This is a genomic window from Pseudarthrobacter sp. WHRI 8279, assembly GCF_040224115.2.
In the GTDB taxonomy this organism is placed as follows: Bacteria; Actinomycetota; Actinomycetes; order Actinomycetales; family Micrococcaceae; genus Arthrobacter.
Window position 1 is genome coordinate 743,545 of sequence record NZ_CP168162.1, and the last position, 57,671, is coordinate 801,215.

Consider the following 57,671-nt stretch of genomic DNA (forward strand, 5'->3'; position numbering starts at 1 on the left):
CCGACATCTTCCTGGACGATGTCACGGTTTCCCGCCGCCACGTCGAGTTCCGCCGCACCGCCCGGAGCTTCGAAGTCGTGGACAAGAACAGCCTGAACGGGACCTACGTCAACCATGACCGCGTGGACAGCGTTGAGCTCAAGTCCGGCAGCGAAGTCCAGATCGGCAAGTTCCGCCTCACCTTCTACCTGAGCCCTGCCACCGCTGCAGGCCGCGGCTGAGCCGGGGACCACTGCCTGTGGCAATGGCACAACCGGAACGCCGGGGACCCCAGGTCCTCAACATAGGGGAAGTCCTCGCACAGCTCAGCGAGGACTTTCCCGGCATGACTGCATCCAAAATCAGGTTCCTTGAGGAAAAAGGGCTGATCAATCCGCGCCGGACGCCTGCCGGATACCGCCAGTACTCGGACGGCGACGTCGAGCGGCTGCGCTTCGTGCTGGCCCTCCAGCGGGACCAATACCTTCCGCTGAAGGTCATCAAGGACTACCTTGACGCGATCGACAGGGGCGAACGCCCGGAGAACCTGCCGCCCGGCGTCGTCGTTTCCCCCCGCATCGTCTCCGACGAGCTGGCTGCCGAACTGCAGAGCCGCGGGCGCAAGCTCACCGAGGAACAGCTCCGCACTGAATCGGGCGCCAGCGTGCCACTGCTGCAGGCCCTCCTGAGCTTCGGCCTGATCAGCCATGCCAACGGGCAGTTCGACGAGCACGCCCTCCAGGTGGCCCGTGCCTGTGTCCAGCTGGAAAGCCACGGTCTTGAACCCCGGCACCTGCGTCCCTTCCAGGCGGCTGCCGAGCGGGAGTTCGGGCTGGTGGAACGCGCGGTGGCGCCGCTGGCATCCCGCAAGGATGCAGCGTCCCAGGCGCGCGCCGCTGAAGCCGCCCGCGAAATCAGCGACCTCTGCCTCACCTTGCACCGGGCTCTGGTGCAGGACCATATCTCACGCATGGACATCTGATGATTGAAGTCGAGATTGTAGGCGTTCGCATCGAACTGCCTTCCAACCAGCCGCTAGTCCTGCTTCGGGAGATGCATGGTGAACGGCACGTTCCCATCTGGATCGGAACCCCCGAAGCCAGCGCCATCGCCCTGGCGCAACAGGGCGTGGTGCCGCCCCGTCCCATGACACACGACCTCCTGGTGGACGTGGTGGAAGCGCTGGGACACTCTGTGGTCAGCGTCAATATCGTGGCGGTGGAAGACAACATCTTTTACGGCCAGCTGCAGTTCGAGAACGGCACCACGGTGAGTTCGCGGGCCTCGGATGCACTTGCGGTGGCACTGCGTGCGAAATGCCGGATCTGGTGCGCCGATTCAGTCATGGATGAGGCCGGGGTGCGCATCACCGAGCATGACGAGGGCGAGGACACCGAACCGGGTCCCACGGTTGATGAAGAGCGCGAACTGCGCCGGTTCCGTGAGTTCCTGGACGACGTGGAGCCCGAGGATTTCGACGGTTAAGGTCACGTTAAGGTTAAAGTTGAGGGTGAATCTTTCGACACGCCTCATCAAACCCCTTAGGGTCTTTGACCTTGCAGCCCCCCGGGCCTAACGTCGAAGTATCAAGTTCCCATTGCTTACGGCAGCCTCGCAAGTCACACTGGAAAGTGCGCCCCGCGAAAATTACATGCATGGTCTTCATGCACCGCTGCTGCAGTAGTTACCCGGGAGCGCATGACAAGGAGGATCCAGGTGAGTCCCAAAGGCGAAGCAGGCGGGCTGAAGCAGCCCACGGCTGGTGTTGCTGTGCCCGCGAGCGGTGCCCAGGGCCTCCTGTTTACCGAGGACCTCCCCGTGTTGGATGAGGACGCCGGCTACCGGGGCCCCACGGCCTGCAAGGCTGCCGGGATCACCTACCGCCAGCTCGATTACTGGGCCCGTACCGGCCTCGTTGAGCCCGCGGTCCGCGGCGCCGCCGGATCCGGATCCCAGCGCCTCTACGGCTTCCGCGACATCCTTGTGCTGAAGGTGGTTAAGCGGCTCCTGGACACCGGAGTGTCGCTGCAGCAGATCCGCACCGCCGTGGAGCACCTGCGGGAACGCGGCGTCGAGGACCTTGCCCAGATCACGCTCATGAGCGACGGCGCGAGCGTCTACGAGTGCACCTCCGCCGACGAAGTCATCGATCTTGTCCAGGGCGGACAGGGCGTCTTCGGCATCGCAGTCGGCCGTGTCTGGCGTGAGGTGGAGGGAAGCCTCGCATCGCTTCCCAGCGAGCACGCGGCTGAACAGTCCTTTCCGGACGACGAACTGAGCAAGCGCCGGGCTGCCCGCAAAATCAGCTGAGGCTTTTAACGGATAAGGGCCGCCCTCCACATGGAGGGCGGCCCTTATCCGTTAAAGCCGGTTTTGGGGCTGTGTGCCTTACCTGGCGCGGCTGCGCAGGCCGCTTCCCGCTGCCATCAGGTTGGCCAGCAGGTCATCGAAGAGTGCCGCGGCGGATTTTGCGGACTCTCCGGGCCAGTGGTGCACGGGGTGGGCGGCGCCCTGGATCTGCTGCCAGTTGGCCTGCTCGGGGATACGGGGGCTCAGGAGGAGGTCGCCGAACATGGACTCCATTTCCGCGAGCCGGTAGGTGTGTTCGGAGGATCCTGACCGCACCCGGTTTGCCACGATGCCTGCAGGCGAGAGGTTGGGGGCGAATTCCTGCCGGAAAAGCTGGATGGCCCGCATGGTCCGCTCGGTGCCGGCCACCGAGAACAGTCCGGGCTCGGCAACCAGCGCCACCTTGTCGCTGGCAGACCACGCCATCCGGGTCAGCCCGTTAAGGGACGGCGGGCAGTCCACCAGGACAAGCTGGTAGTCGCCGCCGGTGGCCAGCACGGACGAGAGCCGGCGGAGGTCGCGGCGGCGGAGGTCCGGACGGTCATAGATGCCCGTGTAGGCGGATCCGACCGCGACGTCCAGGACTGCGGGGCCGGAACCGTTGGATCCTGCGCGCGCCGTCCAACTGCTGCGCACCACGTTGTCGGCCAGATTGGTCCGCCGGGGACTTTTGAGCATCCGGCCGATGTCCAGCTGGTCGCCGGGCTGAACGCCCAGGGCGGTGGTGGCATCTGCATGGGGATCAAGGTCCACCACCAGCGTGCTGATGCCTGCGGCCAGCGCCGCAGACGCCAATCCCGTGGTGACGGAAGTCTTGCCGACTCCACCCTTGAGGCTGCTGATGCTGACTACTTGCACTTGAGAGACCAAAACCTAACGCCGGATGCCGTGTTGGGGGTAATGTTTGCTCCGGCAGTGCCGAAGCCGGACGGTCCTGCCGCCCTACTCATCATATGTGGATGCGTCGGCGAATCCTGCTTTATTGGGCGTCGGCATGGCACCGACTGTGCTGCGGGGGCGGTTTCTGCCCGCGTTGGGAAAAGGGTTCGGGACATGACGGCGAAATCTGTGACGGTGGCCACAAAGATTTGTGTTTGTCCTTGTAGGTCCTAGACACTGTGACCACTCACCGATCCACCCGCAATGATGCAGGAGAAGTATGTTTTCCAAAGTTCTGGTGGCCAACCGCGGCGAAATCGCGATCAGGGCCTTCCGCGCCGGCTACGAGCTGGGCGCCAAGACCGTTGCCGTATTCCCCCATGAGGACAGGAACTCGATCCACCGCCAGAAAGCGGACGAGGCCTACCTGATTGGCGAAGAGGGCCACCCTGTCCGGGCGTACCTGGATGTGGATGAAGTGGTGCGGGTAGCCAAGGAATCCGGCGCGGACGCCATTTACCCGGGCTACGGCTTCCTTTCCGAGAACCCGGACCTTGCCCGCGCAGCCAAGGCTGCCGGCATCACGTTTGTAGGGCCGCCCGCAGAGGTCCTGGAACTGGCGGGCAACAAGGTTGCCGCCCTGAAGGCCGCACGTGACGCCGGCGTGCCGGTCCTGAAATCCAGTGCGCCGTCCAAGGACCTGGACGAACTTATCGCCGCTGCCGACGAAATCGGCTTCCCCATCTTCGCTAAGGCCGTCGCCGGCGGCGGTGGCCGCGGCATGCGCCGGGTGGATACCCGCGAAGCCCTGCCGGAAGCCCTGCAGTCCGCCATGCGCGAAGCCGATGCCGCGTTCGGGGACCCCACCATGTTCCTGGAGCAGGCAGTCCTCCGCCCGCGCCACATCGAGGTGCAGATCCTGGCCGACGCCGAGGGCAACGTCATGCACCTCTTTGAACGCGACTGCTCCATCCAGCGCCGCCACCAGAAGGTCATCGAAATCGCGCCGGCCCCCAACTTGGATGAAGGCATCCGCCAGGCGCTGTACCGGGACGCCGTCAAGTTCGCCAAGGCACTGAACTACGTCAACGCCGGCACCGTGGAGTTCCTCGTCGATACTGTCGGTGAGCGCGCCGGCCAGCACGTCTTCATCGAAATGAACCCCCGCATCCAGGTGGAGCACACCGTCACGGAGGAAGTCACCGACGTCGACCTGGTCCAGGCGCAGATGCGCATCGCCTCCGGCGAGACGCTGGCGGACCTGGGCCTCTCGCAGGAAACGGTGCACCTCAAGGGCGCTGCGCTGCAGAGCCGCATCACCACGGAGGACCCCGCGAACGGCTTCCGCCCCGACGTCGGAAAAATCACCGGTTACCGGTCCGCCGGCGGCGCAGGTGTACGGCTCGACGGCGGCACGGTGTACTCGGGTGCCGAAATCAGCCCGCACTTTGATTCCATGCTGGTGAAGCTGACCTGCCGGGGCAGGGACTACCCGTCCGCCGTCGCCCGGGCCCGCCGTGCGCTGGCAGAGTTCCGCATCCGCGGCGTCTCGACGAACATCTCGTTCCTGCAGGCAGTGCTTGATGACCCCGATTTCATTGCGGGCAACGTCGCCACCTCCTTCATCGACGAGCGCCCGCAGCTGCTCAAGGCGCGTGTCTCTGCCGACCGCGGCACAAAGCTCCTCACCTGGCTGGCTGAAGTCACCGTGAACAAGCCCAACGGCGAACTGACTGTCCACTCGAACCCGGCCAGCAAGCTGCCGTCGGTTAAGGACAAGCAGGCGGCCCCCGGCTCCCGCCAGAAGCTCCTTGAGCTGGGCCCCGAGGGCTTTGCCAAGGCGCTTCGGGAACAGAACTCCGTCGCCGTCACGGACACCACCTTCCGCGATGCACACCAGTCGCTGCTGGCCACCCGGGTCCGCACCAGGGACCTGGTGGCAGCCGGCCCGGCGGTCACTGCGCTCCTGCCGGAGCTGCTGTCCGTCGAGGCCTGGGGCGGTGCCACCTATGACGTGGCCCTCAGGTTCCTGGGCGAAGACCCCTGGGACCGGCTCGCCGCCCTTCGCAAGGCGCTCCCGAACGTGTGCCTGCAGATGCTCCTGCGCGGCCGTAACACGGTGGGCTACACGCCCTACCCCGAGGAAGTCACCGAGGCGTTCGTCAATGAGGCGGCAGCCACCGGCATCGATATTTTCCGGATTTTCGACGCCCTGAACGACGTCAGCCAGATGGCACCCGCCATCCGGGCAGTCCGGGCAACCGGCACCGCCGTAGCCGAAGTGGCGCTGTGCTACACGGCGGACATGCTGGACCCGGAAGAAACGCTCTACACGCTGGACTACTACCTGGAGCTGGCGCAAAAGATCGTGGACGCCGGAGCCCACATCCTGGCGATCAAGGACATGGCAGGCCTGCTCCGTCCCGCCGCTGCCGCGAAGCTCGTTGCGGCCCTCCGGGACCGCTTCGACCTGCCGGTGCACCTGCACACCCACGACACCGCGGGCGGCCAGCTGGCCACGCTCCTGGCTGCCGTGGACGCCGGCGTTGACGCCGTGGACGTGGCCTCCGCATCGCTCGCCGGAACCACCAGCCAGCCGTCGGCCTCTGCCCTGGTTGCAGCACTGGCCCACACCCCCCGCGACACCGGGCTGAGCCTGGCCGCCGTCAGCTCACTCGAGCCGTACTGGGAAGCGGTCCGCCGGGTCTACGCGCCCTTCGAATCCGGCCTGCCGGGCCCCACCGGACGGGTGTATCAGCACGAAATTCCGGGCGGACAGCTGTCCAACCTCCGCCAGCAGGCCATGGCGCTGGGCCTGGGCGAACGGTTTGAGGCGATCGAGGACATGTACACCGCCGCTGACCGCATCCTTGGCCGCCTGGTCAAGGTCACGCCGTCGTCGAAGGTTGTTGGCGACCTGGCCCTGCACCTGGTGGGCCTGAACGCGGACCCCGCAGACTTCAACGAGAACCCGCAGAACTACGACATCCCGGATTCGGTCATCGGGTTCCTATCCGGCGAGCTTGGCGACCCCCCGGGCGGGTGGCCGGAACCGTTCCGCACCAAGGCCCTGCAGGGCCGCAGCGTGAAGGTCCGGGACGTTGAACTGAGCGCCGAAGACAGTGCGGCCCTGAAATCCGATTCCAAGACCCGGCAGCACACCCTCAACCGGCTGCTTTTCGACGGTCCCACCAAGGACTACCTCAAGAGCGTGGAAACCTACGGCAACCTCTCCGTCCTGGATACGCGCGACTACCTCTACGGCCTGCAGCGCGGCGCGGAACATGAGATCCAGCTGGAGAAGGGCGTGCGCCTCATCGCTTCCCTGGAAGCGGTGTCGGAGCCGGACGAGAAGGGTATGCGCACCGTCATGTGTACGCTCAACGGCCAGTCCCGGCCCGTTGTCGTCCGCGACCGGTCCGTGGTGAGCAACGTCAAGGCTGCCGAGAAGGCGGACCCGGGCCAGCCCGGCCACGTTGCGGCGCCCTTCGCCGGTGCCGTCACCCTGACCGTCAAGCAGGGCGACGAGGTCAAGGCAGGCGACACCGTGGCCACCATCGAGGCGATGAAGATGGAGGCGTCAATTACGACGCCGGCAGCCGGCAAGGTTTCCCGGCTCGCCATCTCCGCCGTGGAACAGGTGGAAGGCGGAGACCTTCTCCTGGTGGTGGAGCAGTAGCCGGAGCAGGCAACTAAGACAAGTGAGGGCCCTCCCTAACGAGGGCCCTCACTTGTCTTTAAAGCCGAAGCCACCGCCTGACTGGACGGCGGGGCTGTGGCGGACCGCGGTCCGGCAGCGTGCGTAAAAGGGGCCCCGCGCCCCTGCTCGCCGCGAAGCGGCCCTAGAGGGGCGCGGGAATAGCACGCAGAGGACCGGGGCCCGCCCAGTGGTGCCTGCTACGAACGCGGTGCGGCGTACATCTCTTCGATGACCGTCTCGAAGTCCTTCATGACCTGGGCACGCTTGACCTTCATGGACGGCGTCAGGTGCCCGGATGCTTCTGTGAAGTCTGCGGGGACGATGCGGAACGACTTGATGGCCTCGGCCTGTGAGACTGAGGTGTTGGCCGCTGTGATCAGGTCCTGGACTGCCGCCTTGACCACCGGGTTGTTCGCGGCGTCCGCAATGGAGGTGTCCGCGGGGAGGTTGTGGCGCTGCAGCCAGCCGGGGAGGGCTTCCTGGTCCAGGGTGACCAGCGCGCCGATGAACGGCCGGTTGTCTCCCACCACCAGCACCTGCGAGACAAGCGCATCGGCGCGGATCTGGTCTTCCAGCAGGGCCGGAATGACGTTCTTGCCGCCGGCGGTGACGATGATTTCCTTCTTGCGCCCGGTGATCCAGACAAAGCCGTCCTCATCCAGGCGGCCGATGTCACCGGTACGCAGCCACCCGTCGTCGAACGTCTCGCCCGTGAGGTCGGGCCGCTGGTAGTAGCCGCGCATGACGCAGACGCCCTTGGCAAGGATCTCCCCGTCCTCGGCGATCCTGACCGAGTTGCCGGGCAGGGGCTTCCCAACGGAACCGATTTTGATCAGTGACGGGGTGTTCACGGATATGGGGGCGGTGGTTTCGGTCAGGCCGTATCCCTCGAGCACCTGCAGTCCGATGCCCTGGAAGAAGTGCCCCAGGCGTTCGCCCAGGGGGCCTCCGCCGGAGACTGCGTGGGCCACGTGCCCGCCCATTGCCGCCCGCAGCTTTCCGTAGACGAGCTTGTCGAACAGTGCGTGGCGGAGCTTGAGGCCCAGGCCGATGCGGCCGTCCTGCCGGGCCCTGGAGTACGCGATGGCAGTCTCTGCCGCCTTGTGGAAGATCGCTCCCTTCCCGCCGTCCTCGGCCTTCGTCAGGGCGGAGTTGTAGACCTTTTCGAAGACGCGCGGCACCGCGAGGATGAAGGTCGGCTCGTAACTCTGCAGGTCTGCCAGGAGGTTCTTGATGTCCGGGGTGTGGGCCACGGTGGTGCCGGCGGCCATGGCGAGGACTGAGATAAAGCGGGCGAAGACGTGCGCCAGGGGAAGGAACATGATGGTCTTGGCGTTTTCATGGACAATCTCGCCAATGATGGCCAGCGCGTTGTCTGAGAGCTCAACGAAGTTTCCGTGCGTGAGTTCGCACCCCTTGGGCCTGCCTGTGGTGCCGGAGGTGTAGATGATGGTGGCGGTGTCGCGCAGCCCGGCGGTTTTCCTGCGGGCCTCAAGGTCGTCGTCGCTGACGCCCCGGCCGGCTTCGCGGAGGGCATCGAGACCGTTGCCTTCGAGCTGCCAGACATGCTGGAGCGAGGTCAGCGCTTCCGCCGTGACCGCCTGGCGGATGATGTCCTCATGGTGGGCTGCCTCGCCGAAGGCGGCCACAGCACCGGAGTCACCGAGGTTCCACGCAACCTGCGAGGGTGAGGACGTTTCGTAAATGGGAACGGAGACGGCTCCGGCGAACCAGATGGCAAAGTCCACCAGGGACCATTCATAGCGGGTGCGGGACATGATGCCCACGCGGTCGCCGGCTCCCACGCCGCTGGCCATCAGCCCCTTTGCCAGCGCCCTGACGTCAGCCAGGAAATCGGTGGCGGAAATGTCCTGCCAGGATCCGGAGGCATCGAGCCGCGAAAAGAGTGCCGGGTTGCTGGCCTTTGCTGCCTGCCGCAGCACAAGGTCGGTGATGTTGGTCTCCGGTGGGACAACAACAAGAGGCGGAACACTGAATTCGCGCACTATAGCTCCTTTGATATCCGAGGTCCCGCACAGGGGCATGCCTAAAGACTAGTACGCCCGTGCCGGACCATGCAGTATCTAAAGTTACTGGCCAGTAACTTTGCCGTCAACGGTGCGCTGCGACATGTGGGCGGCAACTCCGCCTGTCCACACGGTGCCGTGGAATGTGCCCACCTAGAATGGGGAACTATGTACGCACCGCCCCCCGGCAACCAGCCCGGGCCCCTGAGCAGACCTGCCCCCTGGAGGGCGCGGCCCACCTCGCGCCGGGCGCGGACACAGCACGACGGCGGTGGCTTCCGTGAGCACTTGCGCCTCGGCCGCAAAGGCCTCGCCATTGGCATCGACATCGGCGGCACCAAGGTGGCCGCGGGAGTTGTGGATGCCGACGGCCGCATCCTCAGCGAAGCGCGGCGCGCCACCCCCGGCAGCGACCCCCGGGCAGTGGAGCAGGTCATCGTGGAGCTGGTGGAGGAGCTCGGCAGGGGCCACCGGATCTGGTCGGTAGGCATCGGCGCCGCCGGGTGGATGGACCTCGACGGTGGAACGGTGCTTTTCAGCCCGCACCTGGCCTGGCGGAATGAGCCGCTGCGGGCAAACCTGCAGCAGCTCCTCCGCCGGCCGGTACTCCTGACCAACGATGCCGATGCCGCGGCCTGGGCGGAATGGCGCTTTGGAGCCGGGCAGGGGGAAGACCGCCTGGTGTGCATCACCCTGGGTACCGGCATCGGCGGTGCCATGGTGATGGACGGCAGGGTGGAGCGTGGACGGTTCGGCGTGGCCGGCGAGTTTGGCCACCAGATCATCATGCCCGGCGGGCACCGGTGTGAATGCGGAAACCGCGGCTGCTGGGAACAGTATGCGTCCGGGAATGCGTTAGGGCGCGAAGCGCGGATCCTGGCCCAGGCAAACTCCCCGGTGGCGCAGGACCTGCTCGCGGCTGTGGGCGGGCGGACCGAGCTCATTACGGGTGCGATTGTCACGGAGCTCGCACTTGCCGGCGACCCGGCGTGCCGGGAGCTGATCGAGGAAGTGGGGGAGTGGCTCGGGCTCGGGCTGGCCAACCTGGCGGCGGCGCTGGACCCCGGGCTTTTCGTTATCGGCGGCGGACTGTGCTCAGCAGGGGACCTGTTGGTGGAGCCCGCACGGAAGGCATTCGCCCGCAACCTGACGGGGCGGGGTTTCCGGCCGGCCGCCGGCATCCAGCTCGCTGCCCTTGGGCCGAACGCGGGACTCATTGGAGCTGCAGACCTGTCCCGCGTCAGCAGCCGGGCGCGCCGCTGACGCTATCAGGCGCACTCTTTCCTCTGTTGCCTGGCGGTGCTCTGTTGCCTGGCCGCGCAGCTGGGGAGGGCCGGCCGCGCTAGACGCGTGCGCCGTCGTCGTTCTCGTCTTTTTCCTGCGGCAGCTTCATGATCAGGTACACGGTTCCCAGGACGAACGCCGCAACGATTCCCACGATGGCCAGGAGCGGGGCGGAGCGCCAGAACATCACGGACAACAGGAGCGCTACCGGTCCGCCCACGGCGGCCAGCCAGGCAAGCATGGTCAACGGATCCGTTCCGGCCAGGCTGGGCGGTTCCTCCGGCACGAACTCGCCGTCATCCGGGTCCACACCGTAGTCACGGGGACCGGACGGGAAGCCTGCTTCAGTGCCGGGGCCCGGGGCCTGCGTGGCGTCCTGCCGCTCTGCCGCCGACAACTCGGCAGGAACTGTACCAGCAAGGCCGAGCGGGTCGAAGTCGCTGAACGCGGGCGGCCTTGCACCCGGCGCAGCCGTATCCTGGCGCGGTGCCGCATCCGTGGCGGGATCGATGGCGGTGCCAGTGCCAGTGGTGCTGCCGGTGCCTGCGTCGGGGGAACCGGATTCAAGCCGGGCCACCAGGTCCAGCCAGACGGCGTCGTCCTGGTTGGCGCCCTGGTCCTGGGATCCGGAATTAGGCCTGTCCATGGTGCGTGGCCTCCAGGTCCGATGCTGCACTTGCCGCTGGCCGTTCCGGATTTCCGCCGGAAACCACCGCCCGGATGAACTCCACGGAGCCCTGGAAGATCTGCTCGGCGTCGTTGTCCAGGGTTGCCACGTGGTAGCTGTTCTCGAGGCGGACCAGGTCCAGGGGCGCGTGCGTCAGTCCGCGGCGGAGCGCATGGATGCTCGAGTCCGAGACCACGTGGTCAATGGCGGACCGGTAGACCCGGACGGGGGCGGTGACCCGGGGCAGGATCCTGATGGTGTCCTTGAACAGCTTGTTGAGTTCATGCGCGGCAGCTACCGGGGTCCGGGCATAGGCGCCTTCGTCCATGCCCTCTTTGAGGATGTCGTTTCCGATGGCCGGGGTACTTTTCATGACCAGCTTCAGGATGCCGGCGAGCGGAGCGCGCGGATCATCAATGACCAGCCCCGGGTTGACCAGGACCACCCCGGCCACTGGCCGGGTGGCAGCGATCCGCAGCGCCAGCGCGCCGCCCATGCTCAATCCTGCCGAAAAGACGTAATCGCAGTCCGCGTCCAGCTCCAGGTAGGCGTCATCCAAGGCACCGTGCCACTGCTGCCACCGCGTACGGGCCAGCTCCTGCCAGCTGGTGCCGTGTCCGGGCAGCAGGGGCATGCGCACGGCGAAGCCGGCGCCGGCCAGGGCCTGGGCCCAGGCGCGCAGCCCGTGCGGGCTGCCGGTAAACCCATGGGAGAGGACCACGCCGATGCGGGGCCCCCCGCCAGTGCAGCTGCTGCTGAAGGGACTGTGGTCCAGGCTGGAGGTCATGGAGTCTCCAATGCGGTGTTCTGGCGGGCGAGGGCGTGGAAGAAAGCACTGGATTTCGCAAAGATCTCCGGGGCGTCCACATCCAGCGTAGCGACATGTCCGCTGCTGTGGAGGTCCACCACCTCAGTGAGGTGCGCGCCGAGGCCTTTGCGGAGCAGTGCCAGGGAAGTCGGCGGCACCACGGCATCGGTCCGGGACTTGAAGACCTGGACAGGTGCCGTGACCTTGGGCAGGCCGCGGGCGGCGGCGCCAAAGAGCTTCTTCAGCTCGTGCACGGCAGCGAGGGGAGTGCGTGAGTAGTCCCCGTCATTGGTGACTGCCGCCGTCGGCTGTTCCTCTTCTATAGGGAGGGTTGTCCGCTGGAAGTACTTCAGCACTCCGATCACCCGGACCCGGCGGTCGTAGAAGCTCAGGCCCGGGTTGACCACGGACACCCCGGCAACCTTGTGCCGGGAGGCGGTCAGCAGCGCAATGGCCCCACCCATGGAAAGCCCGGCCACGAAGCATGTTTCGGTTGTCCGCCCGAGCTCCAGGTAGGCGGCCTCGAAGCCGCGGTACCAGTCGCTCCACCGCGTCCTCGCCAGCTGGCGCCAGTCGGTCCCATGGCCCGGCAGCAGGGGGACCGTCACGGCGTAACCCTGCGAGGCAAGGTGCTCGGCCCACGGCAGGACACTGAGGGGGCTTCCCGTGAAGCCATGGCAGATGGCTATGCCAATCCGCGCATTGGGCCCGTGTCCGGGGTAGCTGAAAGCGGCAGGAGGGGACGGGGTGCTGCTTTCGCTCATGCCTCCATCGTGTCACTGTTCCGGACAATTCTCACTAGAGTAGGGTTGCATTGAACTGCCGGACAGGCCCGACGCGGGGCCTGCAGGCCGCCTTTCCGGAGAGGTTTCTCACGTGTTCTATTGGGTCATGAAGCGGATCTTCCTCGGTCCTGTGTTGAAGCTCCTTTTCCGCCCCTGGGTGAAGGGACTGGACAACATTCCGGCTGGCGGCCCGGCGATTATTGCGTCCAACCACCTCTCCTTTTCCGATTCGATCTTCATGCCGTTGATGGTCCGCCGGCCGGTGGTCTTCCTGGCCAAATCGGAGTACTTCACCGGCACCGGCATCAAGGGCAGGCTGACAGCCCTGTTCTTCCGCCTGACCAACCAGCTGCCCATGGACCGGTCCGGGGGTGCTGCCTCGGCAGCCTCGCTGACTGCCGGCATGGAGGTCCTCTTGAATGGCGGACTGCTGGGCATCTATCCGGAGGGGACGCGGAGCCCGGACTCCAGGCTCTACAGGGGCAAGGTTGGCGTGGCCAGGCTCGCGCTGCAGGCCGGGGTTCCGGTGATACCTGTGGCAATGATCGGAACGGACAAGGTACAGCCCATCGGCAAGCGGCTGCCGAACATCCGCAGGATCGGCATGATCTTCGGCGAGCCCCTCGACTTCAGCCGCTACCGGGACCAGGCCGAGGACCGCGACATCCAGCGGAAAGTCACCGACCAGATCATGTTCGAACTGATGCGGCTCTCGGGGCAGGAATACGTGGACGAGTACGCCGCAGTGGTAAAGCTGCGGCTGGCGGGCAAGGCCGTGGAACCGGCAGCTGCCGCAGAGCCCCTGGCATCTACGGCGGCTGATGCCGGCAGCGGGGAGACCCTGCCCGGCGCCAACCAGGGCACCCCGCAGGACATGCGCAAAGCGGACGACGGCGGGGCTGCCGCCGCCGGGTGAGCGGGTTGTGACGTTGCGGGCGGTGTGCGTGACAGTGCGGTGTCCCCGGGCCCTGCACGACCGCTAGTCTTAGATGGTGACTGAGCTATCTGCAAAACCCGCCTTCTCGCTGTCCAGCACCGCCCAGAGCGGAGCAGCCGACTATCCCGGACTTGATAACTGGCGGGACCTCCCCATCTCCCAGCAGCCCAGCTGGCAGGACCGGGACGTGTTCGACGCCTCGGTGAAGGAACTCTCCGTCCTTCCCCCGCTGGTTTTTGCCGGAGAGGTGGACGTCCTCCGCGAGCGGCTGGCCGCCGCCGCCCAGGGCAAGGCCTTCCTGCTGCAGGGCGGCGACTGCGCCGAAACCTTCGAGGCCGCCACGGCAGACAAGATCAGCGCCCGGGTCAAGACCATCCTCCAGATGGCCGTGGTGCTCACCTATGGTGCCGCGATGCCTGTCATCAAGATGGGCCGCATGGCCGGACAGTTCGCCAAGCCCCGTTCATCCAATGACGAGACCCGCAGCGGCGTAACACTTCCCGCCTACCGGGGCGACATCGTGAACGGTTACGAGTTCACTCCTGAGTCCCGGGGCCACGACGCCTCCCGCATGCTCCGCGCGTACCACACGTCCGCTTCCACGTTGAACCTGATCCGCGCCTTCACGCAGGGCGGGTTCGCGGACCTGCGTTCGGTGCACCAGTGGAACAAGGGCTTCACCGAAAACCCGGCACACGCACGCTACGAGTCCCTGGCCCGCGACATCGACCGTGCCATCAAGTTCATGGCCTCCTGCGGCGCAGACTTCGAAGCCCTGAAACGGGTCGAATTCTTTGCCAGCCACGAAGCCCTGCTGCTGGACTACGAGCGGGCGCTGACCCGGATCGATTCACGCACCGGATTCCCGTACGACACCTCCGCCCACTTCCTCTGGATCGGCGAGCGGACCCGCGAACTGGACCACGCGCACGTTGACTTCCTCTCGCGGGTACGGAACCCCATCGGCGTGAAGCTGGGCCCGTCCACCACCGGAGATGACGCCCTCCGGCTGATCGACAAGCTGGATCCGGAGCGGGAACCCGGCCGGCTGACATTCATCACCCGCATGGGGGCCGGCAACATCCGCGAGAAGCTGCCCGCCGTCGTCGAAAAGGTCACCGCGTCCGGCGCGCAGGTTCTGTGGGTCACCGACCCCATGCACGGAAACACCGTGACGTCCCCCAACGGCTACAAGACACGCAATTTCGACGACGTCATTGACGAGGTGCGCGGCTTCTTCGAAGTGCACCACGCGCTGGGGACCGTTCCCGGCGGCCTGCACGTGGAAATGACCGGCGACGACGTCGCGGAGTGCCTTGGCGGGGCCGACCCCGTGGACCAGGACGCGTTCCTGGACCGTTACGAGTCGGTCTGCGACCCGCGGCTAAACCACATGCAGTCCCTCGAAATGGCCTTCCTGGTAGCCGGAGCCCTAGCCAAGCGCTGACACCGTCCGGTGGTGTGGGCGGTTCCTCGCCTACACCACCGTCAGGGTAATCACCGAGCCCTCGGGGACTTCCTTGTTTACGGGATCTTGATCCCGGACCGTGCCGAAGAAGCCGCCGAGGATATTGTTCACTTTCACGTCGAAGCCGAGCTGGCGCAGTGCCTGTTCGGCTTCCTTGGCCTGCTTGCCGATGTAGCTGGGAACCTCAACCATCCGGGGTCCCTTGGAGATGGTCAGGGTCACGGTGCCGCCCCGGGTGAGCGTTCCGTCCGCCGGTGCCTGGCTGACTACAGCGCCTTTGGGAACGTCCCGGCTGAAGACCTGCTCGCCGGCCACCTCCGGCTGGAGCCCGGATGCCGTGATGGCAGCAGCGGCATCGTCCTGGTCCTGGCCCACAACCACCGGCACGGGGATAGGCTCGGGACCCTTGGACACGATGAGGCTCACGGGCGTGCCGCGCCGGACATCCGTACCTGCCGCGGGATCCTGCGACAGGACTGTACCGGCGGGAGCCTGCTCATTGAACTGTTCCGTCACAGGGCCCAGCGCCATTTCCGCAGCGTTGAGGCCGTTCTTGGCCTCCTCCAAAGTGCCGCCGGACAGCTCGGGCAGCGGAAAAAGCTGGGGACCCTTGGAGACGAAAAGGGACACGGGCTGGAACTTCCGGATTTCCGCGCCCTCGGCCGGTTCGCTGCCCACCACCAGACCCGAAGGCACGTCGTCGTCGAAGACGTCCCTGGTGACGGACTGGAAGCCGGCGTCGCTGAGCAGCTGCTGCGCCTGCGCCACGGTTTTGTTGGCGACGGAGGGGATTGACGCGGCGGCGCCGGGGCCCATACCGAAAAACCAGCCCGCGCCCGTGGCCAGGAGGGCGGCAACCACCAGGATCATCACCCACAGGACGCCGCGGCGGCGGGGATTTCCCTCCCGCAGCGTCCGTGCGGGGGTGGCCGCTGCCCGGGCGCGTACCCTATCATCCTCCCTGTCCGCCTTGCGTTGGGCGCGTTTGCCCAGCACCGGGGGAGGGGGAGCCCATGCCTGGTCCTCGTCGGGTGGTGAAAGGGTGCGCCTGGCACCGCCGGGCACCGGACCAGAAGGCTGCATGTTGGACCGGGACGGGCGCGGCGAGGGCGGGTAGGCGGGCGCTGCCGGCTGTCCGTATGGCATCACCGTTGTGGGATTGTTGGTGCGGCCGATGACCTCGGTGGGATGCTGGACGTGCCCGGTGTCAGCCCGCGTGCCGTCGATAAACTCGGTTTCATTGCCCCCGGCAGGCTCCCGGGGCGGAGGGGGACCCAGGGGCGGGGACGGATTCCTGCGAGGCGGAAGCCGTTGGTCCCCGCGCGGGGTGCCTGCTGCCCCTGCAGCAGCCGCGGGCGGACGCAGGTCCAGTTCAGCATCCGTCAGGTTGGTCCTGATGTGCCGCAATTCCTGGAGCAGGGCATTCCCGTCCACCGGCCGGTTCTCGGGGTCGCTGGCGGTACACCACTGCACGAGTTCGTCCACTTCGGCGGCCAGGCCCGGGACCAGGGCCGACGGCGGCCCCACTGTGCCGTGGACGTGCTGGTACGCCACCTGGATGGGCACTTCGCCGTCGAACGGCTGCCGTCCGGTAAGCATCTCGTACAGCATGATGCCCAGGGAGTAGATGTCGCTGCGCGCGTCAGCCGGGCGTCCCAGGACGAGTTCAGGGGAGAGGTAAGCGACCGTACCGATCAGCGCGCCGGTGCTGGTGGCGGTGGTGACGGCGCGGGCCAGGCCGAAATCCCCGATCTTGATCCGACCATCGTCGGAAATCAGAACATTCTCCGGCTTGACGTCGCGGTGGATGAAGCCGGCGGCATGGGCGGCGCCGAGCCCTTCCACCACCGGGTCGATCAGCGCCAGTGCCAGCCGCGGCGGCAGGGCGCCCTTCTCATTAATAAGGTCACGCAGGGTGTGGCCCTTGATGTATTCCATGACCAGGTACGCCGTGGGGCCGTCGTTCCCCTGGTCGAGGACCCCCACCACGTGGGGGTGGGACAGCTGTGCAGCCGCCTTGGCCTCCCGGCCGAGCCTGCCCAGGAAGTTGTCATCAGCGGCGAGGTGCGGATGCAGCACCTTGAGGGCCACGTCCCGCTCCAGCCGCTGGTCCGTGGCAAGGTAGACCGTGGACATGCCGCCGCGTGCGAGCTTGGACCGCACGGCGTACCGGTTGTCCACCAGCGTTCCTACAAGGGGGTCAGACACGTGTTCCTGCACCCTACGATCCTAATCCCCGCAACGGAACGGGCCCGAACCAATACCGGTCCGGACCCGCGCCGAATGCCCCGCCGCTACAGGGCGCCTGGTGTTCCGGCAGCTCAGCCGAAGTTTTTCTGGTGTGCCTTGATGGCTGCGACATAGGCCTTGGTGTCGTCGTACATACCGTACTTGCTCACCGAGTACTGGCCCTGGTAGTAGCCTGCGATAGCCGTGTCCTTGTCCTTGCTGGTGGCCAGGAGCTGGCGGATGATTGCCACGCCGGCCGTGGCGTTGTCATAGGGGTCCAGCAGGTTCAGCTTGCGTCCCACCAGGTCCGATGCCCACTGGCCGGAGGTAGGGATGACCTGCATGGTTCCGATGGCGTTTGCCGGGGACACTGCCCGCTGGTCGAACCCGGATTCCTGGTGCGCGAACGCAAGGGCCAGGGAAGGTTCCACGCCCATGCGGCGGGCGGTGTCCGCCACGATGTTCCGCATTTCGGCGCGGGAAGGCACAGGAGAGGCGTTCAGCAACGCCTTGTTCTCGTTGGCAGAGCTAACCACTGCGGCAGGGTAGCTGAATCCCAGGAAAGAGCTCGGAACCAGCGGGGTGACCGAGGCGGCCGGCTGCGGCGCCGCGGCCTGGCCGTTGGCCCCCGGGATGGCCAGCTTGTTTCCCGGGTAGATGACACTGGTCATGGCCAGGCGGTTGGCGGACAGCAGCTCGGAGAGCTTGACGCCGTGCCGGGACGCAATCGCGGAGAGCGTGTCTCCGGCTTTGACGGTGTAGGAGCCGGAAACCGGAGCCGCGGGCGCGGCGGGAGCCGACGTTGAGGCAAGCCCGCCCCCGGAAGGAGCCGCGGCGGGCGCGGGAGCCGCATCGCCGGCACCCACCTTGATCTTTTGTCCCGGGTAGATGATGGAGCGCATGTTGAGGTTGTTCCACGAGAACACATCGGACAGGCCTACGTTGTGCCGGGCGGCGATGGCACCCAGCGTGTCACCGGGCTTCACCGTGTAGGTGGCTCCGCTGGCAGGTGCGGCTGCGGGAGCGGCAGGAGCGGGCGCGGCGGAGGGTGCTGCCGGCGCACCGGCCGAACCGGAAAGCTTGATCTTCTGGCCGGGGTAAATGATGGTGTTCGCCTGCAGGTTGTTCAGCTTCAGGACCTCAGCGGTGTCCAGCCCGAATTTGCCTGCAATGGCGCTGATCGTGTCGCCGCGGGCAATTGTGTACTCCGCCGGCGCCTGCGGCTGTGCCGGCTTGAACGCAGCGGGGATGGCCGTCGAAACGGACGACGCCGGGATCACTGCCGCGGTCGCCTGCGCGGCCTGGGCTTTCATGGCCGCTGCAAGGGTGCCCGGGATGGAGCGGACGGGCTGCTCGGCAGCAGCGGGCTGGGCCAGGGCCAGGGATGACAGTACAACCGCTGGCAGCGCTGCCGTCGTTGCGGCGAGCATAGGAAGGCTCGGCTTGGGGGGCTGCTTGTGCGAGCGGGACATCGTCATGGAAAGAATCCTCTTCTCAACTGCGGGCGCGGGCGGGGATGCCGCTGTTTCCGATACTACTGTTACTGCTGTTAATACTGTTACAAATGTGGTCAATGAGAATCTCTCACGGATTGTTGATTAGCACAAGAATTCCGGGAACTGCTGCAAGGAATAATTTCGGGAGTGTCCGCAGATCAATGGATACCCGCTGAATGCATCAACTAGGCGACGGGGCGCACGCCGTGGCAACCTTGATCCGTGAGTAACGTAGAAAACCTTGTGGGCGAATGGTTGCCCCTGCCCGACGTCGCCCGTTTACTGGATGTTTCCATCACAAAGGTGCACAGCCTGCTTGATGAACGAGCCCTGGCGGCGCTGCGGGTTGGTGACCGGAGAATCAGGTCGGTGCCCGCGGAATTTCTCCAGGACGGCCAGGTGGTGGACAGCCTCAAGGGAACAATTGTTGTCCTGTCCGACGCCGGATATTCGGACGAGGACCTGATCGTATGGCTCTTTACCCCGGATGAGTCATTGCGCGGACGCCCCATTGATGCCCTGCGTGAGGGCCGGAAAACAGAAATACGTCGAAGGGCCCAGACGCTCGCCTGGTAATTCCAGGCAATCGTGAATCCGGGCACCCGCCCGGTAATTGCGGCACGGCACTTCGCCGGCCGGCCGCAAGCCGCTAGGAGGCCCGGCTGACAGTCGCTTCAGCCAGCCTCCGAAGGGCAGTCTTTGGCAGCTCGACCAGGGGGAGTGCCTCCAGGGCCTCGAACGCGGCGGCACCGAATTCGTTGATGAGGACCTCGGTGGCCGCCAGCGCCCCGGACTCCTCAATGATCCGCCGGAGCTCGTTGATGTCTTCTTCCGAGAGGTCCGGGCTCCCAAGCCTGGCGTCGATGAAGGCCGCCTCGCCAGCCGTTGCCTGGTCCATGGCCAAGGCAACCAGTACAGTGCGCTTCCCCTCCCTCAGGTCGTCGCCGGCCGGCTTGCCGGTTGTCAGCGGGTCACCAAACACGCCGAGCACGTCATCCCGGAGCTGGAACGCTTCCCCCAGGGGCAGTGCAAACGCCGAGTAGCCACGGAGCAGGTCATCGGACGCTCCCGCGAGGGCTCCTCCAAGTGCCAGCGGATGTTCCGTGGAGTACTTGGCGGACTTGAAACGGATGATGGACTGCGCCCGCGAAACTGCGCCTGCGCGGTCCCTCGCGGGCCCGGCCACTTCTTCCAGGATGTCCAGATACTGGCCTGCCATCACTTCAGCCCGCATGAGGTTGAAGATCAGCCTTGCCCTGCTGCCCGCAGCTGCCCGCTCGCCAATGTCCGTGAAGGCTTCCTCGCTGAAGGACAGGCAAAGATCTCCCGCCAGTATGGCCGCGGCCTGCCCGAAACGCTCGCTGTCCAGCGCCCAGCCTTGTGAGCCGTGCAGATCGCTGAACCGGCGGTGGACGCTGGGTCCGCCCCGCCTGGTATCGGAACGGTCGATGATGTCGTCGTGGATCAGTGCAGCGGCCTGGAACAACTCGAGGGCGGCGCCTGCAGTGACCACCTGCCGGGCTGCCGGTTCTCCGCCGGCTCCCCGCCAGCCCCAGTAGCACATCAGGGCCCGCAGGCGCTTGCCGCCGGTGACCAGGTTGGAGATTGAACCCATGATTGGATCAATGTCCGGGGAAATGGAGGACATGACTGACTGCCGCGAGGCAAGGAACCCGGTCAGCTCGCCGGCCACCGCCGCCACGAAGTCTGCCTGTTCATGCCTGAGCTGCTCGGCCGCCGTCACTTGGCTGACTCAGCTGGCACGTTGGCGCCGATGGTGAAAGTGGAAACTCCCGCTGCTTCAACAACGGAGATGTTAACAGTCTCGGTATCACCCCGGACGAAGTCCCTGGAAGCCACTGCCCCCACGGCCTCGCCGGGTACGGCCTTGAAGCCCTGCCCTTCAAGCGCCTTGACGTAGAAGTCGAGGACTGCTGCGGTGGGGGCCGCAACGGTCCCCACCAGCGCGGCAGTTGCGGGGGTGGATGCTTTATCGAAACTGCTTGAGACAACGGTGGCGCCCGGCATCAGGGGAAGGAGCTGCTGGGGGAACCCAGACACGAGGGCGCCAACCGTGGCGGAGGTGTTGGGCGTAGCCGAAGGGCTCGGGGAAGCAGTAATGGTGGACTCGGAAGCCGCCGGCGCCGGGGCGGAGGCCGAAGGGTCCGGGCTTGCTGACGGAGTTGGACTGCAGGCTGCAAGGGCCAGGGCTGCGCCTGCAGCGAGAGCTGCCGTGCCTGCTGGCTTGAGGTTTCCAAAGACCGTCACAGGGACTTTCCTCCTGGTGTTGATGCCGGATTCAGCCTTCAGTTTAGTCAGTACAAAACGGCTAGGATTGCAGCCGTGGGGCCCGACGGTAAGAACCAGCCACCCGGAGCGCTGCTTCCGGGACGCAGGCGCAAATGCATCATGCACGTGGACATGGATGCCTTTTACGTATCTGTCGAGCTGCGGACGCGCCCTGAGCTGCGCGGCAGGCCCGTCATTGTCGGCTTCCCCGCGGACCGTTCCGTAGTCCTCTCTGCCTCCTACGAGGCCCGTGCGTTCGGAGTGAAATCGGCCATGCCGATGGCCGTGGCGTCCCGGATGTGTCCGCAGGCGGTCATCATCGAACCGCGCCACAAGCTGTACTACGAGGTCTCAGCCCAGCTGATGGCTATTTTCGGGTCCATCACGGAACTCGTGGAACCCCTCAGCGTCGACGAGGCGTTCCTCGACGTCACTGGCGCCATCCGCCGCCTTGGGCCACCACGGGGCATCGGTGAGATGATCCGGCGCCAGGTAGCCTCGGAGCTGGGCATCACCGCGTCGGTGGGGATAGCGGAATCAAAGTTCGTGGCCAAGATTGCGTCAACACGCTGCAAGCCGGACGGACTTCTCCTGATTGGCCCTGACGAAACCGTTCCCTACCTCCATAGCCTGCCGGTTGGGGCGCTGTGGGGCGTAGGAGCCAAAACGGCGGATGTACTGGCAAAGATGGGCATCAGGACGGTCGCCGATGTCGCAGCAACGCCGGTGGCCACCCTTAAGAGGATGCTGGGTGCCACGGGAGAGCATGTCCACCAGCTGTCCTGGGGTATAGACCACCGTGCAGTGACTCCGGTCCGGCTGGAAAAGAGCATCGGCGCCGAGGAGACCTTTGCCGTCGACACGGCGGACGACGCCCTGCTCCACCGCGAACTCCTGCGGCTCTCCCACCGGACGGCCTCGCGCCTGCGAAGCTCCGGGATGGTGGCCCGGACCATCGCGCTGAAATTACGGTTTGCCGATTTCTCAACCATCACGCGCAGCCGGACGGTACACACCCCGGTGGACAGCGCCCAGCTGATCTATTCGGTGGCACTTCAGCTGCTGGAGTCGGTAGGGGAGAGGGCCATGACCGTGCGGCTTGTGGGCGTACGCGCCGAACAGCTGGAAGATGCAGCCCGCACCTCGCTGCAGCTGAGCATCGACCGGCGGGATGAGAACTGGCGTGCGGCGGAACAGGCCCTCGATGAGGTGGCGCGCAAGTTCGGCAGCAAATCCGTCCTTCCTGCCCGCCTGATGGAGCCAGGAGCCGGCCCTGGATAAGGCCCCGGTTGCGGCGGTCAGGGGCTCGTCGTTAAGTCATTGCCGTCTTTCAGAACGGCCCTCAACAAACTATCCTTAGATGTACATAGTTTTTGAGTGACTGGACTTACTGCCGGACCCTCTTGGACATGCTCCCGCTCCTGCGGCCGCGTGCCTGGTTACCGACTCTTGCCAATGTGGGCAGGGCGGGAACCTCTAAGGCACAACAGCCGTTAACGGAGCAGAAGTAGTGGCTGGGATCAGCCCGGACGTTGGCCTACAAAAGGAGGTCGTGATGCCGCTGTCGGAGCACGAACAGAAGCTGCTTGAGCAGCTGGAGAAGCAGCTTCACGAGGACGACCCGAAGTTCGCAAATTCCATGGGTTCAGACCCAGGGCGTTCATGGTCCACGAGGCACGTGGTGATTGGCGTCCTCTGCGCCTTGGCTGGCGTCTTCCTGTTGCTCGTGGGTGTCACTCTCCAAAATATCTTCGTTGGAGTGTTGGGCTTCATAGTGATGGGGGGCGGCGTCTATTTCGCCACCATGCGCAGCAGCGCGGCCGCGAAGCCGGGATCCAAGGCAGGCAACCGAAAGCCCGGTAAGCAGAAGAACTCCTTCATGAGCAGCCTCGAGGAGCGCTGGGATGAAAGGCGCAGGGGCGAACCCTGAACCCATCGGGCGCTGCCGTGACGGCATCCCCACTTCCCTCCCTTAGGGAGTCATTGTGAAAAGACCCGCCAATGGCGGGTCTTTTCGCGTTTAACGCGGCCTTCGTCGAAACACCCCTGATGTGCTGGCGATCAGGCGGGAAAGTCCCCGCGTCAGCTGCCCAGCCGGCACCCGCTTTCCGCACCAGGGGAATCGCCAGGCAGCAGAATTCCTCCACTTTCCACCACCGCGCCTAAATCCGCGCCAGTTCACCGTTCTTTTCCCATGAAGTGGAGGTCCGGCAGCCCTGTTTGCGTTGACTGTGGGGGAAAGTGGAGTAATGTGGAGGACATAAGAGGGTAGTTGCAACATAGGGGATGTGCAGTTCCTGACATGGACAGGCGGTGGGCCAGTGTTTCTTGGCACTCACTCGCCGCGTCTGGATGAAAAGGGACGGATTATCCTCCCCGCCAAGTTCCGTGAGGAACTCGCCAGCGGGCTGGTGCTCACAAGGGGCCAGGAACGTTGCATCTACGTCTTCAGCGAGAAGGAATTTGCGCGGGTCCACGAGCAAATGCGGGAGGCACCAATTTCCTCCAAGCAGGCGCGGGACTACATCCGCGTTTTTCTCTCTGGAGCCTCGGACGAGGTACCTGACAAGCAGGGGCGCGTGACTATTCCACCGGCGCTCCGGGAGTATGCAGGCCTCGGCAGGGAGCTTGCCGTCATCGGCGCCGGCTCACGCGCCGAGATCTGGGACGCCCAGGCTTGGAGCGACTACCTCGCAGAGAAGGAAACAGCCTTCTCTGAGACTGATGACCCCATTCCGGGCATTCTCTGACCGGGGGGACAGCAGGCAGTTTCTTGGATGAGATCTCCAGCCGCCCATCGGCTGGCCATCCTGGCTCACTTCCCCGGAGCCAGGCTGGCGGACGATAGGCGCGGATGGGGATCTGGTTCCAGAAGCACCAAAGGCAACACCCGACGGCGAGAAAGGACGAGGCATGAACGAACACCCGAAGCCCACGTCCGAACGCCATGTGCCGGTCCTTCGGGACCGGTGCATCAATTTGTTGGCACCAGGATTCGAGGCAGCCAGGCTGCGCGGAGAAACCCCGGTAGCCGTTGACGCGACCCTGGGCATGGGCGGCCATTCCGAGGCCATGCTGCAGCGTTTTCCGGACCTGCACCTCATTGGCATCGACCGCGATGAAGAAGCGCTTGCGCTTGCCGGCGAGCGGCTGGCCCCGTTCGCCGCCCGCACCGATCTGGTACACGCCGTTTACGACGAGATCCAGGATGTCCTGGCTGACCTTGGCGTCCCCGAGGTCCACGGCATCCTGATGGACCTCGGTGTCTCCTCGCTCCAGCTCGACGAACGCGAACGCGGGTTCGCCTACTCCTTTGACGCCCCCCTTGACATGCGGATGGACACCAGCCGCGGCCAGACCGCGGCGGACGTCGTAAACAACTACTCCGAAGAGGAACTCGTCAGGATCATCCGGAAGTGGGGCGAGGAAAAGTTCGCGGGCCGGATCGCAAACAGGATTGTTGCAGCACGGGCCGCCAAGCCCTTCGCCACAACCGGAGAGCTTGTGGAACAGATCCGGTCGGTGGTTCCGGCGTCCGCGGCAAAGTCTGGCGGGCACCCCGCCAAGCGGACTTTCCAGGCTCTCAGGATCGAGGTCAACGAAGAACTCGACGTCCTGGAGCGTGCTGTTCCGGCCGCAGTGGACTCCCTGGCCATGGGAGGACGGATTGTTGTCATGTCCTACCACTCGCTGGAGGACAAGATCGTCAAGAGCGTCCTGCAGGCACGGTCCAAATCGTCGGCCCCGCTCGGATTCCCTGTGGAGCTGGAAGAGCATAAGGCCGAACTGAAAACCCTCACCAAAGGCACCGAGGTGCCCACCGCCGTCGAAATCGCCGAAAACCCGCGTGCTGCCTCTGCAAGACTGCGCGCGGCGGAACGAATCAGAGCCAGGAGAGCTGCATGAGCACCGCTGCCGTCAAGAACTTTCCCGTCGCTTCCGGCAGTTCGGCGGCCGGCAGGAATCTTCCCGCACGCACCTCCGACGACGGCCGGAAGTCCCGGACTCCGCTGTCGGTGGTACGCACGGTACCCCGCAAGCGCCGGGCACCGTTTGTGGTGCTGTGCTTCGCCATGCTTGCACTGGCCCTTATTGCCGTACTGGTGCTGAACATCTCGGTGTCCACCGCCCAGTACCAGCTGGTGGAACTGCGGGCCAAGCAGAGTACCTTGACCAAGCAGAACCAGGACCTCACCCAGCAGGTGCAGAACTTTGAAGCACCCCAGAACCTGGCCGCGAAAGCCAAGGAACTGGGAATGGTGGCCTCCACCGTCAAAGGCCAGATCGATCTGTCCACCCTTTCTGTCACCGGCAAGGCGACGCCCGCCGTCAAGGGAGGCGCGGAAGGGGCTGTCATCCCCGCCCCAGCCGTGGCTGGACAGTTGATCGTCGTCCCGCCGGCAACCAAGGGCGAACCGCTGGCAAGCCGCAAGCCGGCCGAAGCGGCGGCTCCAGCCGCCCAGGACGGCGAAGCAGCCGGTGCTGCTGCGTCCGGCACGGCAACACCGGGCGCTGCGGCCCCGGCAGCCGGTGATCCCGCTGCTGCAGCCGCAGCTGCAGCTGCAACGGCCGCCGCCGCGGCCGCCGTTGAGCTGAACGGGGGATCCGTCCCCGCACCGGAACAAAAGGTGCCCGGACAGTAAGACGGCAGGTCTGGCAGGCAGCAGGGTCGAACAGCAAGGATTATCACGGTGGCGCAGAGGACCGGCAAGGCAAACAACAGCAGGGTACCCAACGCCACCAAGCGCTTGCGCCTGGGCCTCGGCATCATGCTGACGCTCCTGCTGGTGGTGGGCGGCAAGCTCTTCCTGGTGCAGGGACTGGACGTCGGCGGCATGGCCGAGGCCGCCCTGAACAGCCGAATGAAGCAAACCGTCCTGCCGGCAGAACGCGGAAGCATCCTGGACTCCCGGGGTACCGTGCTCGCCAACAGCGTGATCCGCTACAACGTGGTGGTGGACCAGCGCGTCAACACCAAAACGGAGACGTTCAAGCGCCTGGACGACGCCAAGGAGAAGCTGGTGGACGTCAGCCGGGAGCAGGGGCTGACGGAACTGGCGGCCGCCCTCGGCATGGAAAAAGACGCGATCCGCGAGGCCGTCACCGGGCAGCAGCCCTATTACATTGTGGCCAAGGACGTGAAGCCCGATGTTGAGGACCGCATCTCGCAGCTCCAGATTCCCGGCATCGTGACCGAGGGCGTCAGCAAGCGTGTCTACCCGAACGGATCTGTGGCGGGCGGCATCATCGGTTTCCTCCAGGACGGCACCACCGGCCAGGCGGGGATCGAGCAGACCCAGGATGGACTCCTGAAGGGTGCGGACGGCAAGAGGCTGTTCGAGATCGGCGCGGACGGCCTGCGCATACCTGTCGGCGTGGATGAACTCACCCCGCCGGAGGACGGCAAGGACGTCAAGCTCACCCTTAACTCGGACCTCCAGTACTTCGCGCAGCAGGCTATCCAAAGCCAGACGGAGAAACTGAATGCCGAGTGGGGCTCCATCATCGTGATGGACGCAAAGACCGGGGACCTGGTGGCCATGGCGGACACCAACGCGCCGGACCCGAACGATCCCGGCAGGGTGGCAGCTAAGGACCGCGGTGTCCGCTCTGTCACCGCAGCCTACGAACCCGGCTCGGTGCAGAAGATGATGACCGTGGCCGCTTTGATTGAAGAGGGCAAGGCAGGCCCGCTCGACGAATTCACCCTGGACCCGACCTACACGGTAAACGGCCAGACCTTCAGTGACTCCTTTGCGCATGGGACGGAAGAGCGGACGCTCGCCGGCATCCTGGGCTACTCGATGAACACCGGAACCGTCATGGCCGGGCAGCGGCTGAGCAAGGAACAGCGCTACGAATGGCTGAAGAAGTTCGGCATCGGCGAAGCTCCGGACATTGGCCTGCCCGCCACGGCCTCCGGGATACTTACGCCGTGGCAGCAGTGGGACGGCAGGCAGGAATTCACGGTCCTGTTCGGCCAGGGAGTCTCCCAGTCCACCCTGCAGACCGTGCGAGCATTCCAGTCCATCGCCAACAACGGCGTGATGCTGCAGCCGCGCCTCATCGACGCGTACGTTTCCGCGGACGGAACCGAGGAAAAGGTTGCGCCGGCGGAACCACGCCAGATCGTGTCGGAGGGTACCGCCCAGCAGGTGCAGGACATCCTGGAGAGCGCAGTGACGGAGGGCCAGATCAAGGACGCCGGCATCGACGGCTACCGGGTGGGGGCAAAGACCGGCACGTCGGAGTCCCCGTGCGACGACGGCAAGTCCGGCTTTTGCGGCTACACCGCCTCGATCGTGGGCATGGCACCCATGGATGATCCGCGGTTTATTGTTGAGGTGGTACTCCAGCGGCCCAAGGGCAGCATCTACGGGATTACCAACGGGCCGGTCTTCCGGTCGGTCATGAGCCAGGCACTGCGGACCTACAACGTCCAGCCGTCCACGGGTGAACCGGCCAGGCTGGCCCAGTTCGCCAAGTAATTCTCCGGCAGCAGCCGCAGCAGCCCCGGCTGCTTCGGCTGGTCCACGCCGGGCACGGTCCACTAGCACCATCGGAGATCCCTTGTCAGAGTTCAACGCGTCCGATCAGCGCCCTGCCCCTCAGGGACTTGCCCCGCAGGGACAGGGCAGCCAGGCACGCTTCCGCCCCTCCGCTGTGGAGGCGGTCCGGCTGGAAAGCATTGGTGACGCTGTCGGCGTCGTCATCCCGGGGGCCTCGGCGGACGTGGCCGTGACAGGCATCTCGCTGAACTCCCGCACCGTGGAACCCGGCGACCTGTACGTGGCCCTGCCCGGCGCTGTCCGGCACGGCGCCGACTTCGCCGCCCAGGCCATTGAAGCGGGAGCGGCGGCCGTCCTGACGGACGAGGCCGGAGCCCGCCTGCTTGCCCTCTCCTCCGACACCGCGGTCCCTGTGCTGGTGGTTGACGCCCCCCGGAACGTGGTGGGCCCGCTCTCCGCCATGATCTACCGCAGCGGGCAGGACACGTCCCCGCAGCTGTTCGGCGTGACAGGCACCAACGGCAAGACCACCACCACCTACTTCATTACCTCGCTGCTGCGTTCGCTTGGCAAAAAGACCGGCCTGATCGGCACCATAGAGATCCTGGCCGGTGGAGACCCCATCCCCAGCCTCCTCACCACTCCGGAGTCCCCGGAAGTCCACGGGCTGCTGGCGCTCATGCAGGAAAAAGCCATCAACGCGGCGGCGATGGAAGTCTCGTCCCACGCGATTTCCTACCAGCGGGTGGACGGCGTGCTCTTCGACGTAGCGGGCTTCACCAACCTCACCCAGGACCACCTGGACCTGCACCACACCATGGAGGACTATTTCGCCACGAAGGCGGAGCTCTTCACGCCAGCCCGTGCGCGGAAGGCCGTAGTGACTGTCGACGACGAATGGGGCCGCCGCCTTGCCGGCAGCGCCGGGGTGCCGGTCGCCACCCTCAGCACCTCCCGGGATAACCCAGCCGACTGGACCGTTTCGGAAACCGTGCCCCGCGGGCTGGGCACGGAGTTCACGCTCAGCGGCCCCGGCGGTACCGTCCTGCGCGTCCACACGGGGCTTCCCGGAAGCTTCAACGTCGCCAACGCTGCCCTGGCGGCAGTAATGGTGCTCGCCGGCGGCGTGGACGCCGCCACGCTGCAGGCTGCCCTCGACGCCGGCGATCCCTTTACGGTGGCCGTACCGGGACGGATGCAGCTGGTCTCCGAACAGCCGGCCGCCGTCGTGGATTTCGCCCACAACACCGACGCGCTGGCCCGGGCACTCGAAGCTGTCCGGTCGCCGGAACCGGGGTCCCGGCTGATCGTTGTGTTTGGTGCGACAGGCCAGCGGGACCAGGGCAAACGGCCGGCCATGGGCGCCATCGCCGCCCGGCTTGCCGACACGGTGATCATCACCGACGACGACCCCCACGACGAGGACGCGGCGGCCATTCGCGCCGATGTCCTTGCAGGGGCCAGGGAGGCCAAGGAAAAGGAAAAGCTGCCCTGCACGGTGCTGGAGGTGTTCCCCCGCGACACGGCCATTCAACGCGCCGTGGAACTCGCCCGGCCGCACGACACCATCCTGGTGGCCGGCCGCGGCCACGAGGTGTGGCAGGAAGTGAAAGGCGTGAACCTCGCCCTCGACGACAGGGTTGAGCTGCGCAGCGCCTTGACAGCCAGGGGATTCAACGTTCTCCAAGACGACCGGATAGAGTCCTAGACCGAGATGATTGCATTTACTGCGGCGGAAATTGCCGATATCACCAAAGGGCGCCTGGACGCCGATCCCGGAATCACGCCTCTTTCGGTGGTCACGGATTCCCGCGAAGCCACGCAGGGGTCGCTCTACGTGGCGAAACCCGGCGAGTACGCTGACGGACACGACTTCACAGCGGATGCCTTTGCCGCGGGTGCCACGCTGGCCCTCGTGGAGCGCCCCGTGACCGGCCCTGACGGCACCCCGTACCCTTCCATCGTTGTTCCTGATGCCGTACTGGCCATGGGCGCACTCGCTGCGGAGGCCGTCCGCAGGATCCGCGCCGCCCGTGCGGAAGCACACGACGAGCTGACAGTCATCGGCATCACCGGCTCGGCGGGGAAGACCACCACCAAGGACCTGCTCGCAGGGATCTTCGCCCTGCACGGCAACACGGTGGCCCCGCGCGGTTCCTACAACGGCGAGATCGGGGTGCCCCTTACGGTCTTCACCGCCGGAACCGACACCCGGTACCTGGTCATCGAGATGGGCGCCACAGGCATCGGCCACATCAGCTACCTCGCAGACATGGTCAAGCCGGACATCGGTGTGGTGCTTGGCGTGGGAACTGCCCACGCGGGCGAATTCGGGGGAGTGGACAACATCGCCCTGGCCAAAGGCGAAATGGTGGAAGGCCTTGCAGCCTCCGGAACCGCTGTCATCAACCTCGACGACGACCGGGTGGCGGCCATGCGCGCACGCACCGTTGCCTCCGTTGTCGGCTTCTCCGCAGAAGGGCGGCCCGACGCCGCCGTGCAGGCACTCAACGCGGACACCAACACTGGCGGCAACCCCGAATTCGACCTCCTCCTCCCCGGAGAAGACACGCCACACCACGTGAGGAGCCGGCTGATCGGCGCCCATCACACGGGCAACCTGCTGGCAGCGGCAGCAGCCGCGTGGGCAGCAGGTATTCCCGGCGCAGACATCGCCGCGGCGCTCAGCAGCCAGGCGGCCGCGAGCCGGTGGCGGATGGAGCGCACGGAACGCGCGGACGGCGTAACCATCATCAACGATGCCTACAACGCCAACCCGGAATCCATGCGTGCCGCGCTGCGCACGCTCGCCGACCTTGGGCAGGGCAGGCGCACCTGGGCAGTCCTGGGCGCCATGCTGGAGCTCGGCGAGGACTCCATCCGCGAGCACACGGCCGTGGGCACCCAGGTGGTCCGGCTCAATATCTCCCGGCTGGTGGTGGTGGGCAGGGAAGCCCGCGCGCTCTACGTCTCCGCCGTCCAGGAGGGCTCCTGGGGGGACGAGTGCGTCTTCGCCGAGACCGCCGACGAAGCCTTCGAACTGCTGGACGCCGAACTGGAACCCGGCGACCTGGTGCTGTTCAAATCGTCCAACAGCGTTGGACTTCGCCACTTGGGCGATCGGATAGCATTACCCCGACAAACCCCGCAACCCGCCGATGAAAGGAGCACTCTGCTGTGATTGCACTTTTGATCGGCGCCGGACTGGCCCTGCTGTTCGCGCTGGTGGGCACGCCGCTCTTCATCCGGCTCCTGGTGCGCCGCGGGTACGGACAGTTCATCCGCGACGACGGGCCCACCTCCCACCACACAAAACGTGGAACGCCCACCATGGGCGGGACCGTGGTGGTTGCTGCCGTGCTCTTGAGCTATGGGCTGACCCACCTCATCATGCTGATGGTGAACCCGGCTTCCCCGGGCCCCTCGGCATCTGCCCTCATCCTGCTGTTCCTGATGGTCGGCATGGGCCTTGTGGGGTTCCTGGACGACTTCATCAAGATTTCGCGCCAGCGCAGCCTGGGCCTCGACGCCAAGGCCAAGCTGATCCTGCAGGCCGCCGTCGGCATTATGTTCGCCATCCTCGCCCTGAACTTTCCGGATGAAACCGGCCTCACGCCGGCTTCCACCAAGATCTCCCTGGTGCGGGACCTGCCGTGGCTGGACCTGGCTTTCGGCGGGACGGTGCTGGGGGCCATCCTCTTCGTCATCTGGTCCAACCTGATCGTTACCGCTGCCACCAACGGCGTGAACCTCACCGACGGCCTTGACGGGCTGGCGGCCGGGGCCTCGGTGATGGTGTTCGGCGCCTACACCCTCATGGGAATCTGGCAGAGCAACCAGGCCTGCGGTTCCCCCCGCGAGGCTGGCAGCGGCTGCTACCTGGTCCGGGACCCCCTGGACCTCGCCCTGCTGGCAGCCATCATGAGCGCGGCCCTGGTGGGCTTCCTCTGGTGGAACACCTCTCCGGCGAAGATCTTTATGGGCGACACCGGCTCGCTGGCCATCGGCGGTGCCATCGCGGGCTTCGCCATCCTTTCCAGGACCGAGCTGCTGCTGGGCATCATCGGCGGGCTGTTCGTCCTGATCACACTGTCCGTCATCATCCAGGTGGGCTACTTCAAAGCCACCGGGGGCAAACGCGTCTTCAAGATGGCGCCTTTGCAGCACCACTTTGAACTCCAGGGCTGGGCGGAAGTGACGGTGGTGGTCCGCTTCTGGATCCTCGGCGGACTCTTCGTCGCCGTGGGCCTGGGAATCTTCTACGCTGAATGGGTCGTGCTGTTGTGACCGTTTCCCCACGCCTCCAGAATCTCGTGAGCTGGGACTCCGACTGGTCCGGACTGCGGGTGGTTGTCACCGGCATCGGGGTCTCGGGCTTCGCCGCTGCGGACACCCTGATCGAACTCGGCGCCCGTGTGGTGGTTGTGGACGCCGCCACCAGCGACACGGCGAAAGCCCACGCCGACACCCTGAAAATTGTCGGTGCTGCGGACGTCCTGCTGGGCGAGGACGCAGTCACGCGCATTCCCAGGATCGACGGCGAGCTGCCGGAACTGATTGTCACGTCGCCGGGGTGGCGGCCGGACCAGGCCCTGCTGGCTGCGGCCGCACGGGCCCACATTCCGGTATGGGGAGATGTTGAGCTGGCCTGGCGGGTGCGCGTGCGGGAAGGCCGCAAGACCGCGGACTGGCTTGCCATCACCGGAACCAACGGAAAAACCACCACGGTGGGGCTCACGGAATCAATGCTGCGGGCGGCGGGGCTGAAGGCGCTGGCCGTAGGAAACGTGGGTACGCCCATCCTGGATGCGCTCCGGGATCCGGTGGAGTACGACGTGCTGGCCGTGGAGCTTTCCAGTTTCCAGCTGCACTGGTCCGAATCCCTCTCGCCTGTGGCCAGTGTCTGCCTGAACGTTGCGGAGGACCACGTCGACTGGCATGGATCCTACGATTCGTACCTCGCGGACAAGGCCAAGGTCTATGAACGCACCCAAAAGGCCTGCCTCTACAACGCGGAGCAGATCGAAACCGAGCGGATGGTGGAAAACGCCGACGTGGTGGAAGGCTGCCGCGCCGTCGGATTCACCACCGTCACCCCCGCCGTCAGCATGCTCGGGGTTGTGGAAGGGCTTTTGGTGGACCGGGCGTTCATCGAAGAGCGCCAAAACAGCGCCGCGGAACTTGCCGCCATGACCGACCTCGGCGCGCTGGCGCCCCGGCACATGGTGGCCAACGCCCTGGCGGCCGCAGGACTGGTACGTGCCTACGGCATCGAACCCAAGGCTGTCCGGCAGGGGATCCAGGACTATGTGCCGGGGGACCACCGCATCCAGCCGGTAGCCCGCCACAACGGAGTCCTGTGGATCAACGACTCCAAAGCGACCAACCCGCACGCGGCTTCGGCCTCCCTGGCAGCCTTCAGCAACGTCATCTGGATCGCCGGAGGACTCTCCAAAGGAGTGACCTATGACGACCTGGTGCGGGAACACGCCCAGCGGCTCAAGGCCGTGGTGCTCATCGGAACTGATTCCTCAGCGCTGGCCGATGCCCTCCGGCGACACGCGCCCGATGTCCCCGTAATCGGGACGGCCCCGGGTGAAACTGAACAGGTGCAGACTGCTGCAACAGACGGCACAGAGGCCGGTTCTCCCGCCGCCGGGAAAGCCGTCATGTCCCGCGCAGTTGCGTCAGCAGCCCAGCTGGCCGGGTCCGGCGATACTGTGCTGATGGCTCCGGCAGCTGCTTCCATGGATCAGTTCTCTTCCTACGCTCACCGTGGTGACACTTTCATCGAAGCTGTCCGCGAGCTGGTGGAAGGGCAGGCCCAGACCGGCGAGGAGTAACAATGGTCAGCACGCCCACACGACCGCCCGCCCGGAAGCAGGCAGGCAAGCCGCGTCCCGGCTCCTCCGCATCACCAGTCCGGCCCCCGGCCGCTGCCGGCACCCGCCTGCGGGCCGCCTACCGCAAATTCTGGTCGGCGCTGGAGGGGACCGGAACGTCCAGGAACGGCTCCACGTATTACCTCATCCTGGGATCCACCCTCGCACTGACGGCAATCGGCATCATGATGGTCCTCTCCGCCTCCAGCGTGGAATCGATCGCCGCCGGCAAGTCGCCGTACGGGGATGCCCTGAAGCAGGGCATGTTCGCGGCTATCGGCATCTTCACCATGTTCGTGCTCTCCAGGATCAACGTGGTGTGGCTCAAGCGCCTCGCATGGCCCGCCATTATCGCCGCCGTTGTCCTCCTTGGCCTGGTCCAGCTCGTTGGCGCGGAGGTCAACGGCAACAAGAACTGGATCGACCTTGGCGGGATCACCTTCCAGCCGTCCGAAGCGTCCAAGCTGGCACTCGCGCTGTGGATGGCCACCGTCCTGGCCCGGAAGGGGAAGCTGCTCAGCCGCTGGCAGCACGTCGCGGTCCCGGCCGTCCCCATGGCCATCATCATCGTTGGACTGGTCCTGGTGGGGAACGACCTTGGAACGGCCATGATCATCATGATGGTCACGGCCGCCGCGCTCTTCTTCGCCGGGGCACCGCTCTACCTGTTCGGCATCGCTGGCCTGGCCGCCGCCGCCGGAACGGCCGTCATGGCCGTGACCAGCTCCAACCGCATGTGCCGCATCACCTCATGGTGGACCGGGCAGTCCTGTGCCGACGGCATTGACGCCAACTACCAGGCAACCAACGGCCTCTACGGGCTCGCCTCCGGCGGATGGTTCGGCGTCGGGCTGGGACAAAGCCGGCAAAAGTACAGCTGGATCCCCGAAGCCCACAACGACTTCATCTTCGCGATCATCGGCGAGGAACTCGGACTGGTGGGGACCGTCGTCGTCCTGATCCTTTTCGCCATCCTGGGAGCGGCAATCTACCGCGTGGTAGTGGCCCAGGAGGACATGTTCCACCGTGTCCTCGCCGGCACCATCATGGTGTGGCTGCTGGGCCAGGCCACCGTGAACATGTCCGTGGTGACCGGCCTGATGCCCGTCATCGGCGTGCCGCTGCCCTTCATCTCCTATGGCGGCTCGGCACTGCTGATGTCGCTCTGCGCCATCGGTGTTGTGCTTTCCCTGGCCAGGGAACAGATGGCCCCGGCGATCCGGCCCAAGCGGATGCTCAAGTTCAAGGCCAAGCCGGCGCGGAAAAACGCGGACCGGAAGAAAACTGCAAGAAAGCGTACCTAGCCCTCCATGACCACCAAAACCCCGTCCATCGTCCTGGCCGGCGGCGGCACTGCCGGACACATCAGCCCGCTGCTCGCCATCGCCGCGGCACTCCGGAATGCCTCCCCGGACGCCGCCATCCTTGCCGTAGGCACGCCGTCCGGGATGGAAACCAGGCTGGTTCCCGCCGCCGGGGTGGAACTGGCAACCATCGATCGGGTGCCGTTCCCGCGGCGGCCTTCAGCGGACCTGCTCCGGCTCCCCGCCAGGCTGGCCGGGGCGGTACGCCAGGCCGGAACAATCCTGGACACAGCGGCCGCCGATGTCCTCGTGGGGGTGGGCGGCTATGTATGCACGCCCATGTACCTGGCCGCCCGCAAGCGCCGGATCCCCATTGTGATCCATGAAGCGAACGCGCGTCCCGGACTCGCGAACAGGGTGGGTGCCCTGATGACCCGCCGCGTCGCGGTAGCCTTCGCCAACACCCCCCTCCGCCACGCCATGCACGTGGGAATGCCCATGCGCACCGAGATCTCGGGCCTGGACAGGGCAGCAGCGCGCACCGCTGCCCGCGCGGCCCTCGGACTGGATCCCGCAAAGCCCTCGCTGATCGTCACCGGAGGATCCTCCGGCGCCCAGAGCATTAACCGCACCATTGCCGCCGCCGTTGACCGGCTGTCCGCAGCCGGTATCCAGACCCTGCACATCACCGGACGCGGCAAGGCTGTCATGGGCGCTGACGGCCTGCCGCTGGCCGCCAAGGACTACCGGCAGGTGGAGTACGTCGACGGCATGGAGCTCGCCTATGCGGCGGCGGACGTACTGCTTGCCCGCTCCGGCGCGGCCACCGTCTGCGAGGTTGCCGCCGTCGGCGTTCCCGCTGTGCTGGTGCCGCTGCCCATCGGCAACGGCGAGCAGGCCCTGAACGCTGCGGGACTGGTGGCTGCCGGGGGCGCCCTGCTGGTGAATGACCGCGACTTCACCCCCGAATGGGTGGACAGGGAACTGATCCCGCTCGCCACGGACCAGGAGCGGCTTGCGGCCATGGCCGGCAGTTCCTACCGGCTTGGTATCCGAAATGCCGATCAGCGCATGGCCGACCTCATCCTGGAAGCAGCAGCATCATGAACCACGCCACCGTCCCCAGCCTCGAATCCCTGGGCCGCGTCCACTTCGTCGGAATCGGAGGCGTCGGAATGTCGGCCGTGGCCCGGATCATGGTCGCCCGCGGCGTTCCCGTCAGCGGCTCCGACGCGAAGGACCTGCCGGTGATGGCGGACCTTGCCGCCGCGGGTGCCCGCATCGCCGTCGGATATGCCTCCGCCAACCTGGGCGATGCCCAGACGGTGGTGGCAGGATCCGCCATCCGCCCGGACAACCCCGAAGTTGTTGCCGCCAGGGAAGCGGGGCTGCCGGTGCTGCACCGGTCCGAGGCCCTGGCCGCCACCATGGGCGGCGACACGGTGGTCACCGTGGCAGGCACTCACGGCAAGTCCACCACCACGTCCATGGTCACGGTCCTGCTGCAGGGCGCCGGACTGGACCCTTCCTTCGCCATTGGCGCCAATGTTCCAGCCCTTGGGGTCAACGCGGCGCACGGGAGTTCCGGAATCTTCGTGGCCGAGGCTGACGAATCCGACGGCTCCTTCCTCAACTACCGGCCCAGGATCGCCGTGGTCACCAACGTTGAACCGGACCACCTTGACCACTACGGGACGGCCGAGGCCGTTTACGAATCCTTTGACAGGTTTACCGCGCTGCTTCCAGCGGACGGCGTGCTGGTTGCGTGCGCGGACGACGCCGGTGCGCTGGCCCTCGCCGAACGGACGCGGACCAGGGGCAACACCCGCGTGGTGCTCTATGGAACCAGTGAGGGTGTGGACCTCGTGCTGCACGACGGCGGTCCCGGTGACGTAGCGGTCTCCACGGCCTCCGGACGTTTTCCGCTGGCGCTGCAGGTGCCCGGGCGCCACAACGCGCTGAACGCCGCGGCCGCGTTCGCCGTCGCGCTTGAACTTGGAGTCGACCCCGCAGCGGCCGCGGCCGCCCTGGCGCACTTTTCCGGCGCCTCCCGCCGCTTCGAGCTCAAAGGCGAGGCCTGCGGGATCCGCGTGTTCGATGACTACGCCCACCACCCGACTGAAGTCCGGGCCGCCCTCGCCGCGGCACGTTCGGTGGCCGGCACGCACAAGGTGCACGTCCTCTTCCAGCCCCACCTGTTCTCCCGCACCCGCGAGTTCGCGCAGGAGTTCGCCGGGGCGCTCAACCTCGCAGACACCGCCCTGGTGCTGGATATCTATCCCGCCCGCGAAGATCCCATTCCGGGCGTGACCAGCCAGCTCATCGCCGACCACCTGGACCACGGAGGACGCCTGGTGGCCGCCCGCGACGCCGTCGCCGCACTGACGGCCGCAGCCGAGCCCGGGGACATTGTGCTGACGGCCGGCGCCGGCGATGTCACGGCGTACGGGCCGCAGATCGTCGAGGCCCTGCGTGGCTAGCACCCGCCGCCCCACCTACACCTCCAAAGGCCGCCCGGGCCGGTCCGGCGGCACCGCTGGAGACGCCGGCGCCGGTGGAAGTACGGCACCCGCCGCGGACGACGTCATCTCAGCCTCCCGGAGCGTTCCGGAGCCGGCTCCCGCGGGCGGTGCCAAAGCCAAGGAGCCGGCAAAGCCGAAGCTGGCCGGCATTCCCGGCCTGGGCAGGGGCAGGAAAGCGGAGCCGCCAGCGGCAGCCGCGGAGAACGTGGTGGCTTTTCCGGAGCCGAAGGGCAAGCGCCGCAAGCGCAATATCCTCGCCGTGGGCGCCACGCTCGTCGCCCTTGTGGCGGGCCTCCTGGCGGCGGCCATTTTCTCGCCGGTCCTGGCCGTTGACACCATCTCCGTATCAGGGACCCGCCTCCTGACACCCGCCCAAGTGGAATCCGCACTTGAGCCCCTGCGGGGGAAGCCCCTGCCGCAGATCAGTGACGACGAGGTGGCCAGGCTGCTGGAGCCCCTGGTCCAGGTCAAGTCAGTCTCCGCTGAAGCCCGGCCGCCCTCAGGGCTGGCCGTGCAGGTCCGGGAACGGGTGCCGGTGGCCCTGGTCAAACAGGGAGAGCAGTACCAGCTCGTGGACGTCGAGGGCGTGCAGCTCGCTGCCACCGCCGATCCCGCGTCCGTCTCCCTGCCCGTCATCGACGGCGGAGCGGGAACCATCGGCCAGGATCTCTTCCGTGCAACAGCCGCCGTCCTCGGCGCCCTGCCTGCCGACGTCCTCGCCAGGCTTTCCAACGCCTCCGCGCAGTCGGTGGACGCGGTGGAACTCAAGCTGGTGGACGGCCAAACCATCATCTGGGGCAACGCGGGGGAGAAGGAGCTCAAGGCCAAAGTCCTGGCCGCACTCCTAAAAGTTCCTGCTGATCCCAAGAACCCGGTCAAGGTTTACGACGTCAGCGTGCCCCGGCACCCGGTGACGCGCTGACGGGTTTCTTTCCGGTATTAATCCGACACGCGGAGCCGGTTATTGAATGTGGCAACCATAGGAAATACCGTCACAGACATGAGTTACTTGACATAACTATAACCTTCAACTCGAAGGTTAAGGTTACAGGCTTCAAGCTCTCCATCAGTTTTCGCAATAAGACACGAACAAGGGACACGTAACGTGGCAGCTCCGCAGAATTACTTGGCCGTCATCAAAGTCGTCGGCATCGGCGGCGGTGGCGTGAACGCAGTCAACCGCATGATCGAGGTCGGCCTCCGCGGTGTTGAATTCATCGCCATCAATACCGACGCCCAGGCCCTGCTCATGAGCGACGCGGACGTGAAGCTCGACGTCGGACGCGAGCTGACCCGCGGGCTCGGTGCAGGCGCCAACCCCGAGGTCGGCAAGCAGGCCGCCGAAGACCACGCTGACGAGATCGAGGAAGTGCTCCGCGGCGCGGACATGGTCTTCGTCACCGCCGGCGAGGGCGGCGGCACGGGCACCGGCGGCGCACCCGTCGTCGCCCGCATCGCCCGGTCCCTGGGAGCGCTGACCATTGGCGTGGTCACCCGTCCCTTCACGTTCGAGGGCCGCCGCCGCGCCGGTTCCGCAGAGGCCGGCATCGACGCCCTCCGGGACGAGGTGGACACCCTCATCGTGATCCCCAACGACCGGCTCCTGTCCATCAGCGACCGCAACGTGTCCGTCCTGGACGCCTTCCGTTCAGCAGACCAGGTGCTCCTCTCGGGTGTCCAGGGCATCACGGACCTCATCACCACCCCGGGCCTGATCAACCTCGACTTCGCCGACGTGAAGTCGGTCATGCAGGGTGCCGGTTCCGCGCTGATGGGCATCGGCTCCGCCCGGGGTGAAGACCGCGCCGTCAAGGCAGCCGAGCTTGCCATCGCCTCACCGCTGCTGGAAGCTTCCATCGATGGTGCCCACGGCGTCCTGCTGTCCATCCAGGGCGGTTCCGACCTCGGCCTGTTCGAGATCAACGAAGCCGCGCGCCTGGTCCAGGAGGTCGCCCACCCCGAGGCGAACATCATCTTCGGTGCCGTGATCGACGACGCCCTCGGCGACGAGGCCCGCGTAACGGTCATTGCTGCCGGTTTCGACGACGTCAAGGCCACCTCGCCGTCCATGGACCAGTCACAGCCCCAGGTTGCGCCCCAGCGGCCCGCCGCCCCGGCAGCGGCCCCCGCTCCGTCGCAGGCACCCTCCGCCGGAAACCACCAGGTGCACGTCCAGCCCGTCCACGCGGGCGTAGGCGCAGCAGGGCTCAGCAACTGGGGACAGCAGCGCCCGGCGGCCGTCCCTGCCGACTCCGGCTTCGACGTGGACCTTCCCTCCGTGGTGGAACCGGACCTCACCGGCAGCCGCTCGGATGACCTGGATGTCCCCGACTTCCTGAAGTAGGCCGCAGCTTGTTCCATTGGCGGGCCGAGATCCTTCCCGGGGTCTCGGCCGCTTTTACGGACAGCGGCGCGGGAAACCTCGCACTGCACGTGGGCGACGACCCCGGCACCGTCCAGCGGCGGCGCCAGCAGCTTGAGGCGGCCGTGGGCATTGAGCCCCGCGGCCTGCGGTTCATGAACCAGGTGCACGGCACCACGGTTGCCGTGATGGAGCCGGGCAGTGGTACGCCGGAAGCTGACGCAATGGTTTCGGGGTCTGTGCCGCTGGCGGTCATGGTGGCTGACTGCATCCCGCTCCTGCTCGCAGGGACGTCCGCGGACGGTCCCGTCCTGGCCGCTGTCCACGCAGGGCGGCCCGGTGTGGCCAACGGGGTCATTCCTGCCGCCTTGGAAGCCATGGCGTCCCTCGGAGCTACGAGCATACGGGCCTGGCTCGGTCCGTCCATCTGCGGCTCCTGCTACGAAGTCCCGGCTGCCCTGCGGGACGAGGTAGCTGCGGCCGTACCTGCCACCTGGTCCACCACGTCCTGGGGAACCCCGGCGCTGGACCTTCCGGCCGGCGCCCGCAGCCAGCTCGAAGACGCCGGCGTTGCGATCGAATACGCCGGTCCCTGCACCCTGGAAACAGGTTCCCTCTACTCCTACCGCCGCGACACGGGCACGGGACGTTTCGCCGGCCTGGTCTGGTGCCATGACTGACTCCGCGCTGAACGACGGCGGTGCAGCCGCCGGTGATCCGCGCGCGGCTGAGCTGGCCGGGCGGCTTGAAGCGGTCAGGCGCCGGATAAGCTCTGCTGCCGCGGCGGCCGGACGCACCGACAGGCTGCCCACCCTGATTGTGGTCACCAAGTTCCATCCCGCGGAAGACATCCGGCGGCTCGCCGCCCTGGGAGTCACCGACGTCGGGGAAAACAGGGACCAGGAGGCTGCAGGGAAAGCCGGGATCCTGGCCGACTGCGGGCTGACCTGGCACTTTGTGGGCCAACTGCAGACAAAAAAAGCCAAGTCGGTGGTCCGCTACGCTTCAGCCGTGCACTCGGTGGACCGGCCGCAACTCGTGGATGCCCTGGCGAAGGCGATGCAGAACGAGCGCGCCGCCACAGGGCGCGCGCCCCTGGACTGCTTCATCCAGGTCAACCTTGAAGACCAAGCCGGCGACGCCGGTGCGCACCGGGGAGGCGCAGCACCCGACGACGTGCTGCTCCTGGCGGACCGGATAGCAGCAGTCGACGGCCTGCGGCTGGCAGGCGTCATGGCAGTGGCCCCGTTGGGCGCACCGCCGGAGCCCGCCTTCGAAAAACTGGCCGTAGTCTCTTCGCAGCTGGTGGCGCAGCACCCCGGAGCCTCCGCCATCTCCGCCGGCATGAGCCAGGACCTTGAGGCCGCCATCGCGTTCGGAGCGACACACCTGCGAATCGGTTCCGATATTCTCGGATCGCGTCCCACCGTGGGGTAGCGTCGGAGCTATTGCAAGTGATGGGCGGGGGACTCCAGTGCAGTCAAGTCATTGGGCGGCCCGCTTACGGGACACGATTAGGAGTCGACCATGGCCGGCGCTCTGCGCAAGACAATGATCTATCTTGGGCTCGCCGACGGCGATGAGCATTACGAGTCCGAGCAACAGACAACACGTAAGGATGAGGACGAAACTATGGAAGCTGACCGCGAGGAGCGCCGTGCACCCGCACCCGTCCGTGAGGTCAGCCGCGAAACGTCCTACACCCCCGAAGAGGAATACCGCGCGCCAGTGACCCCCATCAAACGTGCGGCCTCGAGCCGCGAAGAGACCAGCGGGCTTCGCCAGATCACCACTATCCACCCGCGCTCCTACAACGATGCCAAGCTCATCGGTGAGAGCTTCCGTGATGGAATCCCTGTGATCATGAACGTTACGGACATGGGCGAGGCCGACGCCAAGCGCCTGGTGGACTTCTCCGCCGGACTGGTCTTCGGACTCCGCGGAAGCATCGAGCGGGTTACCAACAAGGTGTTCCTGCTGTCGCCGTCGTACGTTGAAGTCATCGGTGACGACAAGAAAATCAGCGAAACGCAGGCAAGCTTCTTCAACCAGAGCTGAACCTGGGGCAGCAGGCGGATGCCAGGCAGGGACACCTGTCTGGCATCTGTGTTGAAATAGACGGGACACCTCGGCAGGAAGCCGCGGTACCCCAGATGAACATGGAGATATGAATTAAGTCATGGGAATTGCTTTCGGGCTTGTCTATCTCGCGCTGCTTCTGTTCTTCGTTGCCCTGATTATCCGCCTCGTCTTTGACTGGGTGCAGATGTTCGCCCGTGAATGGCGTCCGCGCGGTGTTGCCCTGGTGGCTGCCCATGCGGTGTACTCCATCACTGATCCGCCCTTGAAAGTACTGCGCCGGGTGATTCCGCCCCTGCGCCTTGGCGGCATCTCCCTGGACCTGGGCTTCCTGGTTCTGTTCATCGCCGTCAGCATTGCGATGGGGATCACCAGGAACCTGGCCTGATTTACCCCCTTTAGACCTAGCAGCACAGGGTGGACCCCACCGGGAACAGCTACTGTGAAGCGAAGAAAACTCACGTTTGACACCGCAGTGTTGAATTAGAGTAACCAGACCAAATTTAGGTACCGTAGTTTTGACGGCCGGAAGGCCTACTGACTAACTAGACCAGTGAGGTGACCAGATGGCTTTGACGCCAGAAGACGTTGTCAACAAGCGCTTTCAGCCGACCAAGTTCCGCGAAGGGTACGACCAGGATGAAGTCGATGACTTCCTGGACGAGATCGTCGTTGAACTCCGCCGCCTGAACCAGGAGAACGACGAACTTCGCAAGAAGCTCGCCGAAGCCGGTTCCAGCGTTCCTGCCAGCTCGGCCGCTGCTCCCGTCGTGGAGAAGGTCCCCGCGCCCGTCAAGGCCGACAAGGACGAGGCACGCGAAAAGGCAGAAGCCGAAGCCAAGGCTGCCGAAGCCAGCAAGAAGAAGGACGTCCAGCCGGCTGCCGCTGCAGCCCCTGCGGCCTCCGCACCCGCCGCCGTCGCAACACCTTCTGCAGAATCCGCAGCCGGCCTCCTGGCCATGGCCCAGCAGATGCACGACCGCCACGTGGCCGACGGCCAGGCCCAGAAGGACAAGATCATCGCCGAGGCGCAGATCGAAGCCAGCAGCCTGGTCAACGACGCACAGGAGAAGTCCCGCAAGATCCTGGGCGCCCTCGAGCAGCAGCGCTCGGTCCTGGAGCGCAAGGTGGAGCAGCTCCGCGGCTTCGAACGCGATTACCGCTCACGCCTGAAGGCCTACATTGAAGGCCAGCTGCGCGACCTTGATGCCCGCGGTTCCGTGGCTACGCCGGAAGTCAGCGAAGCCAACTAGTCCGTCAAAGCACGTATTCTGAAAGCCGGTGGCTGAGGATTCCTCGGCCACCGGCTTTTGGCATTGACACCTGTTGTACGAATGAAAGCACCATGACTGACGAACTTGCTGCGGATCCCGCACGCCCTGTCCCACCCTCACCGCGACCGCGCCGGGCGGTACTGCTCTCCGTCTTCGCCGGGTTCGCCCTTTTCGCCTACGTCCTGGACCAGCTCACCAAGCTCTGGGTCACCTCCAGCATGGTGGAGGGTGAACGGATCCCTGTGTTCCCGCCGCTGCTGCACTGGTACTTCATCCGGAATTCGGGAGCGGCCTTCTCCATCGGCGAAAACGTCACCTGGGTGTTTTCCATCATCATGGCCGCGGTGTCCGTGGCCATCCTCTTCCAGGTCCGCAAGCTGGGCTCGGTGTGGTGGTCCCTGGCCCTGGGCCTGCTCCTGGGCGGGGCCCTGGGCAACCTTACCGACCGGCTGTTCCGGGAACCCTCCTTCGGCATGGGGCATGTGGTGGATTTCATCCAGCTCCCCAATTTCGCCATTTTCAACATCGCGGACTCGGCGGTGGTGTCCGCCGTTGCCATCATCTGCATCCTGACGCTGCGGGGCATCACCCTGGATGGAAGCAGGCTCACCCCCGAACATAAGGACAAGTCCGGCGATGCCTGAGCACATTGTTGTTGCCGACGAGTACGGCGGAGCCCGTGCGGACGCCGGCCTTGCCGCCCTCCTGGGCATTTCGCGGTCCCTCGCCGCGTCCCTTCTAGCGGAGGGCCATGTGCAGAGCAAAGGCAAGCCGCTGGGAAAATCGGCAAAGCTGGTGGCGGGCGATGTCCTCCAGGTCAGCATGCCGGAACGGCGTGACCCGCTTGAAGTCGTGGAGGAAGTTGTGGAAGGCCTGAAGATCCTGCTGGACGACGAGGATTTCGTTGTCGTCGATAAACCGGTCGGCGTTGCCGCGCACCCCTCGCCGGGGTGGGTGGGACCAACCGTCGTTGGAGGCCTGGCCGGCGCCGGCTACCGCATTTCCACGTCCGGGTCGCCGGAGCGGGCAGGGATCGTGCACCGGCTCGACGTCGGGACGTCCGGCGTGATGGTGGTGGCGAAGTCCGAGCGTGCCTACACGGTCCTGAAAAGGGCCTTCAAGGAACGCACCGTGGACAAGGTCTACCATGCGGTGGTGCAGGGCCTGCCCGATCCCCTGGCGGGAACCATCGACGCGCCCATCGGCCGGCACCCAGGGCATGACTGGCGCTTCGCGGTGATTGAGGACGGGCGTCCGTCCGTCACGCACTACGAAGTGCTTGAAGCATTCGGCAAGGCCAGCCTGGTGGAGGTCCACCTGGAAACGGGCCGCACCCACCAGATCCGCGTCCACTTTTCCGCGCTCCGGCATCCCTGTGCCGGAGATCTCACCTACGGAGCCGATCCGCGGCTGGCCGCCACCCTCGGCCTGACGCGGCAGTGGCTGCACGCCCGCGAACTGGGGTTCGACCACCCCGTGACGGGGGAGCGCGTGCGGGTCACCAGCGACTACCCGCAGGACCTGGCCTACGCCCTGGAAGTCCTCGGGTCCGGGCAGGCCTAGCGTTATACGCGCCTGCCCGGCGCATAGAATAGTGCGGTGACTTCCAGCAATGACTCGTTTGTCCATCTCCACACCCACACCGAGTACTCGATGCTGGACGGTGCCGCCAGGCTCGGTGAGCTGTTCGATGAAACCGAGCGGCTGGGGATGCCCGCACTTGCCACCACCGACCACGGATACCTTTTCGGCGCCTTCGATTTCTGGAAGAAGGCTACGGACAAAGGGATCAAACCGATCATCGGCGTCGAAGCCTATGTGACTCCGGGAACGGCCCGCGGCGACAAGAGCCGCGTGCGGTGGGGCGAGGAGCACCAGCGCAAGGACGACATTTCCGGCGGTGGCTCCTACACCCACATGACGCTCCTGAGCTACAACAACGTGGGAATGCGGAACCTGTTCCGGGCGTCCTCCATCGCCTCCCTGGACTCCGTCTTCGGTAAGTGGCCCCGGCTGGACCGCGAACTCCTCAACACCTATTCCGAGGGCCTCATCGCCACCACCGGCTGCCCGTCCGGCGAGGTCCAGACACGGCTGCGCCTGGGCCAGTACCGTGAGGCGCTGGAGGCTGCGGCCGAGTTCCGGGACATCTTTGGTGCGGAGAACTACTTCTGCGAACTGATGGACCACGGGCTGGACATCGAACGCCGGGTCACAGGGGACCTGTTGCGGCTCGCAAAAGACCTGAACCTCCCGCTGGTGGCCACGAACGACCTCCACTACACGCACGAGCACGACGCCAAAGCGCATGAGGCCCTGCTGGCCATCCAGTCCGGTTCCACGCTGCTGGAACCGACCTACGACAACGGCGGTTCGCGGTTCGCGTTCTCCGGCAGCGGCTACTACCTGAAATCTCCGCAGGAGATGCGGGAGCTGTTCCGGGACCACCCCGAGGCGTGCGACAACACTCTCCTGATCGCCGAACGCTGCGAGGTGTCCTTCAACACGGACGCCAACTACATGCCGCGCTTCCCGTGCCCGCCGGGGGAGGATGAGACCTCCTGGCTGGTCAAGGAGGTGGACAAGGGGCTCCAGTACCGGTACCCCGGCGGGATTCCGGACGAGGTCCGCAAGCAGGCCGACTACGAGCTGGGCGTCATCACCTCGATGGGCTTCCCGGGCTACTTCCTGGTGGTGGCCGACTTCATCAACTGGGCCAAGAACAACGGCATCCGGGTAGGTCCGGGCCGTGGTTCCGGTGCAGGTTCCATGGTGGCGTACGCCATGCGCATCACCGACCTCGATCCGCTGCGCCATGGCCTGATCTTCGAGCGCTTCCTCAACCCCGACCGTGTCTCCATGCCCGACTTCGACGTCGACTTCGATGACCGGCGCCGCTCCGAAGTCATCGACTACGTCACCCGGAAGTACGGTGACGAGCGCGTGGCGATGATCGTTACGTACGGCACCATCAAGACGAAGCAGGCGCTCAAGGACTCCTCCCGCGTGCTTGGCTATCCCTTCAGCATGGGCGAGCAGCTCACCAAGGCCCTGCCGCCCGCAGTCATGGCCAAGGATATTCCGCTGGCGGACATCCAGAACCCGCAAGCCAAGCGCTACGGCGAAGCGGGGGATTTCAGGCAGCTGATTGCCACCGACCCCGAAGCCGCCAAGGTTTTCGAGACCGCTCTGGGCATCGAAGGCCTGAAACGCCAGTGGGGCGTGCACGCCGCCGGCGTGATCATGTCCTCGGACCCCATCATCGACGTCATCCCCATCATGCGCCGGTTCCAGGACGGCCAGGTGATCACCCAGTTCGATTACCCCACGTCCGAGGGCCTCGGCCTGATCAAGATGGACTTCCTGGGCCTGCGGAACCTGACGATCATTTCCGATGCCCTTGAGAACATCAAGATGAACCGCGGTATCGACCTCGACCTGGAAAACCTCGAACTGGACGACGCCCCGTCCTACGAGCTCCTGGCGCGCGGCGACACCCTGGGCGTGTTCCAGCTTGACGGCGGACCCATGCGGTCACTGCTCAAGCTCATGAAGCCTGACAACTTCGAAGACATCTCCGCCGTGCTGGCGCTCTACCGTCCGGGCCCCATGGGCGCCAACGCCCACACTGACTACGCGCTGCGCAAGAACGGGATCCAGGAAGTGATCCCCATCCATCCGGAACTGGAGGAACCGCTCAAGGAGATCCTCGGCGGGACCTACGGCCTGATCGTGTACCAGGAACAGGTTATGGCGGTAGCGCAGAAACTGGCCGGGTACTCGCTGGGCCAGGCGGACATCCTCCGCCGCGCCATGGGTAAGAAGAAGAAATCAGAGCTGGACAAACAGTTCGCGGGCTTCTCCCAGGGCATGCAGGACAACGGCTACTCAATGGAAGCCGTCAAAACGCTGTGGGACATCCTGCTTCCCTTCTCCGACTACGCCTTCAACAAGGCACACTCCGCCGCCTACGGCGTGATCTCGTACTGGACGGCCTACCTCAAGGCGCACTACGCGCCGGAGTACATGGCTGCCCTGCTGACGTCGGTGGGGGATGACAAGGACAAGTCGGCGATCTACCTTAACGAGTGCCGCCGCATGGGCATCACCGTGCTGCCGCCGGACGTCAACGAGTCCGCCCTGAACTTCACCCCGGTGGGCAACGATATCCGCTTCGGCATGGGCGCAATCCGCAACGTGGGCGTGAACGTGGTGGAGGCCATGGTGGCCGCCCGCGAAAGCGAGGGCGCGTATACGTCCTTCAAGGACTACCTGATGAAGGTCCCCGCAGTGGTCTGCAACAAGCGGACCATCGAATCGCTGATCAAGTCCGGAGCCTTCGACTCGCTGGGCCACCACCGCCGGGCGCTGGCCATGATCCATGAAGAGGCCATCGACTCCGTCATCACCCTCAAGCGGAACGAGGCGATCGGGCAGTTCGATCTCTTCGCCGGGTTCGACGAAGCCGAATCCGAATCATCGCTGAGTATCGAGATCCCAGACCTGCCGGAATGGGAGAAGAAGGACAAGCTTTCCTTCGAACGGGACATGCTCGGACTGTACGTCTCGGACCACCCGCTGCAGGGCCTGGAGGGACTGCTCAGCCAGCACGCGGAGATGAGCATCACCTCTGTCCTGGGTGAAGACGGCCCGCAGGACGGCGCGATCATCACCATCGCCGGCATGATCACCTCGCTGAGCCGGCGCATCGCCAAAGCCAGTGGCAACGCGTACGCCCGGGCCGAGGTTGAGGACCTGGGCGGTTCCATGGAAGTCATGTTCTTCGGCCAGGTCTACGGACCCATCGCCTCTGTCCTGGCGGAGGACCTGATCGTGGTGGTCAAGGGACGCCTGCAGAAACGCGATGACGGCGCCATCACCCTGAACTGCATGGAGCTGTCCGTGCCCGACCTCAGCGAGGGGCTCAACGGCCCGCTGGTGATCACCATGCCCACCTACAAAGCCACCGAGGCTGTGGTCACGGAATTGGGCGAGGTGCTCCGCACCCACCGCGGCAACTCCGAAGTCCGCCTGCACCTGCAGGGCGACACGCGGACGGAAATCATGGGACTGCCGGTCCATCTGCGCGTGAACCCCAGCCCGTCGCTGTTCGGCGACCTGAAGGTGCTGCTCGGCCCCGCCTGCCTGGACGCCTAGGCCTAGGCGGCGCCCATAGTTGGCAGTGAAGAGGAGGACGACGACGGGAGGCGAGTCCCGTCGTCGTCCGCGCCTTCGCTGCCGATTATGGTGGGCCGCTGCTAGATCTCGTAGTCCAGCGGGACGGGCTGGCCGTAGGCGCCACCGTGGTAAAGCAGCGGCGAGGTGTCGCCGCCCACCTGCCCGTCCACCACCTGGACCACCACCACGGCATTGTTCTCGAAGGACAGCCGCATCTGCACCTCGCCAATCAGCCAGCCGGCCACATCCTTCAGGATGGGCACCCCGTGCGGACCCGTTTCCCAATGGTCGCCCTCAAACCGGTTGCCGGCGCCGGCAAACCTGCCGGCGAGCTGCAGGTTGTCCAGGCCCAGCATGTGCACCCCCAGGTAGGTGGTGTTTGCGACAGCCGGCCACGACCGTGAGCTGCGGGCCATGTTGAACGTAAAGCGCGGCGGGTGCGCCGAGAGTGAGGCCACCGAGGTGGCAGTGAAGCCGTAGGGCTGGTCCTGGTAGTTCACCGTGATAATGGCGACGCCGGCAGCGTGGCGCCGGAACATCTCCCTGAACGTCCGCTCGAACGGAACGTCATTTGTCGTCACGGAAACTCCTGGTGCTGGCAAGTGGTGTACATGGGTCTCCTTCAAGGGTATGGCCCTGCCGTGCCGGTGGTGAATTCCTGGCAGGGCCCGGTTCCGCGCTGGACCCCGTGGAACATTTGTTAAGGTTTGTTGCATGACGAAAGCCACCCGCCGCACACGCCCGCGGCTGCCTTGGACAATGCTGCTGGTTCCGGCAGCGGCAGGTGTCCCGCTGGGCATCCTCTGGTGGCTCCTGGCTCCGGGAGGCCTGAACCTGATAACCAGGGACCCCGCCTTCGGCAGCGGAACCAATCCGGATGTCTGGCTGCCGCGGGACCTGACGCTGGCGGGGCTGCTGGTTTTTGCCGGGTGCCTCCTGGGTGTTGTGCTGGCGGACAAGAAGCGTAAGGATCCGCAGGCGGACCTGGTGGCAGGGCTGGCGGGAGCCGTGTGCGGGGCAGCCCTAGCCTGGCAGGCGGGGCTGCTGGCCGCGCAGCTGTGGGCGCCTGCGGTCGACCCTTCGGCAAACGCCAGCATTGCCTTTTCGCTCCGCGCCTGGCCGGTCCTGCTTGTGTGGCCCGCCGCCACGGCAGTCTCGGTTTTCGTGCTGGAGCTTCTCAGCCTCCTGGGCCGCAAGCCGGCAACGGAACACGCGGGTCGCCGGACGCTGCGGCAAGGCCACTAAAATAGGCCAGTGACCATTTCTTCGGAGAACCCCGCCAGCCCCGCTGCCACCGCCGTGGACTTCCGCACCGTTGACCTGCGCGGCCAAAGCCTTACCCTCGCCGCACTACGGGCCGCCGTACCGCGGGCCCAGGGCCAGACCGTGGCCGACGCCGAGGAGAAGGTCCACCACATCATTTCGGCTGTCCGCCAGGGCGGTTTCGCGGCGCTGGGCGAACTCGCGCAACGTTTCGACGGCGTGGCGCAGGACCACCCGCTGGTTCCCCGGGAGGCCCTGGCGTCCGCCCTGGAGGACCTGGAGCCGTCCGTCCGCAGCGCGCTGGAGGAATCCATCAGCCGGGCCCGCCGCTTCGCTGACGGCCAGCGTCCGCGGAATATCGAGGTCCAGCTCGGCGACGGCGCGGTAGTGGCGCAGAACTGGGTGCCCGTGGCGCGCGTGGGGCTCTATGTCCCGGGCGGCCTGGCCGTCTACCCATCCTCCGTGATCATGAACGTGGTTCCGGCCCTCGCCGCCGGTGTCCAGTCCATTGCGCTGGCATCCCCTCCGCAAAAGGAGTTCGGGGGCCTGCCGCACCCCACCATCCTCGCCGCTGCCGCCCTGCTGGGCATCACCGAGGTGTATGCCATAGGCGGCGCCCAGGCCATCGCCGCCTTCGCCTACGGTATTGCCGCAACGAAGGCCGGCCCGGCGCTGGAACCCGTTGATGTTGTCACTGGACCGGGCAATATCTTTGTTGCCACCGCAAAGCGTCTGGTCAAAGGCGTGGTGGGGATCGACTCGGAGGCGGGCACCACGGAAATCGCCATCCTTGCAGACTCCACAGCGCAGCCCCGCCTGGTGGCAGCGGACCTGATCAGCCAGGCCGAGCACGACCCCAAGGCAGCATCCGTGCTGATTACCGACTCGGAGGACCTCGCTGCCGCCGTCCGCACCGAGCTGGACCGGCAGGCCGCGGCCACCAAGCACTCCGCCCGCGTCCGCGAGGCGCTCTCCGGTCCGCAGTCCGGAGTGGTCCTGGTGGATGACCTGGAACAGGGGATTGCCGCGTGCGATGCCTACGCGGCGGAACACCTGGAGATCATGACACAGGATGCCCCGGCCGTCGCCGCCCGGATCCGGAATGCCGGGGCCATTTTTGTGGGCGATTACAGCCCGGTCAGCCTGGGGGATTACTGTGCCGGGTCCAACCACGTCCTGCCCACCAGCGGCACGGCTGCGTTTTCATCCGGTTTGAATGTCACCACATTCCTGCGGGCCATCCAGGTGGTTAATTACAGCCGTGACGCGCTTGCGGAAGTCAGCGGCCACATCGTCAGCCTGTCCGGGGCGGAGGACCTTCCGGCGCACGGGGACGCAGTAACCGTACGCTTCTCCTGATCGGCAAAAGACGACATGTAGTGGTGGTTACTACTACATGTAGTACTTACACGCTTGTTATTAGCAGGAGTGGGGCCGTAAGCTAGGAGACGGCTCAGCTGCGCGTGCTTGTTTTGCGTAAGAGTCGGTTCCGCCGGAAACATCTGGGAGAGGGAGGCACAATGTACTGTCCGTTCTGCCGCAACCCCGATTCCAGGGTGGTGGACAGCCGCATGGCTGACGACGGCTCGGCTATCAGGCGCCGCCGCCAGTGCCCTGAGTGCGGACGCCGGTTCACCACCGTTGAAACCACCAGCCTTTCCGTGATCAAGCGCTCCGGCGTGGGCGAGCCCTTCAGCCGCAGCAAGGTGATCAACGGCGTGCGCAAAGCATGCCAGGGGCGTCCGGTCAGCGAGGACGACCTCGCGCTGCTGGCGCAGGAAGTGGAAGAGCAGATCCGTTCCTCCGGCGCCGCGGAAATCGACGCCCACGAGGTGGGACTGGTCATCCTCGGACCGCTGCAGAAGCTGGACAAGGTCGCCTACCTCCGCTTCGCGAGCGTCTACCAGGCCTTCGAATCCCTGGAGGATTTCGAGACTGCCATTGCCCTGCTCCGCCAGGAAGAACAGGACGCCCGGGGCGTCGCTGCAAAGGGCGCCAAGAGCTCCGAGAAGAGCCCCCTGTAGACTCCGGTGGCGGCAGCGGAGGGGAAGCCGCAGCCGCCACCGGCACCACGGCCTGGTGAAAAGAAGGCCAGCTCCAAGGAAAACCCAAATGACGTGCGCCTCCTGCGCGCCCGCGGACCCAATGCCGCGCGGACAACAGGGGATGAGTGTGCCGCATCTGCACGCTTAAACACCCGTGCCGCCGTCGTCTGCTGGACAGCTGACGACGGCGGCACGCAGGCCGGGCTACTTTGCGAGCTTGTGCTTCAATGCGATTTCGATGGCAGCGCCCACGATGCCGGCCTCGTTGCGCAGGACCGCCGGCACGATGGGCGTGCGCAGCCGCAGGTTGGGCAGGTACTCGTCGGCGCGCTTGGAAATGCCGCCGCCGACGATGAACAGTTCGGGCGAGAACAGGAATTCCACGTGGGAGAAGTAGCGCTGCAGCAGGACGCTGTACTCGTCCCAGGACAGGCCATCGCGTTCGCGGGCCACTGCGGATGCTTTGGTCTCGGCGTCGTGGCCGTCAATTTCCAGGTGGCCAAGTTCAGCGTTGGGGACGAGTTTGCCGTCGAAGATGAAGGCCGAGCCGATTCCGGTGCCGAGCGTGATCACCAGGACCGTGCCCTTGACGCCGGCCCCTGCGCCGTAGCGGGCCTCAGCCAGGCCGGCGGCGTCGGCGTCATTGATGACCTCAACCGGGCGGCCCAGGCGGGCAGTGAGGAGTGCGTCAATGTCCGTGTTGAGCCAGCTCTTGTCCACGTTGGCGGCAGAGTGGACCACGCCATGCTGGATGATGCCCGGAAAGGTGACGCCGACGGGAGAGCCGGCAGCGGGTGCCTCGGGGCGGGCAGACAGTTCGGAAACCACCAGGGCCACGGCTTCGGCAACTGATTCAGGGGTGGCGGGCTGCGGGGTGGGGACCCGGAACCGTTCGCCCAGCAGTTTGCCCTTCTTCAGGTCGACGATGCCGCCCTTGATTCCGGTGCCTCCGATGTCGATGCCGATCAGCGGGGCGTTCTTGTGCGACTTCTCGTCCTTCTTGGCCAATGGGTTTTCCGTTCGTGGCAGGGGCGGGCGGGGTAGCGGCGGCCGGTGGGCCGGCCGGGAAAAGATGTCCGGTCAGGAACCGGGAAGGGGTAGGGCCATGGTGCGTGCGTAGGGGTGGTGCCAGGTGGGCCTGCTAGGGCAGCGTGAGGATTTCCGCGCCGGACTCCGTGACCAGCAGTGTGTGCTCGAACTGGGCAGTGCGCTTCCGGTCCTTGGTGACCACGGTCCAGTCATCGGCCCACATGTCCCACTCCACAGTGCCCAGGGTGAGCATCGGTTCAATCGTGAAGACCATGCCGGCCTCGATCACCGTGTTGTAGGCAGGTGCCGCATCGTAGTGCGGAATGATGAGCCCGGTGTGGAAGGCTTCGCCCACGCCGTGCCCGGTGAAATCACGGACAACACCATAGCCGAAGCGCTTGGCATAGGACTGGATTGCCCGGCCGATGACGTTGATTTCCCGCCCGGGAGCAACAGCCTTGATGGCCCGGTTCAGCGACTCCTGCGTGCGTTCCACCAGCAACCGGGATTCCTCGTCCACGTCACCCACCAGGAAGGTGTAGTTGGTGTCCCCGTGGACTCCGTTGATGAAGGCGGTGATGTCGATGTTGAGGATATCCCCGTCCTGGACCACTGTGCTGTCCGGGATGCCATGGCAAATGACCTCGTTCAGGGATGAGCACAGCGACTTCGGAAAGCCCCGGTAGCCGAGGGTGGACGGGTAGGCGTGGTGGTCAAGGAGGAACTCGTGGCCCACCTTGTCCAGCTGGTCGGTGGTGACGCCGGGCTGGATATGCTTTCCCACCTCCACGATGGCCTGCGCTGAGATCTTCGACGCGATCCGGATCTTCTCGATCGTTTCGGGGGTTTTGACCTCCGATCCGGTGAATTTCGCCGGTGCGGGCTTTCCGACGTACTCCGGCCGGGGGATGGACGCCGGGACGGGACGCTGCGGACCTACGGTTCCCGGGGTGAGGGTGCCGATGGGTGCAGTCGAGGCAAGGGAAGGCATAGATTGATCATATAAGGCACTGCAGAACGCCTAACAACCGGAAGCCGCACGCGGCCCGCGTAAGAATTTAAGTTACGCGGATCACGCCCCAGCTTTCCCGCCGCCGAAACGAGGAGCACCGATGACTGAGTACTGGTACAACGTCAATACGCATGAGATCGAAGAGGACCGGCTGTCCGACTGGAGCCAGCTGATCGGGCCGTATAAGACGCGGGAGGAGGCTGAACACGCGCTGGAAAAGGTGCGGGCACGCAACGAGGCCTGGGAGAAGGACGACGACGACTGAGCCCTGCGCGGCCGTGCGGGCCGGGTGCCGGCCCGCACGCCCCGTGGGAACCGCTGCTAGAAAGAGTGTTCCGGCCCGGGGAACTGCCCTGACCTGACGTCGTTGCCATAGTGGGTGGCGGCGTCCAGGAGTGTGCTGCGCAGGTCTGCGTACTGCTTGACGAACTTGGCCATCCGTCCGCCCCGCATTCCGGCCATGTCCTGCCAGACGAGCACCTGTCCGGTCGTTTCCTTGCCGGCGCCGATGCCCACCGTGGGGACGGGAACAGCCGCATCCACTGCGGCTGCGGTCTCTGCGGGAACCATCTCCATCAGCACGCAGAACGCCCCCGCCCCGGCGAGGGCCACCGCGTCATCGATAAGCCGCTGTGCGTCGTCGCCGCGGCCTTGGACACGGTAGCCGCCGAGGGCGTGCTCGCTCTGCGGGGTGAAACCGATGTGCGCCATGACGGGGATGCCGGCCTGGACCATGGCCTTGACCGTGGGGGCATAGTAGGCGCCGCCCTCGATCTTGACAGCGTGGGCCAGGCCTTCCTTGAGGAACCGGACGCCGGCGCCGACTGCCTGCTCGGGGGAGACCTCATAGCTGCCGAAGGGCAGGTCGGCCACAATGAGCGCCCGCTTGGCGCTGCGGGCCACGGCACGGCACAGTGGCAGCAGCTCGTCCACCGTGACCGGAAGGCTGGTCTCGTTGCCGAAGACGTTGTTCGAGGCCGAATCACCGACGAGGAGGACCTCAATTCCGGCTTCATCGAAAATTTCGGCTGTGTACTGCTCGTAGGCAGTCAGCATGGCGAACTTCGTCCCGTCCCTCTTGGCCTGCTGCAGGTGGTGGATGCGCACCTTGGCCGGCTTCCGCTGCGGCCCAGCAGCAGGCGCAGCTGCCTGGCCCGGCCCGCTGCCGTAGGGGGCGGGGACGTCGGCGGACATGCTGGAATCGGAGCTGTTGCTTGAGGCCATGGCATGAGCGTAGTGCGGGAGCCGCTGTCCTAGCTACCGCCGGCCAAAGGCTCAACTGGTGATAAGGGTCATACGGGCTTCCCTCCACGCGGGTCCGGACGGCGCGGACACCGGTTGCGCAGCTGAAATCCGGCGGCGGGGCGTTAACGCTGTGTTACGCGCGGCGCAGGCTTCAGCATCGGCGCCGAATGCTTAGTACAGTGTTGGTGAACTGCTGCCGGCTTCCCTTTACTGCGGGCCCGGAGCATGGACGTTGACCGGAGAAGAGGCCATCATGGACCGCCAGCAAGAGTTTGTCCTGCGCACAATCGAAGAGCGCGACGTACGTTTCGTGCGCCTGTGGTTCACCGACGTCGTGGGTTCGCTCAAGTCCGTGGCACTTGCCCCCGCCGAGGTTGAGGGTGCCTTCGAGGAAGGACTGGGCTTCGACGGCTCCGCCATTGAGGGCCTGGCCCGGGTGTTCGAGTCCGACATGCTGGCCCAGCCCGATCCCTCCACCTTCCAGATCCTGCCCTGGCGTGGGGAGACGGAACAGACCTCCCGCATGTTCTGCGACATCCTCACCCCGGACGGTGAACCGTCCGCCGCGGACCCCCGCAACGTCCTGAAGCGGACCCTCGCCAAAGCTGCCGACATGGGGTTCACCTGCTACACCCACCCCGAAATCGAGTTCTACCTCCTCAAGTCGCAGGAACCCGGGCCGGACGGCGCGCCGGTGCCTGTGGACGAAGGCGGCTACTTCGACCATGTCCCCGGCGGCGTGGCCCAGGACTTCCGCCGGACAGCGGTCACCATGCTCGAATCCGTAGGCATTTCCGTGGAATTCAGCCACCACGAAGCCGGCCCCGGCCAGAACGAAATCGACCTTCGCTACGCCGACGCCCTGCAGACCGCGGACAACATCATGACCTTCCGCACGGTCATCAAGGAAGTTGCGCTGCAGCAGGGCACCTACGCCACCTTCATGCCCAAGCCCTTCACCGCCCACCCGGGCTCCGGCATGCATACGCACTTCTCGCTGTTCGAGGGCGACACGAACGCCTTCTATGAGGCCGGGGCCGAGTTCCAGCTCTCAAAGACCGCGCGCCAGTTCATCGCCGGCATCCTCAAGCACGCGCCCGAGTTCACCGCAGTGACCAACCAGTTCGTCAACTCCTACAAGCGGCTCTGGGGCGGCGGAGAGGCTCCCAGCTACCTGAGCTGGGGCCACAACAACCGCTCCGCCCTGGTGCGGGTCCCGCTGTACAAGCCGGGCAAGGGCCAGTCCGCGCGCATCGAGTACCGCGGCATCGACTCCGCGGCGAACCCCTACCTGGCCTACGCCGTCCTGCTTGGAGCGGGCCTGAAAGGCATCGAGGAAGGCTACGACCTCCCGGCCGCTGCCGAGGACGATGTGTGGTCGCTGAGCTCAGCCGAACGCCGCGCCATGGGCCACGATCCGCTGCCCGCGAGCCTCCACGACGCCATCCGGACCATGGAAGATTCAGAGCTCATGCCGCAGATCCTGGGCGAGCAGGTGTTTGAGCACTTCCTGCGCAACAAGCGCGCCGAGTGGCAGGACTACCGCCTGCAGGTGACGCCCTACGAGCTGCAGCGCAACCTCGGCATCCTCTAGGTTGCGGGCGTGAGCCTGGCTCGCCGCCTCATCGCGGCTGGATTCAGCGACCTCGAAAAGGGGGAGCGGTTCCTTGCTGCGCCGGAACTGGAAGGGCTGGACCAGGACAGGCTGTTTGCGGGCCTGCAGATGGCAGCCAGCCCGGACACCGCGCTGCAGTCCCTGGTCCGCCTGATCGAAAAGCATCCGGACCTCCGGGACCTGGCCGCCGCGGACCCCGATACCAGCGAACCGATGTACCGGGTGCTGGGGGCGTCCGAAGCCCTCGGGGAGTTCCTGATCCGCCATCCTGAACACCTTGAGGCCTTCCACGTCAGCGCCAGCCCTGAACCGCTGCAGGCCGATGCTGCGGCCCTGCGGGGGGTCCTCCTGCAGTCCGTGGGCGCCGACCCCCGGGCCGCCCGGCCGGTGGCAGCCGCCACCGGAAATGACGCCTACGCGGCGCTTCGCACGGCGTACCGCAGGGGCGTGGTGGACCTCGCCGTCAAGGACCTGTGCGCGGCCGATCCCCTGGACTTCCTTCCCTCGGTGGGCGCCGAGCTCGCAGACCTTGCCGGGGCAGCCATCGAAGCGGCCCTTGCGGTTTCGCGTGCCGAGGCAGGTGAGCAGTACGGCACCGGGGACGTTGCCGACGTCGGCCTTGCGGTGATCGGGATGGGCAAGTGCGGCGCGCGCGAACTGAATTACATCTCCGACGTGGACGTCATTTACGTGGTGGATCCCGGCGCCCTGGATGATGCGAAAGCGAACACCATAGGGACCGCCCTGGCGAGTGGAATTTCCCGCGCCATCTCCTCCGTTGCCCGTGAGCCTGGCTTGTGGGAGGTGGACGCGAACCTTCGGCCGGAAGGAAAGTCCGGGCCACTGGTCCGGACCCTTGCCTCGCACCAGACCTACTATGCCCGCTGGGCTGAGAGCTGGGAGTTCCAGGCGCTGCTCAAGGCGCGGACCATTGCCGGCGACGCGGATCTTGGCCGCCGCTACGAGGAAGCCGTGGCGCCGCTGATCTGGAGTTCGGCAAGCCGGGACGGATTCGTGGAATCGGTGCAGGCCATGCGCCGGCGGGTGACCGAACACATTCCGGCCGCGGAAGAGCAGCGGCAGATCAAGCTTGGCCGCGGCGGGCTCCGTGATGTGGAGTTCACCGTCCAGCTGCTCCAGCTGGTCCACGGGAAAGCAGACGAAACGCTCCGGCGGCGGGACACCACCTCCGCAATCGCAGCCCTGTCCGCGGGCGGCTATATCGGCCGCTCCGACGCCGCCGCCTTCGACAACGCCTACCGTTACCTGCGGCTGCTGGAACACCGCATCCAGCTCTTCCAGCTGCGCAGGACCCACCTGATGCCCGTTGCCGAACCGGCGCTCAGGTCGCTGGCGAAGGCCGTTCTGGGTCCCTTCTCCAGCGAGCGGCCCCACCCCGACGCGCTGCTCTCCACCTGGCAGAAAACAAAGCGCTCCGTCCGGGAACTGCATGAG

Annotated in this window: 51 protein-coding genes (2 of these 51 only partly in view); 38 read left to right on the forward strand and 13 right to left on the reverse strand. The window is 65.9% G+C overall.

Annotation, left to right across the window (positions count from 1 at the left end; all coding sequences use genetic code 11):
* The 4 genes from ABRP28_RS03345 to ABRP28_RS03360 form a co-directional block, all read left to right on the forward strand.
* Positions 1-221, forward strand: partial view of an FHA domain-containing protein gene (locus tag ABRP28_RS03345; protein ID WP_350002171.1) — the 3' portion only. The gene continues 256 nt to the left of window position 1, outside the view; the window shows 221 of its 477 coding nt (coding positions 257-477); its start codon lies off the left edge, out of view; the stop codon is at positions 219-221.
* Between the two features lie 23 nt (positions 222-244).
* Positions 245-961 carry a MerR family transcriptional regulator gene (locus tag ABRP28_RS03350; RefSeq protein ID WP_350002172.1) on the forward strand — a complete coding sequence of 239 codons (717 nt, stop codon included), beginning with the start codon at positions 245-247 and terminating at the stop codon, positions 959-961.
* The gene (locus ABRP28_RS03355) at positions 961-1,464 is read left to right on the forward strand and encodes a bifunctional nuclease family protein (RefSeq protein WP_009358600.1); all 504 of its coding nucleotides are present in this window, start codon (positions 961-963) and stop codon (positions 1,462-1,464) included. The genes ABRP28_RS03350 and ABRP28_RS03355 overlap by 1 nt, the downstream gene beginning before the upstream one ends.
* A gap of 231 nt (positions 1,465-1,695) precedes the next feature.
* On the forward strand, positions 1,696-2,289 hold the full coding sequence (locus ABRP28_RS03360; protein ID WP_009358601.1) for a MerR family transcriptional regulator: 594 nt from the start codon (positions 1,696-1,698) through the stop codon (positions 2,287-2,289).
* A gap of 78 nt (positions 2,290-2,367) precedes the next feature.
* On the opposite strand, the gene ABRP28_RS03365 is transcribed toward ABRP28_RS03360, so the two are convergent.
* The gene (locus ABRP28_RS03365; protein WP_350002173.1) at positions 2,368-3,186 is read right to left on the reverse strand and encodes a ParA family protein; all 819 of its coding nucleotides are present in this window, start codon (positions 3,184-3,186) and stop codon (positions 2,368-2,370) included.
* Positions 3,187-3,487: 301 nt separating this feature from the next.
* Between ABRP28_RS03365 and ABRP28_RS03370 the strand changes: the two genes are divergently transcribed.
* Complete coding sequence (locus tag ABRP28_RS03370; protein WP_350002174.1) at positions 3,488-6,886, forward strand: pyruvate carboxylase; 3,399 nt, start codon at positions 3,488-3,490, stop codon at positions 6,884-6,886.
* A 218-nt stretch (positions 6,887-7,104) separates the two neighbouring features.
* Here the strand turns inward: ABRP28_RS03370 and ABRP28_RS03375 are convergent, their stop codons facing one another.
* Positions 7,105-8,913 carry an AMP-dependent synthetase/ligase gene (locus ABRP28_RS03375; protein WP_350002175.1) on the reverse strand — a complete coding sequence of 603 codons (1,809 nt, stop codon included), beginning with the start codon at positions 8,911-8,913 and terminating at the stop codon, positions 7,105-7,107.
* Between the two features lie 189 nt (positions 8,914-9,102).
* Between ABRP28_RS03375 and ABRP28_RS03380 the strand changes: the two genes are divergently transcribed.
* Positions 9,103-10,197, forward strand: a complete 1,095-nt coding sequence (locus tag ABRP28_RS03380; protein ID WP_350002176.1) for an ROK family glucokinase — start codon at positions 9,103-9,105, stop codon at positions 10,195-10,197.
* Between the two features lie 79 nt (positions 10,198-10,276).
* Here ABRP28_RS03380 and ABRP28_RS03385 read toward each other — a convergent pair whose 3' ends face one another.
* The 3 genes from ABRP28_RS03385 to ABRP28_RS03395 are packed head-to-tail and all read right to left on the reverse strand — an operon-like array spanning position 10,277 to position 12,457.
* A complete protein-coding gene (locus ABRP28_RS03385) occupies positions 10,277-10,864 on the reverse strand; it encodes a hypothetical protein (protein ID WP_350002177.1) in 588 nt (195 codons plus the stop codon).
* Entirely contained in the window at positions 10,851-11,672 is an 822-nt protein-coding gene (locus ABRP28_RS03390; protein WP_350002178.1) for an alpha/beta fold hydrolase, read from the reverse strand. Before ABRP28_RS03390 ends, ABRP28_RS03385 begins: the two co-directional genes overlap by 14 nt.
* Complete coding sequence (locus tag ABRP28_RS03395) at positions 11,669-12,457, reverse strand: alpha/beta fold hydrolase (RefSeq protein WP_350002179.1); 789 nt, start codon at positions 12,455-12,457, stop codon at positions 11,669-11,671. The genes ABRP28_RS03390 and ABRP28_RS03395 overlap by 4 nt, the downstream gene beginning before the upstream one ends.
* 112 nt (positions 12,458-12,569) lie before the next feature.
* Between ABRP28_RS03395 and ABRP28_RS03400 the strand changes: the two genes are divergently transcribed.
* Together ABRP28_RS03400 and ABRP28_RS03405 are read left to right on the forward strand one after the other, a co-directional pair.
* Positions 12,570-13,394 carry a lysophospholipid acyltransferase family protein gene (locus ABRP28_RS03400; RefSeq protein WP_350002180.1) on the forward strand — a complete coding sequence of 275 codons (825 nt, stop codon included), beginning with the start codon at positions 12,570-12,572 and terminating at the stop codon, positions 13,392-13,394.
* 73 nt (positions 13,395-13,467) lie between these two features.
* A complete protein-coding gene (locus ABRP28_RS03405) occupies positions 13,468-14,862 on the forward strand; it encodes a class II 3-deoxy-7-phosphoheptulonate synthase (RefSeq protein WP_350002181.1) in 1,395 nt (464 codons plus the stop codon).
* Between the two features lie 30 nt (positions 14,863-14,892).
* Here ABRP28_RS03405 and ABRP28_RS03410 read toward each other — a convergent pair whose 3' ends face one another.
* Both ABRP28_RS03410 and ABRP28_RS03415 read right to left on the reverse strand, forming a co-directional pair.
* On the reverse strand, positions 14,893-17,103 hold the full coding sequence (locus ABRP28_RS03410; protein ID WP_374152917.1) for a PASTA domain-containing protein: 2,211 nt from the start codon (positions 17,101-17,103) through the stop codon (positions 14,893-14,895).
* Between the two features lie 101 nt (positions 17,104-17,204).
* A complete protein-coding gene (locus tag ABRP28_RS03415) occupies positions 17,205-18,590 on the reverse strand; it encodes a LysM peptidoglycan-binding domain-containing protein (RefSeq protein ID WP_350002183.1) in 1,386 nt (461 codons plus the stop codon).
* 240 nt (positions 18,591-18,830) lie between these two features.
* On the opposite strand from ABRP28_RS03415, the gene ABRP28_RS03420 reads away from it, so the two are divergent.
* On the forward strand, positions 18,831-19,184 hold the full coding sequence (locus ABRP28_RS03420; RefSeq protein ID WP_350002184.1) for an Rv2175c family DNA-binding protein: 354 nt from the start codon (positions 18,831-18,833) through the stop codon (positions 19,182-19,184).
* 73 nt (positions 19,185-19,257) lie between these two features.
* Here the strand turns inward: ABRP28_RS03420 and ABRP28_RS03425 are convergent, their stop codons facing one another.
* Both ABRP28_RS03425 and ABRP28_RS03430 read right to left on the reverse strand, forming a co-directional pair.
* On the reverse strand, positions 19,258-20,352 hold the full coding sequence (locus tag ABRP28_RS03425; protein WP_350002185.1) for a polyprenyl synthetase family protein: 1,095 nt from the start codon (positions 20,350-20,352) through the stop codon (positions 19,258-19,260).
* On the reverse strand, positions 20,349-20,876 hold the full coding sequence (locus ABRP28_RS03430) for a hypothetical protein (RefSeq protein ID WP_350002186.1): 528 nt from the start codon (positions 20,874-20,876) through the stop codon (positions 20,349-20,351). Before ABRP28_RS03430 ends, ABRP28_RS03425 begins: the two co-directional genes overlap by 4 nt.
* Before the next feature lie 75 nt (positions 20,877-20,951).
* On the opposite strand from ABRP28_RS03430, the gene dinB reads away from it, so the two are divergent.
* The 23 genes from dinB to dnaE all read left to right on the forward strand — a co-directional run bounded on the left by dinB (position 20,952) and on the right by dnaE (position 47,986).
* On the forward strand, positions 20,952-22,178 hold the full coding sequence (dinB, locus tag ABRP28_RS03435; RefSeq protein ID WP_350002187.1) for a DNA polymerase IV: 1,227 nt from the start codon (positions 20,952-20,954) through the stop codon (positions 22,176-22,178).
* A 274-nt stretch (positions 22,179-22,452) separates the two neighbouring features.
* A complete protein-coding gene (locus ABRP28_RS03440) occupies positions 22,453-22,827 on the forward strand; it encodes a DUF3040 domain-containing protein (RefSeq protein WP_350002188.1) in 375 nt (124 codons plus the stop codon).
* A gap of 391 nt (positions 22,828-23,218) precedes the next feature.
* Positions 23,219-23,647, forward strand: coding sequence for a division/cell wall cluster transcriptional repressor MraZ (gene mraZ, locus ABRP28_RS03445; RefSeq protein WP_350002189.1), 429 nt, complete (start codon positions 23,219-23,221; stop codon positions 23,645-23,647).
* Between the two features lie 163 nt (positions 23,648-23,810).
* Positions 23,811-24,803 (forward strand): 16S rRNA (cytosine(1402)-N(4))-methyltransferase RsmH, encoded by a 993-nt coding sequence (rsmH, locus tag ABRP28_RS03450; protein ID WP_350002190.1) that lies wholly within the window; start codon positions 23,811-23,813, stop codon positions 24,801-24,803.
* Positions 24,800-25,540 (forward strand): hypothetical protein, encoded by a 741-nt coding sequence (locus ABRP28_RS03455; RefSeq protein WP_350002191.1) that lies wholly within the window; start codon positions 24,800-24,802, stop codon positions 25,538-25,540. The genes rsmH and ABRP28_RS03455 overlap by 4 nt, the downstream gene beginning before the upstream one ends.
* A 48-nt stretch (positions 25,541-25,588) precedes the next feature.
* Positions 25,589-27,385 carry a penicillin-binding protein 2 gene (locus tag ABRP28_RS03460; RefSeq protein ID WP_350002192.1) on the forward strand — a complete coding sequence of 599 codons (1,797 nt, stop codon included), beginning with the start codon at positions 25,589-25,591 and terminating at the stop codon, positions 27,383-27,385.
* Positions 27,386-27,467: 82 nt separating this feature from the next.
* On the forward strand, positions 27,468-29,114 hold the full coding sequence (locus tag ABRP28_RS03465) for a UDP-N-acetylmuramoyl-L-alanyl-D-glutamate--2,6-diaminopimelate ligase (RefSeq protein ID WP_350002193.1): 1,647 nt from the start codon (positions 27,468-27,470) through the stop codon (positions 29,112-29,114).
* A 6-nt stretch (positions 29,115-29,120) separates the two neighbouring features.
* Positions 29,121-30,587: a UDP-N-acetylmuramoyl-tripeptide--D-alanyl-D-alanine ligase gene (gene murF / locus ABRP28_RS03470; protein WP_350002194.1), complete on the forward strand. Its 1,467-nt coding sequence runs from the start codon at positions 29,121-29,123 to the stop codon at positions 30,585-30,587.
* Complete coding sequence (mraY, locus tag ABRP28_RS03475) at positions 30,584-31,693, forward strand: phospho-N-acetylmuramoyl-pentapeptide-transferase (RefSeq protein WP_350002195.1); 1,110 nt, start codon at positions 30,584-30,586, stop codon at positions 31,691-31,693. Before murF ends, mraY begins: the two co-directional genes overlap by 4 nt.
* A complete protein-coding gene (gene murD / locus ABRP28_RS03480; RefSeq protein ID WP_350002196.1) occupies positions 31,675-33,249 on the forward strand; it encodes a UDP-N-acetylmuramoyl-L-alanine--D-glutamate ligase in 1,575 nt (524 codons plus the stop codon). Before mraY ends, murD begins: the two co-directional genes overlap by 19 nt.
* Before the next feature lie 2 nt (positions 33,250-33,251).
* Positions 33,252-34,592: a putative lipid II flippase FtsW gene (ftsW, locus tag ABRP28_RS03485; RefSeq protein WP_350002197.1), complete on the forward strand. Its 1,341-nt coding sequence runs from the start codon at positions 33,252-33,254 to the stop codon at positions 34,590-34,592.
* A gap of 6 nt (positions 34,593-34,598) precedes the next feature.
* Positions 34,599-35,699 carry an undecaprenyldiphospho-muramoylpentapeptide beta-N-acetylglucosaminyltransferase gene (murG, locus tag ABRP28_RS03490; protein WP_350002198.1) on the forward strand — a complete coding sequence of 367 codons (1,101 nt, stop codon included), beginning with the start codon at positions 34,599-34,601 and terminating at the stop codon, positions 35,697-35,699.
* Positions 35,696-37,072, forward strand: coding sequence for a UDP-N-acetylmuramate--L-alanine ligase (murC, locus tag ABRP28_RS03495; protein ID WP_350002199.1), 1,377 nt, complete (start codon positions 35,696-35,698; stop codon positions 37,070-37,072). The genes murG and murC overlap by 4 nt, the downstream gene beginning before the upstream one ends.
* Positions 37,065-38,036: a cell division protein FtsQ/DivIB gene (locus ABRP28_RS03500; protein ID WP_350002200.1), complete on the forward strand. Its 972-nt coding sequence runs from the start codon at positions 37,065-37,067 to the stop codon at positions 38,034-38,036. Before murC ends, ABRP28_RS03500 begins: the two co-directional genes overlap by 8 nt.
* Before the next feature lie 183 nt (positions 38,037-38,219).
* The gene (gene ftsZ, locus ABRP28_RS03505) at positions 38,220-39,458 is read left to right on the forward strand and encodes a cell division protein FtsZ (RefSeq protein WP_350002201.1); all 1,239 of its coding nucleotides are present in this window, start codon (positions 38,220-38,222) and stop codon (positions 39,456-39,458) included.
* An 8-nt stretch (positions 39,459-39,466) separates the two neighbouring features.
* Positions 39,467-40,156, forward strand: coding sequence for a polyphenol oxidase family protein (locus ABRP28_RS03510; RefSeq protein WP_350002202.1), 690 nt, complete (start codon positions 39,467-39,469; stop codon positions 40,154-40,156).
* On the forward strand, positions 40,149-40,913 hold the full coding sequence (locus ABRP28_RS03515; protein ID WP_350002203.1) for a YggS family pyridoxal phosphate-dependent enzyme: 765 nt from the start codon (positions 40,149-40,151) through the stop codon (positions 40,911-40,913). The genes ABRP28_RS03510 and ABRP28_RS03515 overlap by 8 nt, the downstream gene beginning before the upstream one ends.
* Positions 40,914-41,003: 90 nt before the next feature.
* Complete coding sequence (locus tag ABRP28_RS03520; protein WP_104188679.1) at positions 41,004-41,534, forward strand: cell division protein SepF; 531 nt, start codon at positions 41,004-41,006, stop codon at positions 41,532-41,534.
* Between the two features lie 121 nt (positions 41,535-41,655).
* Positions 41,656-41,943, forward strand: a complete 288-nt coding sequence (locus tag ABRP28_RS03525) for a YggT family protein (RefSeq protein WP_350002204.1) — start codon at positions 41,656-41,658, stop codon at positions 41,941-41,943.
* 178 nt (positions 41,944-42,121) lie between these two features.
* Positions 42,122-42,808 (forward strand): DivIVA domain-containing protein, encoded by a 687-nt coding sequence (locus ABRP28_RS03530; RefSeq protein ID WP_350002205.1) that lies wholly within the window; start codon positions 42,122-42,124, stop codon positions 42,806-42,808.
* 92 nt (positions 42,809-42,900) lie between these two features.
* Positions 42,901-43,473 carry a signal peptidase II gene (gene lspA / locus ABRP28_RS03535; protein ID WP_350002206.1) on the forward strand — a complete coding sequence of 191 codons (573 nt, stop codon included), beginning with the start codon at positions 42,901-42,903 and terminating at the stop codon, positions 43,471-43,473.
* On the forward strand, positions 43,466-44,392 hold the full coding sequence (locus ABRP28_RS03540) for an RluA family pseudouridine synthase (protein ID WP_350002207.1): 927 nt from the start codon (positions 43,466-43,468) through the stop codon (positions 44,390-44,392). The genes lspA and ABRP28_RS03540 overlap by 8 nt, the downstream gene beginning before the upstream one ends.
* A 36-nt stretch (positions 44,393-44,428) precedes the next feature.
* Positions 44,429-47,986 carry a DNA polymerase III subunit alpha gene (gene dnaE / locus ABRP28_RS03545; RefSeq protein ID WP_350002208.1) on the forward strand — a complete coding sequence of 1,186 codons (3,558 nt, stop codon included), beginning with the start codon at positions 44,429-44,431 and terminating at the stop codon, positions 47,984-47,986.
* Positions 47,987-48,087: 101 nt separating this feature from the next.
* Here the strand turns inward: dnaE and ABRP28_RS03550 are convergent, their stop codons facing one another.
* The gene (locus ABRP28_RS03550; RefSeq protein ID WP_350002209.1) at positions 48,088-48,588 is read right to left on the reverse strand and encodes a flavin reductase family protein; all 501 of its coding nucleotides are present in this window, start codon (positions 48,586-48,588) and stop codon (positions 48,088-48,090) included.
* Positions 48,589-48,721: 133 nt separating this feature from the next.
* On the opposite strand from ABRP28_RS03550, the gene ABRP28_RS03555 reads away from it, so the two are divergent.
* From ABRP28_RS03555 to nrdR, 3 genes are all read left to right on the forward strand, one after another.
* A complete protein-coding gene (locus ABRP28_RS03555) occupies positions 48,722-49,252 on the forward strand; it encodes a hypothetical protein (RefSeq protein WP_350002210.1) in 531 nt (176 codons plus the stop codon).
* Between the two features lie 9 nt (positions 49,253-49,261).
* Entirely contained in the window at positions 49,262-50,629 is a 1,368-nt protein-coding gene (gene hisD, locus ABRP28_RS03560) for a histidinol dehydrogenase (protein WP_350002211.1), read from the forward strand.
* Between the two features lie 161 nt (positions 50,630-50,790).
* Positions 50,791-51,294, forward strand: coding sequence for a transcriptional regulator NrdR (nrdR, locus tag ABRP28_RS03565; protein WP_104188663.1), 504 nt, complete (start codon positions 50,791-50,793; stop codon positions 51,292-51,294).
* 225 nt (positions 51,295-51,519) lie between these two features.
* Here nrdR and ppgK read toward each other — a convergent pair whose 3' ends face one another.
* Entirely contained in the window at positions 51,520-52,323 is an 804-nt protein-coding gene (gene ppgK, locus ABRP28_RS03570) for a polyphosphate--glucose phosphotransferase (RefSeq protein ID WP_104188661.1), read from the reverse strand.
* A 133-nt stretch (positions 52,324-52,456) separates the two neighbouring features.
* Positions 52,457-53,335: a type I methionyl aminopeptidase gene (map, locus tag ABRP28_RS03575; RefSeq protein WP_350002212.1), complete on the reverse strand. Its 879-nt coding sequence runs from the start codon at positions 53,333-53,335 to the stop codon at positions 52,457-52,459.
* Between the two features lie 121 nt (positions 53,336-53,456).
* Here map and ABRP28_RS03580 point away from each other — a divergent pair, with 121 nt between their 5' ends.
* Positions 53,457-53,621: an SPOR domain-containing protein gene (locus tag ABRP28_RS03580; protein WP_188732230.1), complete on the forward strand. Its 165-nt coding sequence runs from the start codon at positions 53,457-53,459 to the stop codon at positions 53,619-53,621.
* A gap of 56 nt (positions 53,622-53,677) precedes the next feature.
* Here the strand turns inward: ABRP28_RS03580 and panB are convergent, their stop codons facing one another.
* On the reverse strand, positions 53,678-54,580 hold the full coding sequence (gene panB / locus ABRP28_RS03585) for a 3-methyl-2-oxobutanoate hydroxymethyltransferase (RefSeq protein WP_350002213.1): 903 nt from the start codon (positions 54,578-54,580) through the stop codon (positions 53,678-53,680).
* Positions 54,581-54,854: 274 nt separating this feature from the next.
* On the opposite strand from panB, the gene glnA reads away from it, so the two are divergent.
* Together glnA and ABRP28_RS03595 are read left to right on the forward strand one after the other, a co-directional pair.
* The gene (gene glnA, locus ABRP28_RS03590; RefSeq protein WP_066280551.1) at positions 54,855-56,195 is read left to right on the forward strand and encodes a type I glutamate--ammonia ligase; all 1,341 of its coding nucleotides are present in this window, start codon (positions 54,855-54,857) and stop codon (positions 56,193-56,195) included.
* Positions 56,196-56,204: 9 nt separating this feature from the next.
* Positions 56,205-57,671 carry the start of a bifunctional [glutamine synthetase] adenylyltransferase/[glutamine synthetase]-adenylyl-L-tyrosine phosphorylase gene (locus tag ABRP28_RS03595; RefSeq protein WP_350002214.1) on the forward strand. It continues 1,545 nt past the right edge of the window, so only the first 1,467 of its 3,012 coding nucleotides appear in the window; it begins with the start codon at positions 56,205-56,207; its stop codon lies off the right edge, out of view.

Bases quoted from the DNA above. Each gene is read 5' to 3' on its own strand.
- ABRP28_RS03405 (WP_350002181.1), top strand. From the start codon at position 13,468: ATGGTGACTGAGCTATCTGCAAAACCCGCCTTCTCGCTGTCCAGCACC.
- ABRP28_RS03350 (WP_350002172.1), top strand. From the start codon at position 245: ATGGCACAACCGGAACGCCGGGGACCCCAGGTCCTCAACATAGGGGAA.
- murF (WP_350002194.1), top strand. From the start codon at position 29,121: ATGATTGCATTTACTGCGGCGGAAATTGCCGATATCACCAAAGGGCGC.
- murG (WP_350002198.1), top strand. From the start codon at position 34,599: ATGACCACCAAAACCCCGTCCATCGTCCTGGCCGGCGGCGGCACTGCC.
- nrdR (WP_104188663.1), top strand. From the start codon at position 50,791: ATGTACTGTCCGTTCTGCCGCAACCCCGATTCCAGGGTGGTGGACAGC.
- panB (WP_350002213.1), bottom strand. From the start codon at position 54,580: ATGGCCTCAAGCAACAGCTCCGATTCCAGCATGTCCGCCGACGTCCCC.
- ABRP28_RS03520 (WP_104188679.1), top strand. From the start codon at position 41,004: ATGGCCGGCGCTCTGCGCAAGACAATGATCTATCTTGGGCTCGCCGAC.
- map (WP_350002212.1), bottom strand. From the start codon at position 53,335: ATGCCTTCCCTTGCCTCGACTGCACCCATCGGCACCCTCACCCCGGGA.
- ABRP28_RS03415 (WP_350002183.1), bottom strand. From the start codon at position 18,590: ATGACGATGTCCCGCTCGCACAAGCAGCCCCCCAAGCCGAGCCTTCCT.
- murD (WP_350002196.1), top strand. From the start codon at position 31,675: ATGGGTCGTGCTGTTGTGACCGTTTCCCCACGCCTCCAGAATCTCGTG.
- ABRP28_RS03385 (WP_350002177.1), bottom strand. From the start codon at position 10,864: ATGGACAGGCCTAATTCCGGATCCCAGGACCAGGGCGCCAACCAGGAC.
- ABRP28_RS03370 (WP_350002174.1), top strand. From the start codon at position 3,488: ATGTTTTCCAAAGTTCTGGTGGCCAACCGCGGCGAAATCGCGATCAGG.
- ABRP28_RS03440 (WP_350002188.1), top strand. From the start codon at position 22,453: ATGCCGCTGTCGGAGCACGAACAGAAGCTGCTTGAGCAGCTGGAGAAG.
- ABRP28_RS03530 (WP_350002205.1), top strand. From the start codon at position 42,122: ATGGCTTTGACGCCAGAAGACGTTGTCAACAAGCGCTTTCAGCCGACC.
- lspA (WP_350002206.1), top strand. From the start codon at position 42,901: ATGACTGACGAACTTGCTGCGGATCCCGCACGCCCTGTCCCACCCTCA.
- ABRP28_RS03540 (WP_350002207.1), top strand. From the start codon at position 43,466: ATGCCTGAGCACATTGTTGTTGCCGACGAGTACGGCGGAGCCCGTGCG.
- ftsW (WP_350002197.1), top strand. From the start codon at position 33,252: ATGGTCAGCACGCCCACACGACCGCCCGCCCGGAAGCAGGCAGGCAAG.
- ABRP28_RS03525 (WP_350002204.1), top strand. From the start codon at position 41,656: ATGGGAATTGCTTTCGGGCTTGTCTATCTCGCGCTGCTTCTGTTCTTC.
- ABRP28_RS03395 (WP_350002179.1), bottom strand. From the start codon at position 12,457: ATGAGCGAAAGCAGCACCCCGTCCCCTCCTGCCGCTTTCAGCTACCCC.
- ABRP28_RS03380 (WP_350002176.1), top strand. From the start codon at position 9,103: ATGTACGCACCGCCCCCCGGCAACCAGCCCGGGCCCCTGAGCAGACCT.
- glnA (WP_066280551.1), top strand. From the start codon at position 54,855: ATGGACCGCCAGCAAGAGTTTGTCCTGCGCACAATCGAAGAGCGCGAC.
- ABRP28_RS03515 (WP_350002203.1), top strand. From the start codon at position 40,149: ATGACTGACTCCGCGCTGAACGACGGCGGTGCAGCCGCCGGTGATCCG.
- ABRP28_RS03355 (WP_009358600.1), top strand. From the start codon at position 961: ATGATTGAAGTCGAGATTGTAGGCGTTCGCATCGAACTGCCTTCCAAC.
- ABRP28_RS03390 (WP_350002178.1), bottom strand. From the start codon at position 11,672: ATGACCTCCAGCCTGGACCACAGTCCCTTCAGCAGCAGCTGCACTGGC.
- ABRP28_RS03580 (WP_188732230.1), top strand. From the start codon at position 53,457: ATGACTGAGTACTGGTACAACGTCAATACGCATGAGATCGAAGAGGAC.
- murC (WP_350002199.1), top strand. From the start codon at position 35,696: ATGAACCACGCCACCGTCCCCAGCCTCGAATCCCTGGGCCGCGTCCAC.
- rsmH (WP_350002190.1), top strand. From the start codon at position 23,811: ATGAACGAACACCCGAAGCCCACGTCCGAACGCCATGTGCCGGTCCTT.
- ABRP28_RS03555 (WP_350002210.1), top strand. From the start codon at position 48,722: ATGACGAAAGCCACCCGCCGCACACGCCCGCGGCTGCCTTGGACAATG.
- ABRP28_RS03455 (WP_350002191.1), top strand. From the start codon at position 24,800: ATGAGCACCGCTGCCGTCAAGAACTTTCCCGTCGCTTCCGGCAGTTCG.